Source organism: Arenibacter hampyeongensis (assembly GCF_002909255.1).
Lineage (GTDB): Bacteria > Bacteroidota > Bacteroidia > Flavobacteriales > Flavobacteriaceae > Arenibacter > Arenibacter hampyeongensis.
Map to the genome: position 1 here is coordinate 1 of NZ_PIOB01000014.1, position 57671 is coordinate 57671.

Sequence of the window (57671 nt, forward strand, 5' to 3'; positions counted from 1 at the left end):
CATTCGATTTTGCCCAATAAATAAAGCTAAAATCAAAAAACACGAAATATTATGTTCATCCTAATTTTTGAAGAAACACAACAAATAAGCATGATCCTTAAAAATGCTGCTTTGCAGCGTTTTTAAAATAGCGTTTCACCAACAAAAAAAGCCATGCAAATGCATGGCTTTTTTTTCCTATTTTATAATTACCCAATTAGAAGCCCAATTGCTTCTTAACTTCTGGTAAGATATCCTTTCCTTTAGCTACGATCAATCCACCACCTTGGGTAGCATCCATAACGTAGTCTATACCTTGAGCTGCAGCTACAGACTCTATAGCTTTTTTAGCCTTTTCGGTGATCGGACCTAAAAGCTCAGCTTGCTTCTTTTGCAATTCTTGTTGAGCAGTTTGTTGTGCCTCACCAATATTTTTTTCAAAACCTTGAAGTTCCAAAGCTCTTTTTTGGTTTTCCTCCTCAGACTTGGAAGAAGACTCATTTGAATACTGGGTGTACTTATTTTTTAGTTCGGTCATGGAACTTTCAATATCCGCCCTATAGGTTTCCTGTAATTTCTTAAGTTCCGCATCAGCGGCTTTCATCTCCGGCATTTCAGACAACAATTTCTGTACATCTATATGCGCAATTTTTGCCTGAGCATTTACAAAACTAGTAGCTGCTACGAACAAAACTATGGCTACTGCTATTTTTTTAATTTGTTTCATGATTTTAATTAATGTTTGAGTGTTAATTTAAAGATTTAGTTATATAAATGTAATTTGGTTTAAACTTAATTCATTGCTACTGATTTTCTTTTGATTCCTGTCCATCATCATCCTTTGAGTCGCTTTTACCACTTCTCTCTTCAATTTCCTTTTTTCTTTTGGCCTCTCTCTCCTCCAATAATTTTTTCCTTCTTTCCTCGTAAGCCTTTTTGCGTTCTTCCCTAATCCTAAGCTGTTCTGCCCTATTTTCCTCCGCGGTCTTGGTCCTTGCCTCTTCCGCTTGCTTTGCTTTTTCCTGTCTTTCTATAATCGCATCGCTTATGTTATCCTCGGATTCCTCCTCTTCAAGATCCTCAAAATTATTTCTTGCCCCCTGCTTTTTATTAGGCGCACTAATTTTTCTGGTCCTTGATATTCCTCTTAAAACAAGATCGCTAATATCGTGTCTTTTCTCGGAATACAACATTACAACATCTGCCGATTTATCAAAAATAAAATCATATTTTTTATTTGCCCCTATTTTCTGTACCTCATTAAAAACTTGGTCTTGAATGGGCTGTATCAATCGTCTTTTTTGCAGGACCAAATCACCTTCAGGACCAAATCTATCCTGTTGATAATCGAACATCTCCTTTTCCAAAATCTGGATTTCTTCCTGGCGTTCTGAAATCAACTCCTCGGTTAACAGCACTTTCTCTGCCATTAAATCCTTTTTCATTTGATCAATTTCACCCTTCTCCTTATCCAGTTCCAATTTCCATTTCTGCACTCTGGTGGCCAATTGCTCATTAGCCTCCCTGTACTCCTCTACATTCTCCAGGATATATTCCATATCCACATAACCGATCCTAACCCCTCTTTGTGCTGAAATAGTAGCAACAAACGTAGTCGCAACTAGGAACAAAAGTACTTTTGATTTAATTCTCATGCTATCTTCTTTTTATACTATAGAAAATATCGTGCCAAAATAACTAATTATTTTAGAATGAACCATTTAACATATGAAACAATTACAAATTTCCTATATATTAAAACTGTTGTCCAATGATGAAGTGGGTTTGCCAACCGCTAGGTCCATTTGAATTGGGGTTGTAATCTTGATCAAATCCATATCCAAAATCAATTCCCAATAATCCAAATGCTGGCATAAAAATACGTAGTCCCACTCCGGCAGATCTTTTCAATTCAAACGGATTAAAGTCTTGAAAATTGTTGAAGGCATTTCCTGCCTCTAAAAACACCTGACCATAAATGGATGCCGATGGCTTTAGTGTCAACGGATATCTAAGCTCCAAAGAATATTTATTATACACAACACCGCCATCCTGTACTTGTCCACCGCTTAATGGATCTACACTATATGGCGTTAAGGATTGATTCTCATAACCCCTTAATGAAATTACATCCCTTCCATCCAAAGTATAGGAACCCATTCCATCTCCACCTACGAAAAATCGCTCGAAAGGAACCTTGCCCACATCTTCATTATAACTTCCTAAAAATCCAAATTCGGCATTGGTTCTCAATACTAATTTATCTACTAAAGTAGTATACCAATCTCCCTTAAAATTAACCTTATAGAATTCCAGCCACCTAAAGCGTTCTTGATCTATGCGCTCTATTTCGTCACTATCCAACTCCTCAATGGCTACCTCCTGATCTTCATTGAGTTGCTTATAGTCTATATTATTGAATAAAGAAAATGGAGGGGTGAACTTGGCAGTCAGCTCAAAATTAGACCCAGTTCTTGGATAAATACGGCCACCGCCAGTAGCATTTCTAGAGATTCCAAGAGTATAAGCTATTGAATTGGATTTTCCATTTCCGAAATTAAAAAGTCCTAAATTATAATCTTGAAAATTATATAATTGATATCCTAAAGAGTGCGAAATGGTAAAGTAATCATCAGGCCATTGCACCCTTTTTGCCAAACCTGCAGTAATTCCTGTGATGGAGAATTGCTTGCTTTTATCAGGCTTGCTGCTTACATAAGGGTTATAATAGAACTGTTGGGTTCTGGAAAGGGACATATTAAACCTTACCGGCTTTTTACCTCCTAACCATGGCTCGGAGAAATTTAAACTATACACCCTATAGGTCCTACTCGCTTGCAAACGCAGTGCAAAGGTTTGCCCATCACCCATAGGAACCGGCTTATAAGCCTCTCCTTTAAATAAATTCTTCATGGAGAAATTACTAAAAGACAGACCCAACGTACCTATAAAACCACCTCCACCATAACCACCTTGGAGCTCTATCTGGCTGGAGCCTGCCTCCACCAAGTTATAGGCAATATCCACTGTTCCGGCATTTGGATCGGGATTTTGGATATCAGGCTTTATCTGTTCAGCATCAAAGAATCCCAATTGTCCCAATTCCCTGATACTTCTAATGATGTCCGATTTATTATAACGCTGGCCAGGTCTGGTACGCAACTCCCTAAATATAACGTGGTCATTGGTCTTGTCATTACCAATTACGGTAACGTGATCCAGAAACGTCTCTTTACCTTCAATAATTCTAATTTCAAAATTGATGGTGTCATTTTCTGCAGAAATCTCCACAGGATTGATACTGGAAAACAGATAACCAAAATTTTGGTACATATTGGTCAAGTCCTCGGCATCCGGTTTTGTATCATCTGCGATTCGTTTCCTCAACAATACTCCATTATAGGTATCCCCCTTTTTAATCCCAAGCATTTGAGCCAATTGACGATCCGAATAAACAGTGTTTCCGACAAAATCTATATCGCCAAAAAAGTACTTATTCCCCTCTTCTACCTTAATTTTTAAGTCGATCAGATCATCTGAAACCTTCACAAAGGTATCCGATATAATACGGGCATCCCTATAACCTTTTTCAGCATATTTATCCACTAGGGAAACTAGATCCGTTTTGTAATCCTCCTGAATGTATTTGGATTTTTTCCAGAATCGGTAGAACTTTCTTTTCTTGGTCTTTTTCAAGGCCTTAGCAAGTTGTTTGTCCGATAACTTTTCGTTTCCTTCAAAAACAATATCGTGGATTTTCACTTTATCACCCTGCTTAACATTAATGACCATAGTCTGGGTATTGGCATCGGTGGTGTCCTTTGCCGTAGCTATAGTGACCTTCGCATTAAGGTAACCTTTCTTTTTGTATTTGTTCTGGATGTAATTCTTGGAATTGGCAATTAAACTCTCCGTTATCTTCTTGCCCTTTTTAAGATCTGTATCCTTTAATATTTCATCTATCTTTCTTTTCTTAACCCCGTAAACGGTTACATTGGAAAGTGTAGGCCTTTCAATTATATTAAGTTCAAGAAATACATTCTCTCCTTCAATATTGGTAATATAGAAGCTTATGTCCGTGAAAAGTTCAAGTCCCCATAATTTATTGATCACGGCGCTAATTTCATCGCCAGGTACGGTTATGGGCTGCCCAATCCTTAAACCCGTGTAGGTCTTTACGGTCTGTTCGTTGTAACTTTGCAATCCGGTTACCTCCAATCCTCCAAGTATATACCTTTTACCATCTTCGTAGGACGTATCCTGTGCCGAGACAATTGTAGTAAAAATTAAGAATAAAAGTGTAATAAAAAGTTCAAGGGACATGAACCTTTTCATGTCGCTAGGTGAGTTGTTCGCTAGTTTTTCCAAATCTTCGTTCTCTGTTCTGGTAATTTTTAATGGCTTCCAATAAATGCTGCTCCGAAAAATCCGGCCAAAATACATCAATAAAATACAATTCCGCATATGCAATTTGCCATAGTAGAAAATTACTGATTCGATGCTCTCCGCTGGTTCGAATCAACAAGTCTACGTCTGGTAAATTTTGCGTGTAAAGATGGTTATTAATAATGGTTTCGTCAATATTTTCGGGAGAAATTATATTATTTTTAACTTTGACACATATCTGTTGTACAGCATTTTTTATCTCTTCCCGAGATCCATAACTAAGCGCAAGGGTCAAAGTCATTCCGGTATTCCCCTTAGTTTTCTCCATCACATCCAACAATTCCCTATGAGCACTTTTGGGCAATGAGGCTATATTGCCAATGGTATTCAACTTTATATTATTGTTGTTCAAGGTTATCAATTCCTTTTTAAGGGAGGACACCAATAACCGCATTAAGGTATCTACTTCCAGTTTGGGCCTATTCCAATTTTCGGTAGAAAAGGTGTACAAGGTAAGAAATTCCAGTCCCAATCCAGCACAGTCCTCAACAGTTCTTTTAACTGTTTTAACCCCCTGTTCATGACCAAAAACCCTTAATTTTCCTTTTTCTTTTGCCCATCTCCCATTACCATCCATAATTATGGCTAAGTGTCTTGGCAATGATTTCATTTTCACCTCTTCCAAACTATTCATTTTAAAATTACTGAAAGCAATCCTGACAAGGCTTCCTTCCAAACGTATACGTTAAAGTAACCCCTGAGAAAACATACCAGTCATCACTAAAAATGTTTCCAAATCTAAACTCTTCATAATTGGACCCTTCCGGATTACTGGCATCCAAATTATCCGTAAACGTATATCTAGCCCCTATTTCAGCGCCGACTATAAAAAACTGACTTATCCTTAATTTAGCTCCAACGGTCATGGGTACTGCAAAAGACCCATCCTTTTGTCCTATATCCTGCAATTGCGCCGCATCAAAATAATGATACCCATATCTAAAATAGGTGACACCTGTATATAGATAAGGTGTAAATGCCGGACCCAACCGGTGTAGATTATACTCTACAAAATTAAACTCCAAACCTGCCGACGCCTCCAAAACACTATTGTCCATTATAAAATTCCGCTGCCGTCTTGACGGGATATCCGATTTGGAATCATCCGCCGTAAACTCCCCATAAATTACACTGGCTCTCCAAGCATAGCGCTTACTCTTATTCCATTTAAACAAGCCCCCAAACGCCGGACCCGAAGGTAGAATAAAATTAGACCTTCCAACATCACCTATATTATTGGCGCCTCCAGCAAATAGGCCAACTTCGTATGTCTGTCCCTTAGTTTCATTAAAAATGAAAAGAAGAATTGCCGCAAAAAATAACCTCATTATTTATAAAAGTTTGCAAATATAACAATTTCAGTAGTTTAGACTAGTAAATTATTACATTCATGTTCTCATTTGATAAACAGATTTTGTCTTATTTTATTGTCGCTCTAAAACAATCAATTACGTTTATCCTCGCCCCACAATAATTTATTACGAAGCGTTTTCAGAAAACTTTCGGAAGTATATTCGATCATTTTAATGGTAAAAGGAGCCTTTCTTATAAAAATCTCCTTACCACTTGCCACTGTAGCTATTCTGGAATCAAGGGACACCAAGTGACTTTCTTCCCTACCAGAAACTTTGAGCCTTATAACCGTATCATCGGAAATAACCAAAGGTCTAGCATTGAGATTATGGGGTGCAATTGGAGTAAGTATCAATGATTTTGCTGTGGGCGCAATAACCGGCCCACCGCAACTAAGGGAATAACCTGTAGACCCAGTTGGGGTAGCTACAATTAGGCCGTCGGCCCAGTACGAGGTCAAATATTCGTCGTTCAGATGAGTTTCTACCGTAATCATGGAAGTAGTATCTTTCCTGCTCACCGTAATTTCATTCAGCGCAAAATTCAAGGTCTTAAATTCAGGAATATTGGACTGTGCACTAACCTCCACCAAACTCCGCTCCACAATGGTATAGGCTCCCGATACAAATTCCTTGACTACCTTTCTCACCTCTTCTTTCCTAAATGTGGATAAAAAACCAAGTCTACCGGTGTTAACGCCAACTATGGGTATTCCAAGATCACGAACATAGGTCGTTGCCCTTAAAATTGTGCCATCCCCACCAAAACTGACAAACATGTCAAAGGTGGCATCCAGGCCATTGGAATCAGTGAATATAGGAAACTCCCCTATATCCCGCTTGGCCATTATTAGCTTGTAAAAATCCTTTTCCAAGAAAATTTCGGCATTTTCATGGTGAAGTTCGTCCAGCAACTCTACAATATAATCCAATGCACTATTCTGACAGGTAAGTCCGTAAATGGCAACTTTCATACGAGTTAAACATTTAGGTATTTATCCAGATAATCGGACCTCTGTTTTAAATCCTCTATAAATAGATCATCGTTATTACCGTAAAGTATGGTATAGTTGTACCTCCTAAAGGATTGTATGATTTCATTTAAATGGGTTGTACCTATTTTAATGGTAATCTGAATAACATCATTGCGAATATCGGTAATAAAACCACCAATAAGTTTTACGTTATTACTTTCCACTATTTGGGCAATTTCGCTAAAGGAGTAGTCCTTTACGCCTTTAGCCAAGACTAGGATTCCCCCTGGCTCGGTAAAAAATGGCGTATCTATAAACTCATCTACAATATCTATTAAATCATAATAACCAACCACTTGACCCTCCTCATCCAGGACGGGCAAAAGATTAGCCTCATTTTTGGAAAATATTTCCAACACATCCAGCCAAGAAGTTTCTTTTCGGACAAAAAAGGTTTCCAAATTATATCGGTAATCCTCTATCTTTTTATCCCCTTCATAGTTATCAAGATCCTTTTCATCCAAAACACCTATAAATAAATTATCTTCTACCACGGCAATATGGGAATAGGTCGAGTCCTTAAAGAATTTGATCACCTTTTTCAAGGAATCACTTACTTTAAAAATCGGTAATGTGGCAATTATGTTGTTTTGAATATTCATAACTTCATATTATAACGCAAAATACTAATAAAAATTTCTAAGAACCCCAATCTTCCAAAGTATTATTATCAAAAGGCAGTGACTTTTGTAAGCCACTAAAAATCAATCCCGATTAATTATTAATACTCTAAACCCTTTCTTATCCTTATGCTTAATATGCCAACCATTAACCAATTTCCAATAGTGCGACTCATAAACAATGTCAAGGTCCGGAAAACGAATTCTTTCATAATAAAAGGAGCAAAAGGTATGCCTAATTTGTATTTTTGCCCTTTAATTATACTAAAGTCCTATGACAAAGCTTAGCGTTAATGTAAATAAAATTGCAACCTTAAGGAATTCACGTGGGGGAAACGTACCCAATCTGTTAAAAGTAGCTCAAGATATTGAAGATTTCGGGGCCCAGGGCATTACCATACACCCAAGGCCAGATGAAAGGCATATTAAATACCAGGATGCCAGGGATTTAAAGAAAGTGGTCCGAACGGAACTCAATATTGAAGGCAATCCTATAAGCTCTTTTATAGATTTGGTTCTGGAAGTAAAGCCCACACAAGTCACCTTAGTGCCAGATGCTGTTGACGCCATTACCTCCAACGCCGGATGGGACACTTTGAAGCATAAGGACTTTCTTAAAGAAGTAATTGCAATATTTAGAAATAACGGTATTAGGACTTCCATATTCGTGGATGCCAATATTAAAATGATAGAAGGAGCAGCCTTAACTGGCGCCGACCGCGTTGAACTATATACTGAAAGTTATGCCCATGAATATGCCAAAGGAAACAAAAATGGAGTAATTGTATTTACAGAAGCTGCCAAAATGGCCCATCAATTGGGATTGGGACTAAATGCTGGACACGACCTTAGCTTGGACAATATAAAATATTTTAAAGATAAGGTTCCACACTTATTGGAAGTCTCCATTGGACATGCACTAATATGTGAATCACTTTATCTAGGTCTGGAAAACGTTGTTAATATGTATCTAAACAAGTTAAAATGACGCCAATTTTACAGTCCAATATATTAGGGGAAGGTCAACCTATAATTATCTTACATGGATTTTTGGGAATGTCGGATAATTGGAAATCGATGGGAGCAAAATATGCCGAGGAGGGTTTTCAGGCCCACCTTGTAGATTTGCGCAACCATGGAAAAAGCTTCCATTCAGATGAGTTCAATTACGATGTACTGGCAGAGGACGTAAAACAGTATATGGAATACCATCATTTGGGTAGTGCCGTCATACTCGGTCATTCCATGGGAGGAAAAACTGCCATGCTTTTTGCATGTCACTACCCCAATTTAACAACAAAACTTCTTGTAGCCGATATTGCGCCAAAATACTATCCACCCCATCATCAAGAAATAATCAATGGCCTAATCGCCATTGATATCCGCAGTATTAGCTCTAGAAATGACGCTGACGAGCAACTGTCCAAATACATTGGAAATGTTGGGATTCGTCAATTTTTGCTAAAGAATCTGTACTGGGAAGAAAAAGGAGTTTTGGGTTTTCGTTTCAATCTGGAGGTTTTAAGTGGCAAAATGGAGGAAATTGGTGAAAACATAGGATCTACGGATACCTATACAGGCCCGACACTTTTTTTAAGGGGAGACAAATCAGAGTACATAACACCTGAAGACCTAGCCACGGTAAAAAGACATTTCCCATTGGCCACAATAGAAACAATAGATAATGCAGGACATTGGCTCCATGCAGAGAATCCAACCCAATTTTTTGAAAAATCACTTAAGTTCATCCAGTAGCCAGGTGAGTTTTTTTTTAAGATAGCAACTTGAGGTGCACTTTAAATGCATGGCCATATAGACAAGTAAAATCTTATTTTAATAGATGAAATAAATGTTTACTTTTAATGGTCTAAATCCATTGCAAACAACAATTATTTAACCCAAAAAAAATAAAAATATGAATCTAATTTTAAGAATTCTCCTTAGCGCCATAGCGGTTGTTATTTTGGCCAAAATATTACCTGGGGTCGGCGTGGACTCCTACACCACAGCCATCATTGTCGCCATTGTATTAAGCCTATTGAATTTTATAGTGAAGCCCATTTTGGTCATTTTAACCCTACCGGTAACCATACTTACCCTGGGACTATTCTTGCTCATCATAAACGCCATAATCATCCTTTTGGCCGACTATTTTATTGATGGTTTTCAGGTAAATAATTTATGGTGGGCATTACTTTTCAGCCTTTTACTGTCATTTCTACAATCTATATTTTATTCATTTCTAAATGATGACAAAAAAATATAGGGTACCTTTTTGACATTCAGTAATTTAAAAACTTGTTGGAGATTAGAAAAAGTAGTACTTTTGCATCCCATTTTATTTAAGCAAAATTAGATATAGAAATGAACATCACTAAAGAGCAGATTGACGAATTAAATGCAGTAGTAAAAGTTGCGGTAACCAAAGAGGATTACTTCGATAAGGTAGAGACAATCTTAAAAGACTACAGAAAGCAGGCAAATATACCAGGTTTCAGAAAAGGTCAAGTACCTATGGGGTTGATCAAGAAACAATATGGAAAAGCCGTTTTGGTTGATGAAGTAAATAAACTGTTGCAAGACAATCTCAACAAATATCTTACGGAAGAGAAGTTGGACGTTCTGGGGAATCCACTTCCAAAACAACAGGACAACTTTAATTGGGATTCGGAAGAATTCGCATTTGAGTTTGAATTGGGACTTGCCCCTAATTTCAACGTAGACCTTAAATCTAAAAAGGCCATAACCCATTACAAGATTACTGCCGACAAAAAAATGATCGAAGAGCAAGTGGAACGTATCCAGAAGCAATACGGCAAATTGATCAGCAAGACAGAAGTTGGGAAAAAAGATGAAGTAAATGGTGTATTCAAAAACGAAGCGGAGGAAATAGACAATAAGACCGTTATCGAGATTGAAAAAATAAAAAGTAAAAAAGCACTTGAAAGCCTATTGGGCAAAAAAGTAGGCGATATTGTTACCTTAAAAACAAAAGGGTTGTTCAAGGAAGACCATTTATTGGGCAGTTCTTTAGGTATAGATGGTGAAAAATCTGAAAAACTGAATATCGATGTTACTTTCACTATTGAGGAAATAAACGAAAAAGAACCTGCAAAATTAGATCAGGAACTATTTGACAAGTTATTTGGCAAAGATGTCATTACCTCGGAAAAGGAGCTAAAGGCACGGATCAAAGAAGATTCCGAAAAGCAATTTGAACAACAGTCCGATCAAAAATTGCTAAATGATGTTACTGAACATTTTATAGACAACATCAAATTTGACCTTCCAACGGAATTCCTGACCAAATGGATTCAGACGACCGGTGAAAAACCATTATCGGAGGAAGAAGCGAACGAAGAATTTGAAAAATCCGAAAAAGGGTTGCGCTATCAACTGATCGAAGGCAAAATCATCCAGGAAAACGGTATTCAAATCCAATTTGATGAGCTGAAAGAATTTGCAAAGGGCTTTATAAAGCAGCAAATGGCACAATTTGGCCAGTTAGATCCGAAAGAGGAAGAATTGGACAGTATTGCGGCAAGGGTCCTTTCCAACCAAGAAGAGGTAAAACGACTATCTGAGCAATTAATGAGCCAAAAACTCTTGAACCTTTACAAGGAAAAGGCAAATTTAAAACCAAAAGAAGTTACATACGAAGACTTTGTCAAGGAAGTATATGGGTAATTGAAATTAGTTGAGCAACTCATTTTAATTAAGCCGAGATAAGCGCTATTAAAATCAAGTTTCACTAAAAATAAGTATATTTACAGTGTCGAAGATTTTATTTTCGACACTTTTTTTATCTTAAAAAACTATTGATTAAAAATATGGATTACGGGAAAGAATTCAAAAACTACGCTATTAAACATCAGGGAATAAATAGCATGTATTACGATACTATTCTAAGTAGTATGTACCCCACCAACCTTACTCCCAACATTATTGAAGAAAGACAGCTAAATGCAGTAGCAATGGATGTTTTCTCCCGATTAATGATGGACCGTATCATTTTCCTGGGCACGGGAATCAATGATCAAGTGGCCAACATTGTACAAGCACAGTTATTATTCTTGGAAAGCACCGATGCATCCAAGGACATACAAATATATATCAATTCACCTGGCGGAAGTGTTTATGCAGGCTTGGGTATCTATGACACCATGCAATTCATAAAACCTGATGTTGCTACTATATGCACGGGAATGGCCGCCTCTATGGGAGCCGTACTTCTTTGTGCGGGAGAAAAAGGAAAGCGCAGCGGGCTAACCCATTCCAGGGTAATGATCCATCAACCTCTTGGCGGTGCCCAAGGACAAGCCAGTGATATAGAAATTACGGCTAGAGAGATATTAAAACTCAAAGATGAATTGTACCAGATAATCGCAAAACATTCAGGACAACCCCTAGAAAAAGTCAGTGATGATAGTGATAGGGATTATTGGATGAAGGCTAACGAGGCCAAAGAATATGGCATGATCGATGAGATTCTAGTAAGGGATAAGGACTAGAGACGACTAAAAGTAACGAAAAATCACTGTTCCATCCTTTATGGATGAACCAAAATGTAGTTTTTTTCGTTACTATTATTGAAAGTGATAAAATGATATGGCAAAAGAAAATTTAGAATGCTCTTTTTGTGGTAGGAAAAAGCCAGAGACTAATTTATTAATAGCAGGTCTGGACGCGCATATATGTGATCGTTGTATAGAGCAGGCACACGGAATTGTAGCAGAGGAATCCAAGCAGACGAAGAACAATGATCTTTCATCTGAACTAACATTAAAAAAACCTTTGGAAATAAAGGAGTTTTTGGACACCTACATTATTGGCCAGGACCGTACCAAAAAAGTAATGTCGGTTGCAGTTTACAACCATTACAAAAGACTGCTTCAACCTAAAAGCAAGGAAGACGATATAGAAATCCAAAAGAGCAACATTGTAATGGTAGGCCAAACCGGGACGGGTAAGACCCTAATGGCAAAAACCATAGCCAGAATGCTAAATGTTCCCTTGGCCATCGTTGACGCTACCGTTCTTACTGAAGCAGGTTACGTAGGTGAAGATGTTGAAAGCATACTTACCCGTTTACTTCAGGCTGCCGATTACAATTTGGAAAAGGCGGAACGTGGTATCGTGTTTATTGATGAAATAGATAAAATTGCTCGTAAAAGCGATAACCCGTCCATTACCCGCGATGTATCCGGAGAAGGAGTTCAGCAAGGGCTTCTAAAACTACTTGAAGGAACTGTTGTGAATGTACCGCCCAAAGGAGGAAGAAAGCATCCGGATCAGAAATTTATTGAAGTAAATACAGAAAATATTTTGTTCATTGCCGGAGGTGCCTTTGACGGAATTGAAAGGCACATCACCAAAAGGTTGAACATGCAGGCCGTTGGTTATAGCGCGTCCAAAGCTGAAGAAAAGGTAGACAACGAAAATATTTTACAATACATTGTACCCAAGGATTTAAAGGATTTTGGATTAATACCTGAGATTATTGGTAGACTACCTGTACTCACCCATATGAATCCACTGGATAAGGAAACCTTAAGGGCTATTTTAACGGAACCTAAAAACGCCATTATAAAACAATACGAAAAATTGTTTAACATGGATGGGGTTACCTTTAAAATAACGGATCAGGCATTGGACTATATTGTTGAAAAGGCCATAGAATATAAGTTGGGTGCAAGAGGTTTGCGCTCCTTATGTGAAGCCATTTTCACAGACGCTATGTTCGAGTTTCCAAGTACCAACGAAACCGAATTTAAGGTAACAAAACCTTATGCCGAGGAAAAATTATCCTTTGAAACCATTAAAAAGCTAAAAGCAGTCTCTTAAGACTGCTTTTAGCTTTTTAATTATATTCCTTCTTATTTTTAGAAAAACTACTGGGCTCAGGCCACGGATTGTTTTTGCATTACCTTAGCCAACAAATCCTGACATACCTTACTGATTATTTTCTCATCGGTATAGAGTTCATGTCCAAAATTCTTAACTAATTCAAGCTCTACCCCTATTTGATTTGACCATTCCTCAGATGGCCTAAACTCATCATTCTGACCATAAAGCAATTGGACATAAGCTTGTGGTTTCTTGTTTTCAAGACGCAATCTAGTACTGGAAATGGAATAAAGCGATTTCATCGGCAACCCTTTAAGTGCTGCTTTCCAAGCTATGGCCCCACCTATGCCAAAGGCCAAATAATGACTGGGTTCATTTTCCTTTTTTAACAAATGGGCCACCGCTGTTTCCACTCCCCCTTCAATAAATTCCTTATGGATATTTTCTGGAGAGTCCACCGCCAAACTCATATCGGCCAAATGCTGACAATCGTAAAAAGTTATATTATAATATTGCTGTAAATAACCTAAATACGAAGTAATCCATAGCCCTTTTTTAGATCCCCACATATCCGACAATATTACTAATCTATTCGCCATAATAAAAAGTTTAAAAAGTTAAAGGGAAACATTTAATACCTCTAAGTTGAACAAAATGAAAGTTTTAACCTCATTTATTTGTTCATCTGAAGCAATTCCTCGATGTAGTCCCTTTTATTGGATAATCTTGGAATTTTATGTTGCCCTCCCAACTTGTCTTTGGATTTTAGCCAATCATAGAATAGATTTTGTCTGGCAATATGGACCTTGGGAAGCTTTAAGGTAATATTGTTATAACGCTTGGCCTCGTAGTCAGAGTTCAATGATTTTAGTGCATTGTCAAGAAATTCGGTAAAATAAGCCAATTCTTCCGGGGGCTTCCTGAATTCTATAATCCACTCGTGTGCCCCTTTTTCCTTACCTTCCATAAAAATAGGTGCCACTGTATAATCCTTTATTTCGGACCCTGTTTTTTTACATATAGTTTTCAATGCCTCCTCCGCATTTTCGATAATCAATTCTTCCCCGAATACATTAATATGATGTTTGGTTCTGCCAGTAACCTTGATCCTGTAGGGGTCTATAGAGGTAAATCTTACGGTATCACCAATTTTATAACGCCATAACCCTGCATTGGTCGTAATTATTACTGCATAGTTCTGATCTATCTTCACCTTCCACAACGGTAGAGTAATCTGCTCACTTGTACCATATGTGTCCATTGGAATAAACTCATAGAAAATTCCATAATCCAACATCAGTAAAAGATCGTCCGCATGATTTCTATCCTGAATGGCAAAAAAACCTTCGGAGGCATTGTAGATCTCATAGTAGTTGAAATTCTTTCTGGGCAATAATTTGGAATATTGATCTTTATAAGGATTAAAACTAACGCCACCATGAAAGTAAACTTCCAAATTCTCCCATACCTTAAAAAGGTGATCCTTTCCAGTTTCCTCCAATACATTATTCAAAAGCACCAGCATCCAAGAGGGCACCCCAGCCAGACTTGTTACATTTTCTTGAACACTTTCCTTAATGATTGCCTGAAGTTTAGTCTCCCATTCACTCATTAGCGACACCTTGTTACTAGGTGTACTACTCAATTCTGCCCAAAATGGCATATTATCAATTAGTATGGCCGAAAGATCTCCAAATATGGTACCGTTATCCTGATACAACTCCTTACTCCCACCCAATCTTAAACTTTTACCAGTAAACAATTGCGAGTTTTCATTGTTATTTAAATACAGACAAAGCAAGTCCTTACTGGATTTATAATGGCAATCCTCCAAAGCTTCGGAACTGACCGGAATAAATTTACTTTTGGCATTGGTAGTACCACTACTCTTGGCGAACCATTTTATGGTTGTTGGCCAATAAATATTTTGCTCACCCCTTCTTGACCGCTCTATCATAGGCTCTACCTCCTCATAGGATACAACAGGCACCCGCTCTATAAAGGTTTCATAGTTGGTTATAGATTCAAAATCGTACTTTTTTCCAATTTCGGTATCCTCCGCAAAAGATAACAACTGGTGCAATACCTCATCCTGCACCTCCTCGGGGTACTTTAAAAAAAGCTCAATCTGATGATAACGCTTTTTTAACAGCCAAGAAGCGATGGAATTGAATAATGTTATTGGCATTTTTGGGTATCTTTATCCCTATTTAAAGCAGGGTTTTAGGTTAAGAGTATGTCTAAGAATTAATCATTATAATTTTTAAACAAACTCCAAGTTAAACTAGCTAAAAATAGCTTTAATTGAATTCATATTCAAATAGATTTTAGGTAAAACAGAAAAATATGCAGTATAAGGGTGTTTTAAGAAAAATGCAAACAGAATTGGCAGATCCCATACAATATTACTTAATTTTTGAAGGGGACTTTTTAAACCTTAATCAGGTATTGAACAAGGCAATGGAAATTACTTTTATTAAATACCAATGTTTAAATTGTGGAGAGGATCGTCCCATTTTTAGGCAGGGCTTCTGCAGAACCTGCTTTTATGAAACGCCTACTGCCGGGGATTGGATCATGAGACCAGAATTGAGTACCGCACATTTGGACAAGGAAGATCGGGATTTGGAATACGAAAAAAAAGTACAGTTACAACCGCACATCGTTTATCTTGCCAATTCCAGCAATATTAAGGTAGGTGTAACACGGAAATCCCAGGTCCCTACCCGATGGATAGACCAAGGCGCCCACGAAGCTATAGAAATTGTCGAGGTACCCAATCGCTATTTGGCCGGAGTTACCGAGGTGGCCTTAAAAGAACACATTGGCGACAAGACAAATTGGAGAAAAATGTTGACCAATGAGGTTGACGATGAGGATTTGGTAGAATATAGAAATAAATTAAAAAAATATATTCCGGATGAGGCCGCCCCCTATTTTATAGAAAGCAATACAGAAACCCATTTGGAATTTCCAGTGCTTCAATATCCTAAAAAGGTAAAAAGTCTTAACTTGGATAAAACGCCAACATATTCCGGAGTATTAAAAGGCATTAAAGGTCAGTACCTGATCTTTGAGGACGATACAGTCTTTAACATTAGGGGAAGTGAAGGATATGTTGTAGGGCTGGAAGTTAAGTAGACAATTTCATAAAAGGACGGAAAGCACAAAGCTATTAATCTTTAAATTGCAGTTGGCAATGAGTTAACTCCTTTTTGATCTTAAAAAATAAGAAGCCCTGTGATTTAAATCGAAAAAAAACGACTCTAATTACACTCGACTGACTTAAGCTTAAATAAATTGTTACCAATAAAAATATTGTGCCAGATAAAAGCCCCCCAGACATTTCAACTCCCAACAAAGACCAAAGACCAATTGCTATTTTTTGGTTTAGACGTGATTTAAGAATTGAGGATAATACTGCACTTGCAAAAGCGCTGGAAAACAACATTCCCGTTCTACCTATTTTTATCTTTGATAGCCATATTTTAAACGAATTGTCAAAAAATGATGCCCGGGTTGGTTTTATTCACCAATCCATTCTAAAAATAAAGGATTCCATAAAGGCTCATGGTTCGGACATATTATGTCTATCTGGAGACCCAAAAGCAGTATGGCAGGAGTTAATTTCCAAGTTTAATGTTACCAAGGTTTATACGAATAAGGATTACGAACCTTATGCAATAGCCAGGGACAAGGAAATAGCGGAATTATTAAGTAAAAAAGGCATCCCTTTTTATGGTTTTAAGGATCAGGTTTTATTCGAAGAAAATGAAATTTTGAAAAGCAATCAAGAACCATATACCGTTTTTACGCCCTACAAAAACAAATGGCTTACTAAATTCCAGGAGGACGATCACACACAACTCATGAATCCAAAGTTGAATAATCTTCACAAGGCTAATTACCCTACAATGTCTTTGGAAGATATTGGGTTTAAAAAGTCGGAAATAAAAGTGCAGGACTTTAATTTGTCCCAGTTGCATCTCTATGGGGACAAAAGGGATTTTCCCAATAAAGATATCACCAGTTATCTTAGCCCTCATTTGAGATTTGGGACCATAAGCATTAGACAGGTAATTTCTAGAATTGATAGTAGCAATGCCGTATTTTTAAGTGAATTGATTTGGCGCGAATTCTTTATGCAAATTCTATTTCATTTCCCCAAGGTAGTCACAGAAAATTTTAGGTCCAAGTACGATAATATAAAGTGGAGAAACAATAAGGAAGAATTCATGCTATGGTGCCAAGGAAAAACTGGTTACCCTATGGTTGATGCCGGAATGAGACAACTTAATACAACTGGTTTTATGCATAACCGGGTAAGGATGATTACGGCGGGCTTTCTTTGCAAACATCTTTTGGTCGACTGGCGGAGGGGAGAGAGTTATTTTGCCGAAAAATTGTTGGACTATGAATTATCCTCCAACAATGGAAACTGGCAATGGGCAGCGGGGACTGGCTGTGATGCAGCTCCTTATTTTAGAATTTTCAACCCCTTATCCCAACAAGAAAAGTTTGACAAGGATTACAAATATGTAAGGAAGTGGATTCCTGAATTTGACTCCTTTGAATACCCCGACCCCATAGTAGAGCATAAATTTGCGAGGGAAAGAGCTTTGACCGCCTATAAAAGAGGCATTGAGGATTAAAAGTGAATACTTTATTGGTTTGTAAATCCTATAAAAAAATAGCAATAAAGCCTCTAAGAATTATTGACCCCAATATGGAGTTGAAGGGTCTTAATTAGGCTTATTCGGATAGAAATCATAAAATAATTATTTTATCAACCTAATATGGATAATCCTTCTTCCGTTTCACCTGAAGTATTTATTGGGGACCAATAACATGCCAAAACATTCCCCATCTTCCTTTCCCATGTTTTTATGATGAATTTTATGCGCTTTCCTCAAAGCCAGTAAGTATTTGTTTGTGACGTTCTTAAACCATTTAAACCTTTGGTGAATCAGCACGTCATGGACTAAAAAATAGGCTATGCCGTAAAGGAGGATTCCTAATCCTATAAAGAACAAATAGTTAAGCAATGGGGCAACTCCGAAATAAAAAAGTGTAATACTTGGAATGGCAAAAATCACAAAAAATGTATCGTTCTTTTCAATTATATGTGGGTATTTAGGCTCGTGGTGATCTGAGTGTAAAACCCATAAAAAACCATGCATTACAAATTTGTGGGTACACCAGCTAACTGCTTCCATAAAAAGAAAAGTCACCAATGTAATAAACAAGTATATTATCGCTGCCATTTACTTCTATTAATCTATTTTAAGTTTATAATAAGGGTCTTATCGTTCTGGGTTTTGAAGTAGTCCCATTAATTGGATATTTCAAAATAATGACTAAATAGCATTGAGTTTATATCTTAGGTAGCCCTTTGCCAATATTACCATTTTCATAGGATTGGAAATATGGATTCTATCCGTCAGTATTTTTTCGGATTTGGTGTGTTTAAGCTTTTTCAAAAGATTAGTATAGTATTTATAGGCAATATAAACCCCAAGTCTACTTTCTATCGGCAATTGAACCAATCCTTGATACGCCTTTTCAAAGTCTTCCTCAATATCCGCAATGATTTCCTTTTTCACTTCATCGGTCAATTCCTTTTGATGTACATTGGGAAAATAGGACCTGCCCAGACTTTCAAGATCTTCCTTAATATCCCTCAAGAAATTAACCTTTTGAAATGCAGACCCCAGATATTTGGCTGAGGATTGAAGGGAATTGAACTTCTCGTTGTCGTTATCCACAAATACCCTTAAGCACATTAGACCAACCACATCGGCCGAACCATATATATAATTTTCATATGCTTCTCTTGTAGTGTATTCACACACGTCCAAGTCATATTTCATCCTTTCCAAAAAAACATCGGCATACTCATGAAGTTCAAATTTATGAACAACTGCCTGAAAAGAATTGATAATTGGATTTAGGCTAATTTTTCGTTTCAAGGACAATTGATATTCCTGGATAAATTCCGTCAGCAGTTCCTCTTGATCGTAGTCGTGAAATGAATCCACAATCTCATCGGCATATCTAACAAAACCATAAATGGCGTAGATTGCCGGTCTTATTTTGGGCGCGAATAATCTTATGCCCAAAGAAAATGAAGTACTATAGGTGTGGGTAACCAATTTACTACATTTTATACTAGATGAATCGAAGAGCGCTTTCAAAATATAAGATTTTTAGTTTTTAAATTATACCAACGGTGTAAATAATAAAGTGAAACCGACGACCATTGAATGGCCGTCAGTTTCGGAAACCAAACTAAAGCGTACTAACCCTAATCTTAATGCAATAGGGCATCCAATGCTTCCTGTGGCAATAACACTTTATCAATTACATGTACCACTCCATTGGCAGCAACGATATCTGCAGGTGCCACGGCTGCGTCCACATCGGTTTTATCCTGAATGAAAACTCCACCAGTTAGATTTACCGTTACGGATTCTCCCTGTGCGGTCTCTATCATTTGATCATTGGACAGATCTGTGGAATAGGCGGCCGTTCCTGCAACTACGTGATATTTTAAGATCTGTGCCAACAAGGCTTTTTCCTCGGGAGTATCAAAATCGGCCAAACTGTTGTAATCATCACCCAATGCATCCAATAGGGCCGCAAAGGCGGTATCGGTAGGTGCGAACACTGTAAATGGACCATCGGTCTGCAATAGGTCTACCAAACCGGCATCGGCCTGTACCAAAGCTCCTACCAAAAGTGATAGAAATTCGGTATCCATTGCCAATTCTACAATATTTGGAGTTGGAGGCATTAGCGCATCCAATGCTTCCTGTGGCAACAACACTTTATCAATCACATGTACCACCCCGTTGCTGGCAGCGATATCGGCAGGTGCCACGGCTGCGTCCACATCGGTTTTATCCTGAATGAAAACTCCACCAGTTAGATTTACCGTTACGGATTCTCCCTGTGCGGTCTCTATCATTTGATCATTGGACAGATCTGTGGAATAGGCGGCCGTTCCTGCAACTACGTGATATTTTAAGATCTGTGCCAACAAGGCTTTTTCCTCGGGAGTATCAAAATCGGCCAAACTGTTGTAATCATCACCCAATGCATCCAATAGGGCCGCAAAGGCGGTATCGGTAGGTGCGAACACTGTAAATGGACCATCGGTCTGCAATAGGTCTACCAAACCGGCATCGGCCTGTACCAAAGCTCCTACCAAAAGTGATAAAAATTCGGTATCCATTGCCAATTCTACAATATTAGGTAATGGCTCTGGCGTTAAGGCGTCCAGTACTTCTTGAGGAACCAATACTTTATCTATAACATGTACAATACCATTGGAAGCCAATATATCCGCAGGTCCCACTTTTGCATCAGTATCCGTCGGATCCTGAACATAAACATCCCCATCTATTCTAATCGTGATTTTTTCTCCTTGCAAGGTGGTGAACTCAGTACCATTGGAAAGCATGCTGGAATTGGCAGCTGCCCCAACAATTACGTGGTATTTCAGAATCGAAGCAAGAATCCCACGTTTTTCTGGAGTATCAAAGTCTTCCAAACTATCAAATCCATCCAAACTGGCCAATAAAGCCGTAAAGGCACCGTTGGTGGGTGCAAATACCGTAAATGTTCCTTCACCGTTCAATGCTCCTATTAAATTTGAATCGGCGTTTTCATCCGCTTTGGCCAAAGCAGCGACCAAGCTACTTAAAATGTCAGTGTCCTGAGCTGTTTCCACAATAGTAGATAATGCGGGTTCTTCAATTATGTTATTGTCATCATCATTACTACATGATACAACAAGTAACAGAGAGCTGAATAATGCTAAAAAATAAATACTAATCTTTTTCATGTCTAATATTTTTACAGTTAAACTTAGACAAATATAGTTATTTTATTTTATTGTCCAACTTTTTTATTAAAAACTTAGACAAAAATGCAAATCACCCCTTCATCAATAAAATTTTTGTTTAACTTTACACTATAATTTATTAGACAACATTATGAGTAGGTATTCCATGGCGCAAATCGTTTCTTTAACTGGAATTAATTCACATACCTTGAGAAAATGGGAAAGTAGATATGATTTTTTAGTTCCGGAAAGAACGGAAACCAATATTCGATTTTATACGGACAGTCAATTAAAGAAACTGTTAAACATAAGTATCTTAAGAAGTCAAGGAATTCGATTATCGGCTATAGGCAAAATGTCCGACGAAGAAATTCACAAGATGGTTTCAGAATCATTGATCGACTCAGACCAAGAAGGTGAAGTAAAGGCCTTGGTTTTAAGCATGATTAATTTGGATGAAAAGGAATTTGACAATATAATTAAATCCCAAATTATCAAAAATGGCATATTGTCAACATTCACCGAGGTGATTTATCCATTTCTGCATAAAGTTGGAGTCCTATGGGGTATAAATAAGATTATGCCGGCACAGGAACATTTTGTTTCCAACTTAATCCGTCAAAAAATATGTTCAGCAATAGATTTATTACCGATGGCTCCGGACAATGCACCAAGGATAATATTGTTTTTGGCTGAAGGTGAAAATCATGAAATAGGATTATTACTAGCTTCCTTTATTGCCAAAAAACTAGGGTGGAGGGTTTTTTACCTCGGACAAAATGTGCCCTATGACAACCTAAAGACCATGGCAGAGTTGGTTAAGCCAAATTATCTACTGACTTTTTTTATCAGTATTACTCCTTCCATGGTCGAGGAAAATGTCCTTAGAATTTCATCCGAGACCAAAATACCCCTTTTATACTCTGGAAGTCCAATTAATTTTAAACCCGAAATCAATGATAATATGGTATCCTACCTAAAAACTCCCCAAGATTTAATAAAAGTTTTGGAGGCTGCCTTGTTATCAACATAGGTTTAGAAGGGCTCCACCGATGAACCTTAATAGTGTAACAACTATTAAAATATTATAGCATTACAATAGAGTTTTAAACCATCCTGAAATAATTTACTGTACGCTATCTTTTGGCTTTTCCGCTTCTTTCTTTTTATTCAAAAGCCCGCCCAATATTTTTTTAGCCACTTCCTTCTGGGCCTCCTTTTTGGCTACGACCGTAGTATCAGTTTTCCCAGTGGAATCTACCTTTTTGGCTGTGCCCCCCAATAGGCCTCCGATAACATCTTTGGCACTCTCCTGATTTTTCTTTTTAGTGGAATCAGTTGCCTGTTGATTTTTGGAGATAAGATCCCCAATAAAATCCTTGGCCTTGTCCTTTCCCTTATTGATCAATTTCTGTTTTTCGACCTCAACAAGTTGGGCCGTCAAATTTTTTATACCCGAAGTAAGGTCGGTTGTCACCGTAGGACTGGTATACCCTCCTCCTATATTGGCCGTTATTGGAATGGTTAAATTCTCCAGCGACTTTTCGTCAATTCTCGCAATTAAACTGTTAATGTCCTTTCCTAAATATTTGGCAGGAACTTCAATGGTAGCCGCGTAGTTTAATTTTTGATCGAATGTATGGCTACCGGCCACATTTATGGCAAAATCTTGATATTTTATCGTAAATGGCTTAACCTTTACCACACCATCTTCGAAAGTCAAGGCGGTTTTTAAATCTTTTAAATTTAATTTTTCAAGATTCAAAAAACTTAGCTTACTATCCAACTCACTAAGTAAAGGTGCACTTTTTGCATCAATTTGGTTGGTAAGCAACTCGGCTAAAATATTTCCAGAAATGGTACTTAAATTGGGAGTAAAATCATCCTTTAAACTTCCCGTTATCTGCACATCCGAATTTAAGGTTCCTTGGAGAATCTTTGCTATGGGTGCCAATGTTCTAAACATTTCCAAAGCCTTGAAAGTTTCTGCAATCTTAAAACTTTCCATCCCCAATTTCATGGCAAAGGTGGGCGTATCATTCTTGGTGGACACTTCCCCGTTCAAGGCTAATTTACCATCAAACAAGGACGAAGTCATATTGGTCAAAATTGCCTTCTCATCCTTTATTCGAAGAGTTCCCTTAACCTCTTTCAAGGTGAGATTATCATAAATTACGGTGTTGGCACTGGCATTTATGGTACAATCCAAAAAGGAAGGTATCTTTATTTTTTCCTCTGTGGAGGTAGTTGGAGATTCTTTCTCCCCACCATTGTTCCCCGTAGTTGTTTCAGCCACCATAAAATCATTAATGGCAAAAGTGTTGGACTTTAAATTGAAATTGCCTTCTACATTTTCATTGTTGAACATAAATCCCAAAAGGTTGTTGATGGTACCCGTAGCATCAAAATCGGTCTTCCCAGTTGCCCCTTCCAATTGGTTTAGGATTACCGTTGTTGGGTTAAACGTAACCGAAGTGCTTTTCAAAATAATAGGATTTGGAAATTCATCAGACTTATATTCAAAGTCCATTAAATTTAGGGTACCGTTGGTCTTCGTATTCTCATACTTCTTTTTTTCTATGGATGCCATATCGAATGCAGTTGAAATATCGGCATTCAAAATTCCCTTTAAATTTAAATCGGCCGGTACCGGATAGGCTTTGGAGATATTTGCCAAATTCATTTTGCCGTCTATCTTGGCATTAACCTTGGTATTACCCATAAGGTCACTAATTTTGGCAACCATATTAAATTTGTCCTCGTCTATCATAAATGACAACTTACGGATATCCACATAGGTATCTTCCACAATTCCAGTCTTATTGGAAATTTCGGTATCTATAAATACGTTTCGGACCGCTTTTGGCAAATCGGGATATTTAAAGGAGGCATTGTCAGAATTTATATCGATTTTGAACTGAGGAATATGGTCATCGTCTACAATGCCAGTAAACTCACCTGCAACCGTAAAGTTACCAGTAGTGGACACCTGTTCTATATTTTTGGAATATTCCGCCGGGATAACCGCTAGAAAGTTTTTAAAGTCCGAGGATGGCGTTTTAAAACTAATGTTCACCTCTTGATTATCTTCATTCAATTTCACAAAACCTTCAAATACCAACGCCAATTGATTTACCATGGCCTCATTCTTTAAAAAGGAATATTTACTCTCCTTTAGATCCACCCCAATAAGAGCCTTCAATTGAACCGGATTCTTATTTAAGTATTGTGTACTGTCCATTTCAAAGGAAACCAAACCGCTGGTTTCTGTATCCAATTCAGAATTTTCCAAAGAAAGATCACCATTTCCCCTGTGGTTCATTTCTGAAATTGAAAAGGATATTCCACTGGAAAGGTCATTATATTTAATAGCGGCATTGTTAATTTCATAGGACTCCATGGACAAGGTAAAACCGCCTTCCGTGGAGGATGCATTCACTGTGGATGAACCGTCATTAATGGCAATATCATAGTTGGCCCTTTCTTCCTTGTCCACTTTAACATTCAATAGCGGACCATCTAAGATTAAACTTTTAATTGCAATTGGCTCATTTGCATCCTTAAAAAGTTCCTTTATGGACATGTCCAAGGTTACCTTATTGGAAGCAAAAAGGGTGTCCCCCTCAAAAGGGGCCTTATTAATTAAGGTTATATCACTTAAGGTAACGGTAGCATTTGGAAAACTACTGAATAGACTTAAGTCCGCATCGGAAAAATTGAACGTGGCATTAATACTATTATTCACCTTATTCTTAATTATATCCGCAATTTTACCCTTTAAGAAAAATGGGGTTGCAATTAGCAATAAGACTATTACCAAAAATACGCCCCCAATAACCTTTAAAATTTTCTTTTTCATATGTTGTTATTTATTATTTTCCCATATACCCGACCTATGTCGGAAATACAGCTGAACTTAGACCTTAGACTTATTAATTATCTCAACCCTCATAATTGGGGACATTGGATATTTATATTTTGTTGCTGCAATTATTTAAAAAGGAAGCAAGAACTTAAAAAATCCCGTACTCATCCCAAATCAATATTTCGTTTTAGTTAACTTAATAGCCAATAATACTTAAAACACGCATATTATATTAAACAGATACATTAAAATATTGACGCAATTCTACGATAAATCGCGAAGCAAAATTTAAATATGCATCCAGTTTAAATAATATTTAACACAGAAACGAATAACCCTTTAACTAGCCCCCCTTCCTTTATAACCCTATAATTTAATTAGAATGTTGGGCTATTCGTAAAGAACAGCGAAAAGCAAGTTTTATTATGCCTCAAGATCAATTTCCTGGTTTACTTTCAAATTAAACCGCTTTCTAAAGAGATATACGAAAAAATACAGAAAAGGGGTGTCGAAGAAGGCTACAATTACTTTAAAAATAAAACCACTGACAACCAGTCCGTAAAACATAGTCCAGGGCAGCACTTCAAATATACACAGAAGACCCACAACCGTAAACGTATCTATGAATTGGGAAAGAAAAGTGGAAAAATTATTACGAAGCCAAAGATGTTTCCCGTTGGTCAGTCTTTTCCAAAAATGATAAATGCCAATATCTATATACTGGGCAAAAAGATAAGCCAACATTGATGCAAAAACAGCAATGGGAGATAGTGCAAACACATGGCTAAACACCTCATCGTTAACTGGTGAATTTGGCAATGCAGGGACCCAATTGGCCAACAACACAATCCCCATAGAAAAAAAGGAAGCAAAAATTCCTGCAGTTACAATCCGGTTCGCCTTTTTCCTGCCATAAATCTCGGAAATAAGGTCCGTAATCAAAAAAGTCAGGGGATAGGGCAAAATACCAACAGAAATTTCAAATAACGAAGCTCCTAAAACGGTAACATCCCCAAAAGGCCTCCAATAAAAAAACTTTTGAAAAATTAGATTGGAAACTACCAAGGAGGTAATGAACAAAGCTCCCAAATAGAGATAAATCTTAAATGCCAGCTTCTTATCCTCCTCCTTTAAGACCGAATTCCCCATAGAAAAATTAAAAATTTTAACATATTATAATTTAATCCCAATTAAAGCGTTCCTACAATTTGATCCTTGAAAAAACTCAAATTTACGAGAACAGTGGTCGATTAACAATAAAAAAGAAATAAACTAAATTTTTAAGCATGAACAAAAGTATTTTAGTAGCATTCCTAATTCTATGTACCGCAATGGTGAAGGGCCAATCCTATATTGGACTGGGCACTGACAATTACAATGGAGTACATGGCATAATCTCCAATCCGGCCAATATAGTGGATTCAAGATTTAAAACGGACATAAACCTTATAGGGGTTAGTGGATTAATAGGAAACGACTATTACAGTGCAAAATTTGGAGATATTTTTAAGGACAGTTTTGATTTTGATGATGATGGAACAAAATCGCCCAAAAATGCAAATAACGCTTATGGTAATGCCGATATTTTGGGACCATCTTTCATGTTCAATATCAATTCCAGGAATTCATTGGCTGTCTTTACCAGAGGCAGGGTATTTTTCAATGTCAACGAAATTAATGGAGATACCTATGACAATATTTCCAATGAGTTTGACGAAAATGAAGATTTCAATGTGAATGAAGGCGATTATCAGATGAGCGCCAATGCCTGGGCAGAAACAGGAATCACGTATGCCACAGTGCTAATGAACGAGGAACAACATTTTCTTAAGGGAGGTATTTCTTTAAAATACTTAATGGGATATGGCAACGCTTATTCCAGTGGAAAGAATATCGTTATAGATTATGATGCGGACGGTTCCGGAATTACAGGAAGTATTGATTCCCAAGGTGAAATATCCTATGGTAACAGTGACAACATAACCAACGATTTTGAAGACTACGAATTTGTTAAGAGTGCCGACGGCTTTGGGGTAGACCTAGGTTTTGTTTACGAATGGCGCCCTAATTTTGCGGATTATACGGTTACGGACAAAGATGGCAATCCTTACGCTCCAAAAGACATCAATAAATACAAATTGAAATTTGGACTATCCCTAACGGACCTAGGTAGCCTTAAATATAAAGGCACAGAAAATGCCTATGACATTACCAATTCTATAAGTGAAGACGATTTTGACAACGAAGAAGGATTTGAGGATAAATTAAACAACCTTTACACACAGATCAGGTCTGGAAACGCATCAAAAGCAGTTTTACCTACAGCCTTGCATTTAAATGCTGATTGGAATATTAACAATCACTTTTATATGAATCTAAATACCGATTTATCAATAACTTCAAAAAACAATACCAATACCAATAGTATTGCCAACATTGTTTCCCTTACCCCTAGGTTCGAAAGCAAATGGTTTAGTTTTTATTCTCCGGTTAGCTATGTGCAAAACTTAGGTGTGCAATGGGGAGCTGGCTTAAGGGCAGGGCCATTGTATGTTGGTTCTGGTTCCATTTTAACAGTTTTGACCAGTGACAAATCCAAAGGTGCGGATGTTTATGCCGGGTTAAAGATCCCTATTTACCAATCCAGACCAAAAGACAAAGACGAGGATGGCGTATTGGATAAGGTAGATGGTTGTCCAGAGGTTCCAGGACCAGTGGAAAACAATGGTTGCCCTTGGACGGATACAGATGGTGACCAAGTCTTGGACAAGGATGACAAATGTCCAGAGGAAGCAGGCATTTTAGAAAACAACGGATGTCCTTGGGAGGATACTGATAGTGACGGTGTATTGGATAAGGACGATAACTGCCCAGAAGAAGCCGGAGTAGCTGAAAATAATGGATGCCCTTGGCCCGATACGGATGATGACGGTGTACTGGACAAAGATGACAATTGTCCAGAGGTTGCTGGAACAGTAGCCAACAACGGATGTCCCGAAGTTACTGAGGAGGTTCAAAAAACCTTAAACGAGTATGCCAAGACCATTTTGTTCAATTCCGGAAAGGCCACAATCAAAATAGAGTCTACAAATGTCTTGGTAGATATCATTAAGATTCTTAATGAATATCCCAATGCCAAATTTACGGTTGAAGGCCATACAGATAGTATAGGAAGTGTGCCGTCCAATCAGAAACTTTCAGAGGAAAGGGCACTTTCCGTTAAAAACTTCTTAGTTGAAAAAGGAATTGACAGCTCTAGGTTAACATCGATTGGATACGGTGAAAGCAAACCAATTGCAACCAATATGTACAAAGCAGGACGCGCAGAAAACAGGCGTGTGGAAATAAACTTGGTAAAAAACTAGTTTACAAATATTTACTGAATAACAAAGCCCCTTTAATCTAAGGGGCTTTTTGTATAATCATTTTTGGCTTAAGTAAATCCTATTTAATATTTAAGGTAAAAGGCATTCTGGCCTGAACCCCCTTATTTTCCATCGCTGATTTAATCTCCTGTAGAATTGTAAAGGCTTCCATACCAATTTCCTGCTGAATAAAAGTCTCTTGGCTTTTGGCACTGGCACCTCCGATATCTTCCATAAATTTTTCAAAATCCGATTTATACTTTGGAAGTTTTTTAATTCCGTAATGGTCTAGGCTTACCATTTTAGCTGCCTCTGCAATAGCCTCATCCAGGCCACCCAATTCATCTACCAGACCCAGACGCAAAGCATCTACCCCACTCCAAACACGACCTTGGGCCAAACTATCTGCCTGAGCCATGGAAATACCCCTGCCCTGAGCCACCCTATCCAAAAACGTTTCGTAAGTGGCTTCTATCCCTTCAAGAACATTATTTCTAAAATTATCGCTCATGGGTTCAAATAGGGAATATTCCACTGAGTTTTGGTTGGTTCCCACTTGTTCTGCATTTACACCCATATTCTTCGCCAATTCATTGATATTGGGTATGGTACCAAATACACCTATAGACCCTGTAATGGTAGTAGGTTCTGCAAAAATCTTGTCGGCTCCCGCAGCAATATAGTAACCTCCAGAAGCGGCGACATCCCCCATAGAAACCACTACTGGTTTGGACTGCTTGGTAATTTCAATTTCGCGCCAGATAATATCTGAAGCCAATGCACTTCCACCCGGAGAATTCACCCTTAGCACTATGGCTTTAACATCATCATCTTCCCTGGCCTTCTTTAGTGCATCATTAATAATACCTTGACCAATTACATCCGAACCCCCTTCACCGTACCATATTTCGCCTTGGGCATAAATCACTGCAATCTTACCCTTGCCACTGTTGATTTTAATTTTGCTAGCCGTATTGACATAATCTGATATGCCAACATAGTTAATATCCACATCATCCTCTATTGCCAATGTCTCTTTGATCTTTGATTCATATTCATCAAAAAATATAACATCATCAATCAATCCCGTTGACGCCGCATATTTTGGGGTCCTGGCCCCTAAGGTATCCGCTATATGATTTAAATTTTCAATAGAAATATTCCTACTATCGGAAATATTGGTAAGCATTGAATCCCACAAGGCATCCAATAACTCCCTGATCTGTGTCCTATTGGCTACGCTCATTTCGTTGGCCAAAAAAGGCTCAACGGCACTTTTGTATTTCCCATGGCGAATTACCTCCATTTTTATACCGGTCTTTTCCTGCAAATCCTTGAAAAATAATACTTCCGTGGACAGTCCTTTAAAATCCATGGCCCCCACTGGATTAAGGTATACCTTATTGGCTACACTCGCCAAATAATAATCCTTTTGGGTATAGAAATCCCCATATGCATATATGAATTTTCCACTACCTTCAAACTCAACTAAAGCATCTCGTATAGCCTTGGTTTGTGATAAGCCGGCCATAAGCACATTATTATTTAGACTTATCCCTTTAATCTTGTTATCATCCTTGGCCACACGTATGGCGTGCAATATATCGTCCAACCCTTGTTTTACACTAAAAAGACCGGCAAAAGGGTTGGATTCGTCCATCCCCACATAATCGTTGATAGGGGTTTGCAATTGTATTTCCAGAACAGAATTATTCCTGACCACCACAGCGTCTTCTCCACTGCCGACAAGAGCTGCCAAAATGAGAAACATTACAAACATGATTCCGAAGGCTATGAGACAACCTATAATTGCCGCTAATAAATTTCTTAAAAAGTTCATCCGATATAAGTATTGCTAATAACTTGCAAAGATAGCCAATGTGGAATTTATGCAATTATAAATATTGAATTATATATACCTCAAATATTAGAATATGCATCTTGATTAAGGTCGATGAAATTTGACCTTGTTTTTGGCATTTCCCTTTATGAAGTAAATTACTTTTGTTTACTTTGCCCGCACATTATGAATAAGACTGTAACAACATACCTTTCACTTGGAAGTAATTTAGGGGATAAACTAAACCACCTGCAGGAGGTGGTGTTTTTGATCCATTCCTCTATCGGAAATGTTGTTAAGATATCACCGATTTATGAAACACCTGCCTGGGGTTTTGATGGGGAAGATTTTTACAATTGTTGCATTGCGGTAGAAACCTCCCTAACCCCATTGGATTTGTTGGAAAACCTATTGACAATTGAAACAAGGTTGGGCAGGGAGCGAAATAAAGGAACTGGTTACTCTTCCAGAACTGTGGATATAGACATCCTATATTATGAAAGGGAAATAATAAATTCCGAGGCGCTGACCATCCCCCACCCAAGCCTACAATTGAGAAGGTTTGTTCTTAGACCTTTGGCAGACATAGCCCCGCAGTTCTATCATCCAGTTCTAAACAAAGATTCGAGAAATTTGTTACAGGAATGCAAGGATAAAAGTAATATAACCAGAACCGAACATAAGCTATACGCCACCAGATTACAGCTTTTCTCCCAATTGCATTATATGGCCATTGAAGGAAATATTGGTGCGGGGAAAACCTCATTGGCCCATAAGATAGGACAGGATTTCAACGCCAAATTGGTTTTGGAACGATTTGCGGACAACCCTTTCCTACCCAAGTTTTACGAAGATCAGAGTAGATTTGCCTTTCCCTTGGAAATGTCGTTTCTAGCCGACCGCTACCAACAATTTATGGACGATACCTCCCAATATGATCTGTTCAAAAATTTTATGGTAAGCGATTACGACATTAACAAATCCCTGATTTTTGCAAAAGTCACCCTACAGGAGGAGGAATTTAAACTCTACCGTAAGCTTTTTAATCTCATGCATAAAGAGATAAAGAAGCCAACGATGTATATCTATCTGTACCAAAACACGGAACGCCTACTACAAAATATAAAGCAAAGGGGAAGAAATTACGAACAGAATATTGCTCCCGAATACTTAGAGAAGTTAAACCGGGGCTATTTCGACTTTCTAAAAAGTTTTCCCGAGCAAAATAATCTAATTTTAGATGTTAGTGAACTGGATTTTGTGGAAAACCAAGACGATTACGAGGTAATTTTAGACCAAATTCAAAAATTCGCGGTGAAACTCTCATTTTAAGATAATTTTCACATAATACTTGCACAGAACAAATCAATTTATTTACTTGCGCCTCCAATAAAGCCGTTTTGAGTTGTAATGAACATCAAAAATTACAGCGGAAAGACTTTAAGGTTTTGAACTAACTAACTCAAACTATATATTGCCGACCCAACCATTAGGTTGGGTTTTTGGTTTTAAAAACTATCTCTATTATTAAAATTGAGCCTTCAATTTTGACCAGAGGTCCCATACCACTATGCCGACGCTTACTGAAATATTCAACGAGTGTTTGGTTCCGTATTGCGGGATTTCCAAAACCCCATCACTGTTCGAAACTACCTCTTGGGAAACCCCTTTTACTTCGTTACCAAAAATTAAGGCATATTTTTCATTTTTATCCACTTTAAAGTCGTTAAGCATGTCCGCATTTTCCGCTTGTTCAACGGAAAGTGAAATGTAGCCCACTTGCTTTAATTCCTTCAACAATTCCATAGCGTTTTCACGATATTCCCAAGCAACACTATCAGTTGCCCCCAAAGCAGTCTTATGAATGTCCTTATGAGGTGGAGTTGCTGTAATTCCGCACAAGTAGATTTTCTCTATCAGAAAGGCATCAGCTGTCCTAAAAACCGATCCAATATTGTTCAAGCTCCTTACATTATCCAACACAATACAAATAGGAGTCTTTACCACCTGTTTAAACTCATCCACATTAAGTCGGTCCAATTCACTATTTTCCAATTTACGCATACAATCCAATATTAATTTTTAATTTTCACACCACTTGTATTGTGGAATAAACCGCCCATCCACCAACATAAAGTTATCCCCAAAATATCAACAATAGTGTACATTCCAGTAGATAAACCTTACATTCGTTGTTTCAGAAAGGAATGCAAAAATAAGTTAATAAAATCGCTTTGGCCGACTCGGGAAAAACAAAAAAGGTAACCCCTTTAATGAAACAGTACAATACCATTAAGGTGAAATATCCTGATGCTCTGTTATTGTTCCGAGTTGGGGACTTTTACGAAACCTTTGGGGAAGATGCCGTTAAGGCCTCTAAGATACTGGGCATTATTCTCACCCACCGTAACAATGGAGGGGACAGAACCGAATTGGCCGGATTCCCACACCACTCCTTAAATACTTATTTACCCAAATTGGTAAAGGCGGGGCAGCGTGTGGCCATTTGCGATCAATTGGAGGACCCCAAACTCACAAAGACCATAGTTAAAAGGGGGGTTACCGAACTGGTGACCCCGGGTGTGGCCATGAACGACGATATCCTTTCGGCCAAGACCAACAATTTTTTATGTGCTGTCCATTTTGGACGAAAGCGATTAGGCGTATCCTTTGTAGATATATCTACGGGAGAATTTTTAACATCGGAAGGCAATGAAGAACAGATAGACAAATTACTTCAGAATTTCTCACCCAACGAGGTATTGGTATCAAAAGCCAATAAAAAGGAATTCCTTGAGGTATTTGGCAAAAACTTCCACACCTTTTTTACGGAAGACTGGATTTTCCAGGATGATTACGCCCTAGAAACACTAACCAATCATTTTAAAACGAAAAGCTTAAAAGGTTTTGGCGTAGACCATTTATCCCATGGCATAGTGGCGGCGGGAGTTGTACTGCATTACCTTTCCGACACCCAACACAGACAATTACAGCATATCAATACCCTTCAGCGCATTGCGGAAGAAGAATATATCTGGATGGATAGGTTTACCATACGAAATCTGGAACTTTACCATTCCAACAACCTTAATGCCGTTACACTTTTAGATGTTATAGACAAAACCATTTCGCCTATGGGCGGAAGAATGCTGAAAAGGTGGTTGGCACTTCCCCTAAAGAATATAGAAAAAATCCGAAGAAGGCACCAGGTAATTACCCATCTTACCGAAAATGAAGCTGCCCACCATAAATTGCAGAATGGCATTAAGTTGATCGGGGATTTGGAACGGTTAATTTCCAAAGTGGCCACGGGAAAAATAAATCCAAAGGAAGTGGTTCAGCTTAAAAATTCTTTGGAGGCCATTGTACCCATTAAACAAATCACTACCAAAAGCAAAAACGAGGCCCTAAACCTCATAGGGGATCAATTGCATACCTGTGATATGCTGAGATCTAAAATCAAAGAAATGATCAGTGAGGAGGCTCCTGTCAACATGTTAAAAGGCAGCACAATTGCTGAGGGATATTCTGCCGAATTGGACGAGTTACGAGGTCTGGCTTTTTCCGGAAAGGACTATCTGGATAAAATGCTGCAAAGGGAAACTCAACGCACAGGCATTAGCTCCCTAAAAATAGCCTCCAACAATGTCTTTGGTTATTATATTGAAGTACGCAACACCCATAAGGACAAGGTCCCCGAAGACTGGATCCGAAAGCAGACCCTGGTAAATGCCGAGCGCTATATCACCGAAGAGCTTAAAGAATATGAAGCCAAAATATTGGGTGCGGAAGAGCGTATTCTAAGTTTGGAACAACAATTATTCTCCCAGTTGGTAGTTTGGATGCAAGAATATATTGCCCCTGTTCAAAATAATGCCCACCAAATAGCTCAACTGGACTGTCTTTGTGGCTTTACGCAATTAGCCAAGGAGAACAATTATGTTTCTCCGGACATGGATGATTCCACTGAACTGTCCATCATTGGAGGTAGGCATCCTGTAATTGAAAAGCAATTGCCCTTGGGAGAGGCCTATATTGCCAATGATGTAAACTTAAATAGGGACGAGCAACAGATCATTATGATTACCGGTCCCAACATGAGTGGTAAATCGGCCATTTTAAGGCAAACGGCGCTAATTGTTTTGTTGGCTCAAATGGGCAGTTTTGTACCGGCCGATTCCGCAAAAATTGGTTATGTGGATAAAATATTTACACGTGTAGGTGCCAGTGATAATATTTCCATGGGAGAATCTACCTTTATGGTGGAGATGAACGAAACTGCCTCCATTCTAAATAACCTCTCCGAACGCAGTTTGGTACTATTGGACGAAATAGGGCGTGGCACTAGTACCTATGACGGTATCTCTATTGCCTGGGCCATTTCGGAATATCTTCATGAACATCCTGCCAGGGCCAAAACCTTATTTGCCACCCATTACCACGAGCTCAATGAAATGACCTCTACATTCAGTCGCATTAAAAATTTCAATGTCTCTGTAAAAGAACTGAAGGACAATGTCCTCTTTTTACGAAAATTGACCCCTGGAGGCAGTGAGCATAGTTTTGGTATACATGTGGCGAAAATGGCTGGAATGCCACAACAAGTCATCCATAAAGCCAATAAAATTCTTAAGAAGCTGGAAAAATCACATTCCAGCGATGAGCTCACCGATAAATTGCAACTGGTGCAAAACGAAATGCAGCTTAGTTTTTTTAATTTGGACGATCCACTATTGGAACAGATAAAAGAGGAAATTACCCACCTGGACATCAACACCTTAACCCCTGTTGAAGCCTTGATGAAACTTAACGAAATTAAGCGTTTGCTCACCAAAAAGAAAAATGCCTAGGAGTTGTACCAAAAGGCCATATCGCCCATAATTTCTTTCTAATATATTCACCTTGGGCATATTATAAATATTTTGATTCTTTTTAGCGAAAAGTTCTTTGCTTTTTATAGAATTATATTAAATTTGCTCCCGCATCTGAAAAGGATGCTACGTTCATTTTAAACTGCGAAAATAGCTCAGTTGGTAGAGCGCCACCTTGCCAAGGTGGAGGTCGCGGGTTCGAATCCCGTTTTTCGCTCCATTGTAAAATCTATTCTGCCTTGAGCAGCTAGGCTCGAGTGGTGGAATTGGTAGACACGTTGGACTTAAAATCCAATGGACATTAGTCCGTGCGGGTTCAAGTCCCGCCTCGAGTACAAGGGAGATAGCCGAGGTTTTGCCTCGGCTTTTTCATTTAAAAAAATGTCGTTGGTACAACATAGGTACAACAAATCAGCGTTTTTCTTTGCTCATTCAAAACAATAATCCTTTTAATATTAGTTACTTTGGGCTAAAATCAATCAATTTGGCTTCTAATCCCAATTAATGAACTCTAGATTTTATAGTGCCTAGAAGGTTTTTTTTGCTTTCCTTTTCCACTATTCACAAAAAAGCATTAGATAGGGTACTAAATCCAATATCAAAATCACTTTGATGTATACTACAACAAAGGTCCCTTACCCCTGTACTTGGACCAATCCGTAAGCTCGTCCTTGAACCCGTTGAAGACCTCCTCTTGCCCTTTTTTGCCCCGATTGCCCAATAACGAGCTGATGGCATAAACACCTTTTCGCAACAAACGGTTTTGTTCGATGGAAGATTTCCTTTCCAGTGCCTTATTTAAACTTTTCCGAAGTCCGTTGCCCATATGGTGATGCACCATTTCCGAATGGAGGTTTGGATAAACTTTTTCAGCTGTCAGCATAAAGGCGACCCTATCGTACATTCCCCTTTCCATTAGATGGCCCGCCCAAAGGTTCTTGAGATCGTTCCTGCCATCTTTGATCAGGCCGTTGATAACGGTCTGCTGTTCCAATAATGTTGCGGTGACATCGGGAATGGAATTCAAATAAAGGTCTGTTCTTTTGGGCAAGGGGCAACTTGTCCTATGGTCCGTATAAATAGACCTGACCTCGAATCCGTCCTTCCCTTTTTCAAAATAAAATCCCTTGGCGTTGAAAAGGGCCATATAGTCCTTCGGGGATTTTTCATAAGGCGCGTGCATCCGTTCGGCATGTTTTACATAACGGCCCAGTGCGGCCTTCTCGAATTCTTGCCTATAACCTATTTCCATGGTCCCGTAAAGTTTTGGAAAGACCATTGGCAGAAAAAAGGAGGATGCCGTAAGTTCAGGGCCAATATCGGAATTCCGTGCCGTCAACATTTCCAGTACCATATGGTTTTGACGGACGAAACCGGTGGATAAATATGCGTCCATGGCCTTGGGCAAGGGAAGGTCGCCCAATCGAACGGGGACCGTATGTTTGTTGGAACCGGAAAAGGACAATCGGTTATCCTGGTACTTTACTCCCAAGGACCGGAACAGACGATGGACACTCCCTTTTTCCGTCCCGACATCGAAAATGCCGTTTTCCAATATTCTGCCGATAAGCCGGAACTTGCTTTCCAAGGTTTCTTTTTCCTTTTTTTCCTCCAATTGGAATAGCCTGTCCCTCACTATGGGGAACTCTTTTTTAAGTGCTTCCATCAACAAATTTTTTTGATTTCTTGGAAGGTAGCGTTCAAGAAAAATGTAATCTTTGGATGTTGTTATATGCGGAAGGATATCCATTGGGTTCTTGGCCACCATGTTCTCCGAGAACAGTCCGTTGCGGTCCGGGGACTTCAGATAGGATGTCAGGAATGCTTCTTTTATCAGTTTTCGGATTTCAAGTTTGAACTGTTTGCTGTCGGTATCGATCTCTGTAGGCTGGTCGCTATTCCCGAAAATATTGGGACGTTTCTCCATCCCTATTTTTGGACTCAGCTCGCTTTCCTTGAACGCATATCCCGATTTGTCATGGATGGTATATCCCTTGACGGCATCCCCTTTTATGTCCAGTTTTATATCGATGTCCTGATATTCCTTAAGTACTTCTGGGAGGTCGTGCGGCCTTATGGCCCTGAAAAGTCCATAGGTGGTCCCTATCTGTTTCATCAGGCGTTTGCGGTGCATCGGCAAGAGCTTGGATTTTGAATTCGTACCAAATACCTTTTGCAGTTTCGGACCGCTTAAGCTTGGGTGTACAATGGAGCCGTTGATGAACCTTGTCCGGTATCCTTTTTGATTGTCTAGGCCAAAGGCGACCCCTATCCTTCCCGATTGGTTTTTAGTTTGCTTTATTTCGATGTGATAGGGCCTGACCAGTTTTGCCAGTTCTTGAAAGCTCCGCACCTTATGTTTTTGCAGGATGCTGTTCAGTACGTCCTGCAAATAGAACTTCGTCCCTTGTGTAGGGTCCATCCCGAACTGTTGCCCGGGCAATCTGTACAGCGGGAGTTCCCTCCGCTGTTTTGTCCGTGGCGAGGGAGTTAGGCCGAACTTTTTTTCGAGGTATTGCTGGGTCGCCATGTTCCTGCGGTAGCTGTTGAAGATTCCGAGTACCTTTCCCGAACCGGTTACATTGGTCGTTATGATATGGACATGCTCGTGCTCGGTGTCGTTGTGCCTTACCATAACATAGGGCTGTTCCCCGTAGCCCATATGCTGCATGTATTCCTTTGAGACCTCATGGAAGGTCCTGTCATCAAGGTGTTCCCCATGGGGAAGGTTCAGGGTAATGTGGGCATAGCGGTTCTTGGTGGCATTGCGCTGTCCCTGAAAGTGGAGTACGTTCCCGAAGAATTTCTGTGATATGTCCTGTGAGTACATGCCCCCGTAACCAAGTATGCGCATGCCCTCCTTGCCGAACACATAGTTCAACATTCCCTGACAGCTTTCCCTATATAATATTCTTCCTATCATCCCGTTTGTCCTTCCGTGGTGATTTCGATAAGTTTATAAAGTAGTCCGTTTGCCTTTTGTACCTCGCTTACCAAACTACTGTTCGGACTTCTCAGGTTCTTGTAGTGGGCCAGTTTGACCAATTGGTTGATGTTGCTGCCGATCCTGTTGAAATGGTAGGCAAGATTTGAAGTGTCAGGGAGCATATCCTTTTCCTCCGACCCCATGTTCAGGACCAATCTTCTTAAAAAGGGGCTAATTGTACCACGCTGTGAAATGTCCAGGTCGTAGGATCCGACAATTATCTTCAGTCTCTCATATTCGGTATCGTTGAACCGGAGCATTACGTTATGGTACCGTTTCTTGTTTCCCAGTCGTTTTCGGCCTCTTTTCCTTGGTTCCATTTTGGTTGTTTTTTAAGACAAACACTTCGTAAGAAGTAGACAATTCTAAGTTACTTAGAATACAACTTGCTATCTTCTTTGAAGATAAATATAACCAAACAAAATAGAATACAACAACCTAATAATCAATTATTTAACCCCTAAATACATATAGAACCATACTAGGCCATATGGGTACGGATAAGCGATTAATCCGGTCTTATTTGTTATGTAAAAAATGTTGGGGAAGCATAGGGATTTTCATTTTTTTGTGGGTAGGGAGAGGAAAGGGCAAGCGGCTTTTTTTGCCGTTTGTTCTTTTGAGCGGTTCCGAGGGGGTTAAAAAACCGGAAACGGAAAGACCCTGGATGCGGATTGGCGGATCTTGTCCGCTAGGGTGGTTTTGGAGTTGCGTGTTTTTTAACTTCCGCAGGGGCAAGGGAAAAACTATCCGTTATTTAGACTTTAAATAATCCAATCTCATTGCTGTTTCAATCTCGTTTGTTCTAGATTGACCGAATAAATTAACCAAGTAAGTATCTGGACTAGATATCTCAGAAGTAATTATTTCATCATATTCTTCTTTGCTAATAAATCCTTTTTCAAACAACGGTTGAAACGTTTCCTTTAATATAGGATTGATTTTTTCAATTTCTTCTTTTTTCATCCTTTTATTAGATTACCGTTCATTTTTCGATTTCGAATGCTTTTAGCTTCGGTATACGTATTCTATCCGGTTCTTGCTTTTGAAAATCCTTCATTTCTTGTACGACTAGATTCATGTCCTTTAAGAACTCGGTATCCGCCCCGTTCTTCTTTGCTATCTGGTAATAGGCCTCCAAGGCCGGCACGGCAAATAAATCGTGACCGGCAATCACGAACGCCGGGACATCATTTTTGATACACTTTATCAATATGGCCTTTTGGTCTTTCATGGTTTAATTAGACTTTGATCGTTGATAATTATCAATTAATGCTTCCGACACAATTTGGGCTTTTTCATCGCTTATGCAATCAAAAGTAATTTTTTGGGTGGTTGTAAATTCTTTTAGCAGCTTACCAACATCCTCAGCGGTCAGAAAACCATTCTCGCCTAAGTTTCCCAAAATATCGCTATATCTATGTGACCTAAATCCATCTTCTAACATATCGTTTTATTAAACTTTATAAATGTTCAATGAAGTTCATGCGTTTGCCCAAAATCCTGATAATAAAAATTTCGTTTGCATTGTCAAATTGATAAAAAATAACATGGGCTTTATAACTGTAATATTTTAAGGAATCGGCAATTGTCGAGGCATCTTTGGCCAATTCTGGTCGTTCAGCAAGTTCTTCCAAAAAACCTTCCAGATCGAGTAAGTACTTGGTCGCTCGGTCAGGGCCAAAAAACTTGATTCCGTACTTATACATACCCACTAGGTCATATTGTGCCCTTGCAGATAAACTATAATTCCCCATTATCCACTTTTGCGATAATGTCGCTTATTTTCAGATTGCTTCTGCCGCTTTGCAACCCTTCATCTATTGCTGTTTTAAGTTCTAGGAGCTTCATATTCTGTTCTTGATCCTTTCTTACCAAATCTCTTATGTATTCACTATCATTGGTAAAGTCCCCCGCCTGAACCCTAAGCTTTATCCAACCGTCCTGTTGATCGGTAAAAGTGATTGATTTTCTTACTGTTTCCATAATTTTAAATTATGGTGCAATATAGTACTTTTTTGCACCATTTACAAAAATACTCGTTTTCTTACCATCGTTTATTTGAACTTTAACCGACTTTTTTATCTACTCTCTCCGAAAGTTAGCAAATTATTGTCTGGGTCAAGAATTGAAAATTCCTTTTGTCCCCAAGGTTTTATTTAAAGACTTCCATTTGGATGAATACTCGTTCCGTTGTCCAACAATAATTGGTGAAATTTTTCAATGCCATCAACTCTTATATAAACTTGCCCGCAATTTTCTTTCGGTTTCAGTGCTTTGAACTCAAAAAAGTGGATCTGAATATTGTCTTTTTTAAGCATCAAGTAACCATCATAGTCTACACTTCCAAATTCTTGAAAATCTAATCTGTTTAAATAGAAATTCTTGGTAATCGTTCTATTACGCATTGGTAATTTTGGATTGATATCTGTAAGCATATTATCCTTAAATAGTTACTATATATTCATGTAAGTTTCTAAAAAGTTTTCTTTGTTGTACTGGAGGTGAGACTACTGTGTGGACAAAACTCTATTAACTACTTAATACAGGTATACCTTGTTTATTCCTTCCAGTCTTGGAGTCGATCCAGGTATAGATAACTTTCTACAAATTTTCTATGTTCTGGACTAGTCATTTTTTCCAATAGATTTAGAGCTGAAATATAACTTGCCAAATTACCGTTTGAGGAACTGAATTTCCCGTCCTCGACAAATGTTACCAAACTGTCGTTCTGTACTTTTAAATTTGGATAGTCTATTTGCAATTGTTTGCCCCCACCAATCCATGTTACGATTTTCTTGCCGTCCGCAATTCCTGATTCTCCAATTAATTGAGCTCCGGCACAATTGCTTACCATGTATTTAGTTTCTTTATTTCTCTCTTTTATGAAGGCCACAATTTTTTCGTTATTGACTTGGGCGTACATATCGTAAGCACTGGGCACGAACAAGGCAGTTAGTTGTGGACAGTTTACGAATGTATGGTCTGGAACGAATCGCATACCTTCCTCTGTTAAAATGGGACTTTCGGATTCAGCAATAGAAACCACATTAAAAAGCTGTTTACCGTCCTCGCTGGGTTTGGCAAAAACATCTGAAGATGCAATTACCTCACCTTGAAGCACTCCATTGTACATAAGAAGTCCGATTGTGGGTAATTCCGCTTGGAATGGTTTTAGGTGTTTGGTCAAGGTGTCTCCAGTAATTTCTTGATCCTGGACATTCTGGGATTGATCGATGAATTTTGATTCTTCATTTTTACAGCCTCCGATGAATGTCAATTGGATAATTAAAAATACAACATGCTTTTTCATACGGTTTTATTTAATCTATTTTTTTTCATTAGGTTTAATAATCATTCTAAAATTTTGATCTTTATAAATGTAGTATCCTATCCAATTGATCAATGTGCTTAATCTATTTTTAAAATTTACCAAACCCATAATATGTACCAAAATCCATATTAGCCAAGCTATAAATCCTTTTATAAAATAGTTTTCATTAGGTAAATCAAAAACCGCCTTATTCCTTCCTATTATTGCCAAAGAACCTTTGTTCTTGTATTGAAAAGGCCGCCATTGACTTTGGTCCTTCTCCAAGTTAATGGCAAGGTTATTGGCTTGTTGTATAGCGGGTTGCGCCAATTGAGGATGGCCTTCCGGGTATTGATTATCCCCTGAAACCAATGCACAATCCCCCAAAGCGTATATTTTATCGTAACCTTGGACCAAATTATAAGGGTTAGTTTTTAATCTTTTCCCTTTTCCAAAGCTATCCGATGAAAAACCATCAAAGGCCCTAGCTGTTACACCTGCTGCCCATATTAAATTTTTAGTTTCAATTTTACTGCCATCGGATAGGAGAACTACATCGTCCTTAAAATCTTTTACCAAACAGTTAAGTTTTATTTCCACTCCTAATTTATTTAGTTTGTCGTAGGTATAATCTTGAGATTTTTTGGACATAGTGTTCAAGACCGCTTTCTGCCCGTCAATTAGATATATTTTTCCTAAATCATTTTCATCCAATTCGGGATAATCTTTTTTCAAAATGGAATTTTTCATTTCCGAAAGAATACCTGAAAGTTCTACCCCAGTTGGTCCTGCACCAGCGATTACAAAGGTCAGTAACCGTTTTCGCTGTTCTTGGTCATGGTACCTCGTTGCTCTGTCCAGCCGCGTAAGAATTGTGTTTCGCAGGGTTAGGGCATCACTAATGGTCTTCATTGGTAAACTATTCTTTTCGATATTTTCGTTGCCGAAAAAACTGCTTTCAGTACCTGTGGCCATCACCAATATATCGTAGGACAATTCACCATTGCTCAGAATAATTTTGTTTTTACTGGGAACAACTTTGATTAAACTTCCTAGCCGAAACTGCGTGTTTTTTAAGTTTCTCAGTATTTTTCTAAATGGGTAACTAATGGCAGAAGGTTCCATAAATCCCGTTGAGACCTGATATATTAAAGGAGGAAAGAAATTGTAATTGTTTGCATCCACTAGTATGACATTGTACTTTGAGGAATTACCAATTCTTTTAATCAACTCTAGGCCTGCAAAGCCTCCTCCCACAATTACAACTGTCTTTCTCATTGTTCTCAATTAACAAGGCAAAGATCCCGCTTTTCCCTTAGATTAATCTTGAACTGGTTCAAGAATTATTTTTTCTTTTCAATTTACTGATATATTCTGCCGAAAGCCCCAAAAAGCTGGCCACCAAATATTGGGGAACACTCTTGACAAAATCGGGAAAGGCTTCTTTAAATCTAAAATAGATTTCCTCTTTTGAATAGCTAAACATGTAATTTATGCGGTTCAAGGAGGCACCGTAAGCTGTTTGATAAATATTTCTGAAATATGTTTCCATTTTAGGGAATCGCCGCAATAGTTCTTCTTCCCTTGTATGACTTATGTGAAGTAAGGTTGAGGCCCTAACTGCTTGAATATAACACTCGGAGGTACCGTTGTTGTGATATGCCAAATAATCGGTAATCCACCAATTTTCTATGGCAAATTGTAAAGTTTGTTCCGTACCATCTTCATTTATAACGTACAATTGAACACAACCATTTAAAACAAAATAGTGATCAAGCTGGTTGTTTCCCGCTTTGTAAAGATGTTCTTTTTTTTTGACTGTTTTCGTTTCAAAATACTTGGCAATTTCTTGAAACTCATTTTTGTCAATTGCAGTGTATTTGTTTATGTGCTCGAAAAGTTTTTGCATTTTATTTGGTACAGCTATTGTCAAAGTTAGCATAATTAAAACTTTAAGTAGGACCACTTCAATTTTTAGGTTTTCATTTTTCATGGAATGTATTACCTTAAAGAATAAATGAACATATACTACTTCACCAAATTCTTAAACCACGAATATTTTATTTTACACAACATTTAATGCACCGTTTACATCATTTATTGTGGCTGGGAATGCCCATTAATTACCTTGAACCTTAATTAAATCAATGTATCCCCCATGATGAAATTGAGATGTATAATAGTGGACGATTCGTTCTTGCAGCGAACTGCCGTATCCCGATTAGTGAACAATCATCCGAACTTGGCAATGGTAGCCGAATACAGTAATGCCATTGAAGCAAAAAATGGTCTAAAAAACAATGAAATCGATCTTATTTTCCTCGATGTGGAAATGCCCATCATCAGTGGTTTTGATCTTTTGGAATCTTTGGACAACCCACCACAGGTAATTTTGATTACCGGTAATCCGGATTATGCACTTAAGGCTTTCGATTACAACGTAACCGATTATCTTTATAAGCCCATTTCCCTAGTTCGATTCGATGCCTCCGTAAAAAGGGCCTTGGCCAAATATGAGCAGATTAATAAATTGGATGACGATGAGGAGTATATCTTCGTTAAAAGTAACCTTAGACAGCGCAAAGTTGTTCTGAACGACATTAATTGGGTCGAAGCTCTCGGCGATTACATTAAATTGGTAACGACTGAAGGCAATGTCGTTATCCTTTCCACAATGAAATCTTTTGAACAAAAGTTACCGAAGGATAAATTCCTAAGGATACATAAATCCTATATAGTTAATTTGGAAAAAGTTGAAAAGTTCAACAGTAAAAAAGTTGAAGTAGCTGGCACAATGGTCCCACTGAGCAGACACAAAAAAACGGAATTGGCCGAGGCGCTTTATAATGTTTAAATTATAACCATGAATTCACCCCTAGTGCTTTTAAAGTTGGTTTCATATAAGCACTGCCCTTAGAACATAACCCGTATTGGCCGCTCTGTTGGTTCAACAATTTTCTTTCTGATTACGAAATCTCCAAAATGCTCATCCCCTAACCTATCCTGGGCATATGCTTTTATAATCGGCTCTAATTCATCTAAAATATTTTCTTCGGATAACATTTCCTTATATAGGGTATTTAATCGGTCACCGTTGTGGCTTGCACCCAAGTACATGTTATATCTGCCAATGGCCCTACCCACAAAACCTATTTCCCCTAGTGATGATCGCGCACAGTTATTTGGACAACCTGTCATCCGAATATTGATTTCATTGTTCTCCAGGCCATTATTTCTCATAATTACCTCCAGTTTATCTATTAAGGTAGGAAGGTAACGCTCTGCTTCGGCAAAAGCCAATCCACATGTGTTCAATGCTACACAGGCCATGGAACTCTTGCGCAGTCCCGTTAGTTTAGGATGGTTACCAACGCTATACAATTCCAAAATGGCTTCAATGCCCTTCTTTTTGTCTTCCTCTATATTTCCTATAATGAGATTTTGGTTTCCAGTTAGACGAAAATCCCCTGTGTGAATTTTGGCAATTTCCCTTAAGGCCTTTTTCAGTTGATAATCATTTTCATCGCTTACTCTGCCATGTTCCACAAACAAGGTATAAAACCATTTATTATTGATTCCTTTAACCCAACCATATTCGTCTCCGTTTGATTTGAATCGATAGGATTTCGGTTTGGCCAGATTCCACCCCAATCGGTTTTGAAGTTCCGCTACAAACCATTCCAGTCCCCTGTCGTCTATGGTATGCTTTAATCTCGATAACTTACGGTCAGATCGGTTGCCGAAATCCCTTTGGATGGCTATAACGGTTTCAGCTACTTCAAACACTTTTTCTTTTGGAGAGAAACCTATAACATCGGCCAGGCGAGGATAAGTTCCCTGAACTCCGAACGTACTGCCTAATCCACCTCCTACACAAATATTAAATCCCAATACTTTGTTGTTTTGCTCAATGGCAATAAGTCCAAGGTCATTCGCAAAAACATCAATATCATTATTGGGCGGAACGGCTATGGCTATTTTGAACTTTCTTGGAAGGTAGTTGTGCTGGTACAAAGGTTCAAAATCTGGAGTTCCCGCCACTTTTTCATTGTCCAACCATATTTCATGGTACGCCGTGGTCTTTGGAAGAAAAAAATCGCTTAACTCTCCTGCAAGTCCGTACACTTCTTCATGGATTTGGGATTGGTAAGGGTTAGGATTGCACATAACGTTCCTATTTACATCTCCACAAGTAGCTAGGGTACTCAGTAATGTTTCATTGATGGCCTGAATTGTGGGTTTCAAATTACGCTTTAATATCCCATGAAACTGAAATGACTGCCGGGTAGTTAATTTAATGGTGCCATTTCCGTGTAAGTCCGACAGTACATCGAGGGACAACCATTGTTGAGGGGTAGTTACCCCTCCAGCAGCTCTTACCCGAACCATAAACTGGTATAAAGGTTCCAATTTCTTCTGCTTTCGTTCGCTCTCCAGATCTCTGTCGAATTGCTGATATGAACCGTGGTATTTTATAAGTTTGACATCATCGGGAAATAAAGCTCCCGTCAAAGGATCTTTTAGACTGTCCTTTATGCTTCCCCTTAGAAAATCACTCTTGTCCTTGATATGTTCATCTTCTGATAATTCCTTGTAATTCGATTGTTTTTCCATAAATACATTTTCCTTCGCATTATAGCTCACTTGAAGCTATCTTAATAGATATCTGCTTGATAACGATTGGCAATTTGAAGATTTTTAACATACTCCTCTGTCTTTTCAATAGTTATTCCTCCTTGTTGGTGTATAATTTGCTTTAAGGCAATATCCACGTCCTTGGCCATTTTTTGTGCGTCACCGCAAACGTAAAAATGCGCTCCTTTTTCCAACCATTCAAAAAGCTCCTTGCCGTTCTCCAACATTCTGTGCTGTACATAGTGTTTTTCTTCCTGGTCCCTCGAAAAGGCGACATCTGCCTTGGTCAATACTCCCTCCTTCATATATTGTTGCCATTCTGTTTGATACAGGAAATCTGTCGTGAAATTCCGGTCACCAAAGAAAAGCCAGGAAGGTCCCTTTCTTTCCAATACTTCCCGCTGTTGCATAAACGCCCTGAATGGTGCTACCCCAGTTCCCGGACCGACCATTATAATTGGTGCCTCCGGATTTTTGGGTAGTTTGAAACGTGTATTTTTATCCACAAAAATCTTTACCTTATCTCCAATCTCAAGCCTATCTGCCAGGGTGGACGAACAATGGCCATCCTTATTTCTGCCAAATGCGTTATAACGGACAACCGAAACCAATAGATGTACTTCATCCTCCACCACTTCCTGTGCCGAAGCAATGGAATACATCCGTGCTGTATTTTTTCGCAAAACAGAAATCAGTTCTTTAGAAGATAATTTATAGGGTACCTCGTTTATTAAATCCAAGAAGTCACGTCCAGAAAGGTATTCCTGAAGTGCAATTTTGTCTCCAAGGATTTTCTGTAGCACGTTATCGCCAGTTAATTCTGCATATCTGGAAAGCGTGGTTTTTGATAGTGGGGTAAGTTCATAGTTATACGCTAGTGCATCATATAGGGTTTTGTTACCTTCATGGGTTTCCACTTTCTCCTTACCCGATAAATTTATGGATTCCAACACTGACTGAACTAGTTTAGGGGAATTGGCACCATAAACCCCCAATGCATCGCCTGGCTCATATTTTATTCCAGACCCTTCCAGATCTAATTCCAGGTGGATCGTTTCCTTAGAGGATCCTTTTCCATTTAGGTTGATTTTTTCAAGAATGGTGGCTTCAAAAAGATTTTTTCTGGAATATTGGGTTCCATTGACCTGGTTATTGGGAAGATCCTGCACTTGGACCGCGGTATTTTGGCCATTGGTCTGAATTATAGCAGTTAAAAACATCTTTTGCCAAGTCTCGGCTTCATCTGCATAATCCACATCGCAATCTTGGCGAGGAACAATTTTCTGAGCGCCCAATTTCTCGAGTACTGCCTCAAAATCCTTACCTGTCTGGCAAAAGTCTAGATAACTGCTGTCACCTAGGGCCAAAACCGAAAATTGTAAATGGGCCAGGTTCGGTGCCTTTTTGCTGTGAAGGTAATTGTAGAAGTCCTCCGCCTGTACCGGGGGTTCGCCCAATCCATGGGTGCTCACGATTACTGCCAATTTTTTGATGCCCATGAGTTCCCTTGTTTTGAAGGAAGCCATATCGGAAATCACAGCATCAATTCCCATATCCTTTGCACGTGTATGGAGATCCTTGGCCAAGCCTTCGCTGTTGCCGGTATGGCTCCCGAATAGGATATGCACTTTTTCGGCTTTAAGCTTACCATCAACATTTGGGTCCGAACCTAAAGGTAGACTTCCCACAGTGGTTTTATTCAATGATGTTTGGATAAATCCTTCAAAATAACCACTGAGCCATTGAAGTTGTCCAGAATCAAGTCCGGACAAAGCTATCTTGAGTTTGTCTGCTTGCTCATCGTTGAACGGTCCCCTATCCAATCCCTTTTTTAGTTCCATGCTATTAGATAATTTATAATTATTTGTTGGGTTGGGGAGTATATCGCAAGTAAGGTTTAACAATACGATGACCTTGAGGATATTTGGTCTCGACATCCTCTTGCTTCACTCCTGGTGGAATAATTACATCCTGTCCAACTTCCCAATCCACTGGGGTGGCGACATTATGTTCTGCTGTAAGTTTTAGAGAGTCTACTACCCGAAGAATCTCAGCAAAGTTTCTCCCCGTCGAAGCAGGATAGGTTATAATTGCCTGTACCTTCTTGTCCGGACTAATAAAATAAACAGATCTTACAGTGGCAGTGGTAGAGGCATTGGGGTGGATCATATTATATAGGGTAGCTACATTTTTGTCGGTATCAGCTATAATAGGGAAATCCACGTTACAGTTTTGGGTTTCGTTGATGTCCTTTACCCAGCCAAAGTGCGAGTCCAGGTCATCAACACTCACTGCAAGCACCTTGGTTTTTCTTTTTGCAAAATCTTCTTTCAACTGTGCGGTCCTACCAAGTTCCGTGGTGCACACAGGGGTGTAGTCAGCCGGGTGTGAATACAGTATCCCCCAACTATTGTCTAGCCATTGGTGAAAATCTATATCACCCTCTGTGGTCTGCGCCTTAAAATTCGGTGCATAGTCGCCAATTCTCAAACTCATATCATGTATTTTTAAAATTATGCATCAAGGCGGCTTGCCAATATTATTGCTGCCTTTCCAAAACAAATTTACAGGGGTTTATGATCAATCACCAATTGCAAATATTAATTTACGATAACCTAAGGTTATGAAGATTGTGGAGGATAAATCGATAAATTAGTTTAAATAAAGAATATTGTGTTGGAAAATAGTGGGGTTTATTATAAGCCAATTCAATAAAAACAAATAATTAAAAATTATGGTTGCGACTTAAAAATTGCATTAACAATGAGGATAACCCTCCTTCGGGACCTTGGGGAGTTATAAAGTAGAATTGCCTATGGATAGGTAGCTTTTTAATCTCTATGATCTTTAGAACTCCACTTTTAAGCTCTTTAAAGATGGCGTGTAATGAAACGAATGCCATGCAATCCGAGTGTTGTAGGTAGGATTTAATTGCTTCAGTACTGCCCAATTGCATTTCCACTTTAAGGTCGGCAAGTCGGATTCCTTTTTGCTTTAGGGCATCGGCAATGACTTCCAAGGTCCCTGATCCAGGTTCCCTCAAAAGTAGGGGAATGTTTTTCAGGTTTTCCGGTCTTATCTCCTCTTTCGAAGCCAATGGATTTTTACTGCCGCATACCAGGACGATCTCATCCTTTAGAAATGGGGTATAGTGGATTTCACGTCTTTTGGACTTGCCCTCAACAACGCCAAGTTCTATACTCTTGTTCAGTAGGGCCAGCTCTATTTGTTCCGAATTACCACTGAGCAGCTCTACTTTCACATCTTGATGGATGCTGTGGAACCGTGCCAGTAGTGGCGGTAATATGTACTGGGTAATTGAAGTGCTGGAACCCACATGAAGAACACCTTTAAATGCCTCATTGAACTGGTTTAGGTCGAATTCTATTTGCCGGTAGATCTCTTGTATGTTTTCGGTATGTTTCAGAAGTACTTCTCCAGCAGGAGAAAGAACAACCTTGTTTCCCCTTCGATCGAAAAGTGCAAGATTAAATTGGCTTTCCAACTCCTTTATATGTTTGGTGACTGCAGGCTGGGATATCAATAATTCTTCTGCGGCCTTAGTAAAATTGAGCCTTCTAGCAACCGTATAAAATACTTTTAGACGAAAATCGAACATATACAATATTACTCATATTTTTAGTATGGAAAACTGATGCATTAAAAAAATGGATAGAACCATTAAAATATTGACAGGAAGATATGATTGGCTGGGCTTAAAAAGATTATTGTAAAGCTCGAAAGATTAGGGAAGTCCTGTTCCTGTTCAATCTCTTTAATTTTTGCAATCCATTTTGGATAAAGGCATTTTGGAGGTATATTGGATATTATCGATATTTTTATAATCAGTGCCTGTTTCGTTAAGTTCTCCAAACCCCTCTATCAGCTGCCCATCCCTATGTAGGAATGCCATTTTTCTCTCGCTAACCACCCCTTCGGAAATAAAGGTGTAGGTCCCTATGAGTTTATTACCTTTTAATTTACCTGAAAATGTGCCATGATTGGCGTCTTTTTCATTGTAGGAAATATCCAGATTCGCCTTTATACTATCTTCAATTTCTGTAATATCCATTACTACTAGATTCCCATCGTCGTTATTCCCATAGCATCCAATACTTAATTCTGTCGAAGGGGCCTTCTCCAATATAGTAGAATTTACATCTTCACCAGATCGATCGATCTCTGATTTGGATTCCATCTTACAGGAAACTGTGATCATAAATATTAAATATATTAAAGCTGTCTTTATCATATTCAAATTGGTACACATTTCAGAAAGTATTTTTAGCTGTCAAATGCTGGAATATATAATAATTAAAGGTCTATTGTGTTATTTTCTTAAATCTCATCATTGGTATTTCCCCAATCATTAAATTAAGCTTTTCCTCCCTATCCATACCAATGGTATTTATCTTTTTCATCATTTTCAAAAATTGTTGCTCACCATCACCACAGAACATCATTGTGGTAGGCCCTGGTTCACCTATGTCAATGTTATCTCCATTTATTGTAAAATCGGCACTGTAACCGTTACAGCTGTTATTGCCAGTAATCTTTCCTGTGGCCTTGTTAAATGAGATTACTGGTTTCCTGTCAGGATACAGACCATTAAAGGCAATCCGTGTTCCGGAAATATACTCCAATTCCCATAATGAATTGTAAAGGTCATTGTTACTGGCGTTTTTGGTACTTGTACATGAACAAATAACCATAACTAAAAAGGTTGAAATTAAAATGTAATTCTTTTTCATATATTTATTTTTTGATCAAATTTTTTCAAAAATTACCGGTGACAATGAGTAATATCTTCATCAATATGGATACTCCCAAAATTATGCCAATATTAAATATAACACTTTGAATACTTTTTTCAGGGATATCAATAAAGGGATAAGGACAATACCCGGAAATATATCCCCTTGAAATAATAAACGTAACATAAATCATTGGATTGAGTAATCAGTAAAGAACTGATTTTGTTTCTATGTCATTTTTATTGGAATAACGGAACCAATATATTAAAAGGTAAAGAGGGATAACCTTATGCAGTAATTCATCTACTACAAATAGTCAGACAGTAGGATTTAATATATGTCGCAAACTAATCTGATAAACCAAACCCACAATTAATATAAACGTGGTTAAAGCCGTCAAGGCTCCATCGGACAAGAAAATGTTAAGGGGATTTTTTTTCGAATTGATATAGGACATTGTAAAATATGGCGCTAACATTATATTGGTAAAAATTGTAAAATAACTAAACAAGCGAATAATGGTTTCGGGAATCTCCACGTGTCCATTTACTATCTATAAAACAAATTAACCAATTATTGCGAACCATCCTGTAATTAGTCCTATAGCCTCAGATTTTCATTTCATCTACCTTGAATTACTGAAATCTAGAAACGATAAATCATTGGTTATAAACCAACATTTTATCATATAGATGTATAAATTCAGGAAATTTAGACATTATGGAAAATGAAGTAATGATATTTATGGCATCTGGATTTGTAACCTTAGTCCGTTTTTTTATACCTTAGAAATTCCTTCCACCCCATGGTTGCAGAATAACCCTGTAAATGGGCATCATGGGAATGGTAATATATATTCTTTTTCAAATCAAGTATTACTGGCCATTGGATGTCGTCCACTCCTTGACCCATAACATTTACTATTGACGTTTCCACAAATTCAGTACAAATGGCACCCATCAACCTTATTTCATCATTGAATCCAGGCCCTGATAAGCCAATATAAAAATGTGCCGGTTTACCGGAAAACGAGCACTGAGGCACCTCTCCTACAGATCGTAAGGTATTTTTCAGCGGCCCTTCATAGGTTTCGGTAATGGTATTCAAGGTATTTCTGACACTTTTCATAATGTCAAAACTATATCTTTTCTATACTGAATGGCAAAATGCCCACAATACTTATCACCTAAATTATTAACGATTAAATCAACTAAAATTCAGAATCTTAACGAAATAATCAACAAAAGTTGCATTTAATGAAATTTAGATGCACAGGGTACATGTTGATTTAATTTTCCAAACTTTTATTTTAGTAAATGGCATTCGGGATTCGGCTGTCACATCATATTGATTTTTGCGTAACCTAATCCCAGATGAAGCCATTTATAAATCTATCTGCAAATGCATTTAGAACCATTACGAACAACAGGGTATATATCCAAAAGTATATCTTAAATCCATTCTTTATAAGTTGATTCCACAGGCTCTTAAAGCCTTTTGAATAGACTTTTTTAATAAGTAGTGCTTTTGCCATGTTACTGTCCATATTAAATCTTAGCCAAATATATATCACCCTAATCCGCCCAGCTGATGTAATGGATTAAATGACAAGAATATAGTCTAACGGTAAATGAAATTTAATTAGGCCAATATTTCGGACTGTTCGTCGATATTGTTTATAATTCGCTGCTATTTTATGTACGGATTTAAAGTAGTATCTTGATGTTAATGGGCACTTCCTTAAGCCGACCAATATATAGCAGTTGGTCTTTTTAAAATGAAACATATCGAAAAATTATTGATATCTAATGAATTAGGTATTAATTGAATGTTTCTTATTCAATCTATCAATTGTAAATCTTTTAATAGTGGAAAATGAAAATTCTAAATTTAGTGAATATACCAAACACTACACGGCAATATCATTTAATGTACGTTATTCTTATGCGCCAAATGACCTTCGGGAATTGTTTTTTGCCGCGCAACCTTTGGAAGCTTTATCCAGCGTTGAATCCTCTGGAGATTTTATGTATGGAAAGATCGATAGGGATTTTAATTTAAGGATAGGCCTTAAGGAATTTCAAATAACAATGACCAAGGAACTACATGAAAGAATGGGTGCCCTATACGACGAAATTAGAAATGAATATGTACGGTTCATAAATACAACCCTATAAGTTGGAGAATGTATATATAGAGGATGTATAACTAGGGGTATAAAATTTTTCATACACAAGATAACTGTCGTAACTACGAAACATATACCATTTCCCCTTAAACTTTTGATCTATACATATCAGTAGGGGTAATAACCTTAATTTTGATACTCTGATTACCACAGGGAAAAAAGAAGTGTTCAAACGTAGGGCCGATGTTTTTTTTCGTTTATAACAAGGAGAATTTATTGCTTTTGCAGATGGTAAGGATAAAAAGATGAAATTCAATTTACAGTCTATTATAAAGGAATTGCCACCCAGAAGGAATTATTATTCCCAAGAAGATTTGAGAATGAATTTTGAAAAGATCTACAGGGAGGTAAAATTCATTGCCAATGGCGGTCGCTAGGATGGAAATAATTTGGTATAGAGTTCTTTATAGACCAAATATCACTTACTTAAAATGAATAAGTTAAATGTGACCTGGGATTTTAATTTGTGAACCATATGGGAAGCTTATAAATTAGCGACATGTATTGCCAGCCAGATAAATAGGTCATTTTATCAGGTGTTAAATGGGTCTGAATATTAAATGAGTCGGAAGAATTATGGTAGATTCCATATTATTTTAAAAGATATTCCCTTTGCATTATCATCATAAGGGTCTCCCATTTAATCTAGTTTCGGTTTATCTTCCCGACGTAAAATCCGTACTTTTGTATACGGAGAATAACTCCCCATATCTTTTGTTAATGCTGTGAATTTTTCAGACCATTATCGTTTAAGACAGTGTTTTCAATAATTTCTGATTGTTTAATAGAGAAAGCACCAAATTATTGTCGATTAAACAGAATAAATAATAATATTTGGAGTTAAAGTATCATACCTAAATCTAATGATAATTTAACTTTCCCCCCGAAATGTATCCAAAGAATGTATTATTAATCGAAAACAGTATGCTAGATGCCATACTGATTAAGGATTCCCTCCAGCAAAATGGGAATCATTGCAATATAAATTTATTCGAAGATGGATTTGAAGCCATCTTGCAAATTGAAAGCATGCTACCGAATAAAAAAAATGGAATGCCGGATCTAATTGTTGCAAATGAAGATTTGATAATAATTAACGGAGTTAACCTCTTATCCAAAATTAGCGATTTAACTAATTTTTATATCCCCGTGATAATATTGACTTCTTCGGGGTCCGATGTACAACCGCAATTTAATAGACATAGCTGTTGCTATATTTCCAAACCCCTTGAGATCAAAAAGTTTTTAAAGGTAATTCGGGAAATCAACTATTATTGGTTAAGTCTTGTAAATTAATCATAGTTCTTTAAGTTCGATATACAATTATTCAAAGTTGGTTTTATTGTTCAACTTATCTATCGGATTGGCGAAATGAATAAAGGTATATTCAAGTATTGTGATGTAATTGTCTTTACGAAATCTTTATACACCCTTGTCAATGGCATATTATCAAAATGGTTTCTTTAAATTAAACAACAGTTTGTAGTGTTTAGAAAAAGAATTGAATTGTTCCCCACGTTTCCAAAATTGGAGGTTCCACTAAGGAACTATAATGATATATGTCAATTGGCCACTTTTATCCTCGATTCCCCTTCGATCAAGATTGAAATTTTAAAGTTGCCTATCGGATTGGAAAGTGAATTTAATGGTGAACATTTCCTATCCCAAATAGAAAAACAAATTTTAGGCCATTTGGACATGTCACCTAACGAATTACTTAACTTAAAGGGGTTCGAAATTGATCAATTAATTGATAGTTCCGCAAACCTGGACAATGCTCCTCCCTTGAATTTGATCATAGCCACTTTAGTTGATTCTGATAGAACTACCTTGGGCATTGTTTGTTTCTACACTCAGGAAACTTTAACCCTCAGCAAACAACAAACAGAACTAATCAAAGCATTGGCCAATCAAACCGTTCCCTTTATTACACTTCAGAAGGAAAGGATAAAAACCCTTTCTCCCAATGCTTTCTTTGACAACATTAACATTAACCTAAGTAATTACTCCGAAGTTAATGGCACCGCTAGTTGGGAGTTCGATATTGCAACAAATAACCTGTGGTTAAGTCCCTTGTTCTTTGATATTCTTGGCTATAAATCTGATGAGCTCAAGCTGGAGTCGATTGATAATTGGGTCGATTTGGTCTTCTTTTTAGATCAAGATAAATTGAGAAATATTTGGCGAAAATGGAGCAATAATGATTTTACCAAAAATGAATTTGAATGCCGGGTCGTTCACAAATCCGGTGACCTTGTTTTTATTAATATTGAGGTCAATAATTCTAAAATCAATGATGATAACGAACTTGTTTTCTTTGAAGGTGACATACAGGATATAACTACCCAAAAGAAGGTTTGGCAACAAATTGAACTTATAAATCCAAAGTTTACCTCCGTAATCCAGGCCGGATATAATTGGATGGCAGTCGTTGACTTAAATGGAAATTATTCATACGCCAATTCAACCTTAAAATCGGCGATGGACTATACGACCGAGGAATTAATGGACAAAAGCTTTTTTAGTTTTGTCCATGATGGGGAAAGGGAGAAAGTGGCCAATTATTTTTCAAAATTTTTGATAAATGAACCTTTTGTTTCCAAACCTTTTAGATATCGTCACAAAAGTGGTGCGTGGAAATGGATAGAAATTTTACTCATCAATTTAAAGGATGACCCCATGATCCAGGGTGTGGTAGTCAATGCCAGGGACATTACTGAAAGGGTACTGACAAATAAGAAAATAAAAGCTTCCGAGGAAAAGCACCGTTTGCTTTTTAATTCCAGTCCATACCCTAAATATATTTTGGAGATAGGGAGTTTGCGAATCTTGGATGTGAATGAGGCCATGTTGAAATTCTATGGTTACTCACGAGAGGAGTATACTACTATGACCGCACTGGACCTACGGCCAAAGGAGGAAGTGAATAAATTGTTGGAAGGTATAAGGGAGTTTGAATTGCAGGATAAAACCCTTAACTCTGGAATATATGTACACAAAAAGAAGAATGGTGAATTGGTGAAAATGGAGATTGTCGGGCAGCACGTAACTATTGATGGAGTAAAATGCATCCTGGTCAATTGCACCGATGTAACCGATAAGGAACAATATTTAGAAGAACTAAAACAATCGGAACAAAAATTAAAAAGGGCCTCGGTTATTGCCAAACTTGGTTATTGGAATTTTGATGACTTTACCTTATTGTTCTCCGAGGAAGTATATAAAATTTGGGAAAGGAATCAGGATTCCAATGAATTTAATTATGATTCCTTTTTGGACACCATTCATCCTGATGACCGTGAAGCATTTATTGATCAAAACAAAAGATCAATTGCACAGAATGAAAACTATGACTTCGTATACAGAATTGTATTGCCCAATAACTCTGTAAAATGGATACATCAGTTGGGACGGCCTGTCCAAGGTACCGATCTTGGTACTAATAAGTTTGAGGGTACTTTACAAGATATTACCCAACGAAAAAAGGAAGAACAACATTTGAGATTGTTGGAATCTGTGGTAACAAACACCAAGGATGCGGTATTGATTACTGAAGCAGAACCTTTTGATCGGCCAGGACCTAGAATTTTGTACGTTAATGATGCCTTTACTAAAATGACAGGATATACTCCTGAAGATGTAATCGGTAAAACACCTAGAATGTTACAGGGACCGAAATCGGATAAGACGGAATTAAAACGATTGGGCAGGGCAATGCGACGATGGGAACCATATGAAATTACTGTAGTAAATTACAAAAAGAATGGTGAGGAATTTTGGGTAAACATGTCCTTAACTCCTGTTGCAGATGAAAAAGGATGGTTCACACACTGGATATCCATTGAGCGGGACGTAAGTGAACAAAAAAACCAAGAGCTTTTAAAAAATTTAATTATTGACATAAGTGTATTGTTCAGTTACGAAAAGGACCTGAAATCATGTTTATTAAGCGTTTTGAGTTATTTAGCTGACTTTGGTGAATATGCACTTGGTGAAATATGGCTGCCTAATTCGGAAAACACCCAATTAAAACTCTTTGTCAATGATCTTAATAGGAATACTGATAACCTGTCATCCAAGGGCGAGCGAAGTGATACGATTTTCGAATGTACAGAAGGCTTGGCCTACTCCGTATGGCAAAGGGAGGTAATGGAAATATGGGATACCGAGGAATTAAAGGGGATAGAAATAAGTGGAATTCTCAAGGATTCGGGAGTATCAAGCCTTGTAGGTATACCACTCGTTCACAATGAACAATTTTTTGGTGTACTTAATTTGGGATTGGACGCTAAATCTAAGCGCCAAATTTTACAAGGTGAACGCTATCAGGAGATCTCAAACCATCTGGCTGCTGAAATAAAAAGAAAACTGCTTGAAAATGAACTTGATCATATATTTAGTTTTGCCCCTGATATTTTGTGTAAGGCTGGATATGACGGATATTTCAAAAAAATAAATCCGGCTACTTCAAAGCTTTTGGGATATACCGAGGAGGAATTGCTCTCCAAACAAATTATTGAGTTCGTTCATCCTGAGGATCGTGAAAAAACTAGAAACCAACAAATGTTCTTATATGAGGGCAATTCCTATAAATACTTTGAGAACCGTTATATCACTAAAAAGGGGGATATAATTTGGCTTAGTTGGACGGCTAGGCCAATTCCAGAGGAAGATGCCATATACGCGGTGGCCAAGGATATTACTGAAAATAGGGAGCTTAAAAATATTCT

52 protein-coding genes and 2 tRNA genes (1 of these 54 running past the window's edge) are annotated in these 57671 nt (G+C 38.0%); 19 read left to right on the top strand and 35 right to left on the bottom strand.

Features of this window, described 5'->3' with window-relative positions; all coding sequences use genetic code 11:
- Positions 1-196: 196 nt before the first annotated feature.
- The 7 genes from CWD91_RS21015 to CWD91_RS21045 all read right to left on the bottom strand — a co-directional run bounded on the left by CWD91_RS21015 (position 197) and on the right by CWD91_RS21045 (position 7413).
- Positions 197-706, bottom strand: a complete 510-nt coding sequence (locus tag CWD91_RS21015; protein ID WP_103442954.1) for an OmpH family outer membrane protein — start codon at positions 704-706, stop codon at positions 197-199.
- Positions 707-782: 76 nt separating this feature from the next.
- Positions 783-1628: an OmpH family outer membrane protein gene (locus tag CWD91_RS21020; protein WP_394335739.1), complete on the bottom strand. Its 846-nt coding sequence runs from the start codon at positions 1626-1628 to the stop codon at positions 783-785.
- A 106-nt stretch (positions 1629-1734) separates the two neighbouring features.
- Positions 1735-4314 carry a BamA/OMP85 family outer membrane protein gene (locus tag CWD91_RS21025; protein WP_103442956.1) on the bottom strand — a complete coding sequence of 860 codons (2580 nt, stop codon included), beginning with the start codon at positions 4312-4314 and terminating at the stop codon, positions 1735-1737.
- Positions 4315-4318: 4 nt separating this feature from the next.
- Positions 4319-5059: an isoprenyl transferase gene (locus CWD91_RS21030; protein ID WP_103442957.1), complete on the bottom strand. Its 741-nt coding sequence runs from the start codon at positions 5057-5059 to the stop codon at positions 4319-4321.
- A gap of 7 nt (positions 5060-5066) precedes the next feature.
- Positions 5067-5753, bottom strand: a complete 687-nt coding sequence (gene porG / locus CWD91_RS21035; RefSeq protein WP_103442958.1) for a type IX secretion system protein PorG — start codon at positions 5751-5753, stop codon at positions 5067-5069.
- Positions 5754-5869: 116 nt separating this feature from the next.
- A complete protein-coding gene (locus tag CWD91_RS21040; RefSeq protein WP_103442959.1) occupies positions 5870-6751 on the bottom strand; it encodes an NAD kinase in 882 nt (293 codons plus the stop codon).
- Positions 6752-6756: 5 nt separating this feature from the next.
- Positions 6757-7413: a CBS domain-containing protein gene (locus tag CWD91_RS21045; RefSeq protein ID WP_103442960.1), complete on the bottom strand. Its 657-nt coding sequence runs from the start codon at positions 7411-7413 to the stop codon at positions 6757-6759.
- A 292-nt stretch (positions 7414-7705) separates the two neighbouring features.
- Here CWD91_RS21045 and CWD91_RS21050 point away from each other — a divergent pair, with 292 nt between their 5' ends.
- The 6 genes from CWD91_RS21050 to clpX all read left to right on the top strand — a co-directional run bounded on the left by CWD91_RS21050 (position 7706) and on the right by clpX (position 13275).
- Entirely contained in the window at positions 7706-8419 is a 714-nt protein-coding gene (locus CWD91_RS21050; RefSeq protein ID WP_103442961.1) for a pyridoxine 5'-phosphate synthase, read from the top strand.
- Positions 8416-9186, top strand: a complete 771-nt coding sequence (locus tag CWD91_RS21055) for an alpha/beta fold hydrolase (protein WP_103442962.1) — start codon at positions 8416-8418, stop codon at positions 9184-9186. The genes CWD91_RS21050 and CWD91_RS21055 overlap by 4 nt, the downstream gene beginning before the upstream one ends.
- Before the next feature lie 160 nt (positions 9187-9346).
- Positions 9347-9697 carry a phage holin family protein gene (locus CWD91_RS21060; RefSeq protein WP_103442963.1) on the top strand — a complete coding sequence of 117 codons (351 nt, stop codon included), beginning with the start codon at positions 9347-9349 and terminating at the stop codon, positions 9695-9697.
- 98 nt (positions 9698-9795) lie between these two features.
- Entirely contained in the window at positions 9796-11118 is a 1323-nt protein-coding gene (gene tig, locus CWD91_RS21065; RefSeq protein WP_103442964.1) for a trigger factor, read from the top strand.
- A 143-nt stretch (positions 11119-11261) separates the two neighbouring features.
- Complete coding sequence (gene clpP, locus CWD91_RS21070; protein ID WP_103442965.1) at positions 11262-11942, top strand: ATP-dependent Clp endopeptidase proteolytic subunit ClpP; 681 nt, start codon at positions 11262-11264, stop codon at positions 11940-11942.
- A 97-nt stretch (positions 11943-12039) separates the two neighbouring features.
- Positions 12040-13275, top strand: a complete 1236-nt coding sequence (clpX, locus tag CWD91_RS21075; RefSeq protein ID WP_103442966.1) for an ATP-dependent Clp protease ATP-binding subunit ClpX — start codon at positions 12040-12042, stop codon at positions 13273-13275.
- Positions 13276-13331: 56 nt separating this feature from the next.
- On the opposite strand, the gene CWD91_RS21080 is transcribed toward clpX, so the two are convergent.
- The gene (locus CWD91_RS21080) at positions 13332-13877 is read right to left on the bottom strand and encodes a hypothetical protein (RefSeq protein ID WP_103442967.1); all 546 of its coding nucleotides are present in this window, start codon (positions 13875-13877) and stop codon (positions 13332-13334) included.
- 74 nt (positions 13878-13951) lie between these two features.
- Positions 13952-15466 (bottom strand): GH3 auxin-responsive promoter family protein, encoded by a 1515-nt coding sequence (locus CWD91_RS21085; RefSeq protein ID WP_103442968.1) that lies wholly within the window; start codon positions 15464-15466, stop codon positions 13952-13954.
- Positions 15467-15624: 158 nt separating this feature from the next.
- Between CWD91_RS21085 and CWD91_RS21090 the strand changes: the two genes are divergently transcribed.
- Together CWD91_RS21090 and CWD91_RS21095 are read left to right on the top strand one after the other, a co-directional pair.
- On the top strand, positions 15625-16419 hold the full coding sequence (locus CWD91_RS21090) for a DUF2797 domain-containing protein (protein ID WP_103442969.1): 795 nt from the start codon (positions 15625-15627) through the stop codon (positions 16417-16419).
- 179 nt (positions 16420-16598) lie between these two features.
- The gene (locus CWD91_RS21095) at positions 16599-17930 is read left to right on the top strand and encodes a cryptochrome/photolyase family protein (protein ID WP_239985897.1); all 1332 of its coding nucleotides are present in this window, start codon (positions 16599-16601) and stop codon (positions 17928-17930) included.
- A gap of 165 nt (positions 17931-18095) precedes the next feature.
- Here the strand turns inward: CWD91_RS21095 and CWD91_RS21100 are convergent, their stop codons facing one another.
- From CWD91_RS21100 to CWD91_RS21110, 3 genes are all read right to left on the bottom strand, one after another.
- Positions 18096-18542 (bottom strand): sterol desaturase family protein, encoded by a 447-nt coding sequence (locus CWD91_RS21100; protein WP_103442970.1) that lies wholly within the window; start codon positions 18540-18542, stop codon positions 18096-18098.
- 93 nt (positions 18543-18635) lie between these two features.
- On the bottom strand, positions 18636-19472 hold the full coding sequence (locus tag CWD91_RS21105) for a phytoene/squalene synthase family protein (protein ID WP_103442971.1): 837 nt from the start codon (positions 19470-19472) through the stop codon (positions 18636-18638).
- A gap of 116 nt (positions 19473-19588) precedes the next feature.
- Complete coding sequence (locus CWD91_RS21110) at positions 19589-21124, bottom strand: fasciclin domain-containing protein (RefSeq protein ID WP_103442972.1); 1536 nt, start codon at positions 21122-21124, stop codon at positions 19589-19591.
- Positions 21125-21275: 151 nt separating this feature from the next.
- On the opposite strand from CWD91_RS21110, the gene CWD91_RS21115 reads away from it, so the two are divergent.
- Positions 21276-22157 (top strand): MerR family transcriptional regulator, encoded by an 882-nt coding sequence (locus CWD91_RS21115; RefSeq protein WP_103442973.1) that lies wholly within the window; start codon positions 21276-21278, stop codon positions 22155-22157.
- A 93-nt stretch (positions 22158-22250) separates the two neighbouring features.
- Here CWD91_RS21115 and CWD91_RS21120 read toward each other — a convergent pair whose 3' ends face one another.
- Both CWD91_RS21120 and CWD91_RS21125 read right to left on the bottom strand, forming a co-directional pair.
- Positions 22251-24983, bottom strand: coding sequence for an AsmA family protein (locus CWD91_RS21120; RefSeq protein WP_103442974.1), 2733 nt, complete (start codon positions 24981-24983; stop codon positions 22251-22253).
- A 429-nt stretch (positions 24984-25412) separates the two neighbouring features.
- A complete protein-coding gene (locus CWD91_RS21125) occupies positions 25413-26138 on the bottom strand; it encodes a queuosine precursor transporter (protein WP_103442975.1) in 726 nt (241 codons plus the stop codon).
- Between the two features lie 137 nt (positions 26139-26275).
- On the opposite strand from CWD91_RS21125, the gene CWD91_RS21130 reads away from it, so the two are divergent.
- Positions 26276-28354 carry a DUF5723 family protein gene (locus tag CWD91_RS21130; RefSeq protein ID WP_103442976.1) on the top strand — a complete coding sequence of 693 codons (2079 nt, stop codon included), beginning with the start codon at positions 26276-26278 and terminating at the stop codon, positions 28352-28354.
- 79 nt (positions 28355-28433) lie between these two features.
- On the opposite strand, the gene sppA is transcribed toward CWD91_RS21130, so the two are convergent.
- A complete protein-coding gene (gene sppA, locus CWD91_RS21135) occupies positions 28434-30194 on the bottom strand; it encodes a signal peptide peptidase SppA (protein WP_103442977.1) in 1761 nt (586 codons plus the stop codon).
- 186 nt (positions 30195-30380) lie between these two features.
- Between sppA and folK the strand changes: the two genes are divergently transcribed.
- Complete coding sequence (folK, locus tag CWD91_RS21140; RefSeq protein WP_103443013.1) at positions 30381-31526, top strand: 2-amino-4-hydroxy-6-hydroxymethyldihydropteridine diphosphokinase; 1146 nt, start codon at positions 30381-30383, stop codon at positions 31524-31526.
- Positions 31527-31721: 195 nt separating this feature from the next.
- On the opposite strand, the gene CWD91_RS21145 is transcribed toward folK, so the two are convergent.
- A complete protein-coding gene (locus tag CWD91_RS21145; protein WP_103442978.1) occupies positions 31722-32258 on the bottom strand; it encodes an RNA methyltransferase in 537 nt (178 codons plus the stop codon).
- Positions 32259-32467: 209 nt separating this feature from the next.
- Between CWD91_RS21145 and mutS the strand changes: the two genes are divergently transcribed.
- The 3 genes from mutS to CWD91_RS21160 all read left to right on the top strand — a co-directional run bounded on the left by mutS (position 32468) and on the right by CWD91_RS21160 (position 35400).
- Positions 32468-35044: a DNA mismatch repair protein MutS gene (gene mutS / locus CWD91_RS21150; RefSeq protein ID WP_103443014.1), complete on the top strand. Its 2577-nt coding sequence runs from the start codon at positions 32468-32470 to the stop codon at positions 35042-35044.
- A 165-nt stretch (positions 35045-35209) separates the two neighbouring features.
- Positions 35210-35285, top strand: a tRNA-Gly gene (locus CWD91_RS21155).
- A 31-nt stretch (positions 35286-35316) separates the two neighbouring features.
- A tRNA-Leu gene (locus CWD91_RS21160) sits at positions 35317-35400 on the top strand.
- A 284-nt stretch (positions 35401-35684) separates the two neighbouring features.
- Here the strand turns inward: CWD91_RS21160 and CWD91_RS21165 are convergent.
- The 11 genes from CWD91_RS21165 to CWD91_RS21220 all read right to left on the bottom strand — a co-directional run bounded on the left by CWD91_RS21165 (position 35685) and on the right by CWD91_RS21220 (position 43273).
- A complete protein-coding gene (locus CWD91_RS21165) occupies positions 35685-37988 on the bottom strand; it encodes a relaxase/mobilization nuclease domain-containing protein (protein WP_103442979.1) in 2304 nt (767 codons plus the stop codon).
- A complete protein-coding gene (locus tag CWD91_RS21170; RefSeq protein ID WP_103442980.1) occupies positions 37985-38371 on the bottom strand; it encodes a hypothetical protein in 387 nt (128 codons plus the stop codon). The genes CWD91_RS21165 and CWD91_RS21170 overlap by 4 nt, the downstream gene beginning before the upstream one ends.
- 433 nt (positions 38372-38804) lie before the next feature.
- Positions 38805-39017 (bottom strand): hypothetical protein, encoded by a 213-nt coding sequence (locus CWD91_RS21180; protein ID WP_103442982.1) that lies wholly within the window; start codon positions 39015-39017, stop codon positions 38805-38807.
- Positions 39018-39036: 19 nt separating this feature from the next.
- On the bottom strand, positions 39037-39285 hold the full coding sequence (locus CWD91_RS21185) for a hypothetical protein (protein ID WP_103442983.1): 249 nt from the start codon (positions 39283-39285) through the stop codon (positions 39037-39039).
- 3 nt (positions 39286-39288) lie between these two features.
- Positions 39289-39498, bottom strand: coding sequence for a hypothetical protein (locus CWD91_RS21190; protein ID WP_103442984.1), 210 nt, complete (start codon positions 39496-39498; stop codon positions 39289-39291).
- 16 nt (positions 39499-39514) lie between these two features.
- A complete protein-coding gene (locus tag CWD91_RS21195) occupies positions 39515-39808 on the bottom strand; it encodes a type II toxin-antitoxin system RelE/ParE family toxin (RefSeq protein ID WP_103442985.1) in 294 nt (97 codons plus the stop codon).
- Positions 39795-40037: a type II toxin-antitoxin system ParD family antitoxin gene (locus CWD91_RS21200; RefSeq protein ID WP_103442986.1), complete on the bottom strand. Its 243-nt coding sequence runs from the start codon at positions 40035-40037 to the stop codon at positions 39795-39797. Before CWD91_RS21200 ends, CWD91_RS21195 begins: the two co-directional genes overlap by 14 nt.
- A 173-nt stretch (positions 40038-40210) precedes the next feature.
- The gene (locus CWD91_RS21205; RefSeq protein ID WP_317045624.1) at positions 40211-40489 is read right to left on the bottom strand and encodes a VOC family protein; all 279 of its coding nucleotides are present in this window, start codon (positions 40487-40489) and stop codon (positions 40211-40213) included.
- A gap of 122 nt (positions 40490-40611) precedes the next feature.
- Complete coding sequence (locus CWD91_RS21210; protein ID WP_103442987.1) at positions 40612-41364, bottom strand: DJ-1/PfpI family protein; 753 nt, start codon at positions 41362-41364, stop codon at positions 40612-40614.
- Positions 41365-41379: 15 nt separating this feature from the next.
- Positions 41380-42642, bottom strand: a complete 1263-nt coding sequence (locus CWD91_RS21215; protein ID WP_103442988.1) for an NAD(P)/FAD-dependent oxidoreductase — start codon at positions 42640-42642, stop codon at positions 41380-41382.
- A 58-nt stretch (positions 42643-42700) separates the two neighbouring features.
- A complete protein-coding gene (locus CWD91_RS21220) occupies positions 42701-43273 on the bottom strand; it encodes a Crp/Fnr family transcriptional regulator (RefSeq protein WP_103443015.1) in 573 nt (190 codons plus the stop codon).
- A gap of 252 nt (positions 43274-43525) precedes the next feature.
- Here CWD91_RS21220 and CWD91_RS21225 point away from each other — a divergent pair, with 252 nt between their 5' ends.
- A complete protein-coding gene (locus CWD91_RS21225; RefSeq protein WP_103442989.1) occupies positions 43526-44218 on the top strand; it encodes a LytR/AlgR family response regulator transcription factor in 693 nt (230 codons plus the stop codon).
- Positions 44219-44277: 59 nt separating this feature from the next.
- On the opposite strand, the gene cysI is transcribed toward CWD91_RS21225, so the two are convergent.
- The 8 genes from cysI to CWD91_RS23195 all read right to left on the bottom strand — a co-directional run bounded on the left by cysI (position 44278) and on the right by CWD91_RS23195 (position 52299).
- Entirely contained in the window at positions 44278-46008 is a 1731-nt protein-coding gene (cysI, locus tag CWD91_RS21230; protein WP_317045625.1) for an assimilatory sulfite reductase (NADPH) hemoprotein subunit, read from the bottom strand.
- 11 nt (positions 46009-46019) lie between these two features.
- Positions 46020-47840, bottom strand: a complete 1821-nt coding sequence (locus tag CWD91_RS21235; RefSeq protein ID WP_103442990.1) for an assimilatory sulfite reductase (NADPH) flavoprotein subunit — start codon at positions 47838-47840, stop codon at positions 46020-46022.
- A gap of 19 nt (positions 47841-47859) precedes the next feature.
- On the bottom strand, positions 47860-48495 hold the full coding sequence (locus tag CWD91_RS21240) for a peroxiredoxin (RefSeq protein WP_103442991.1): 636 nt from the start codon (positions 48493-48495) through the stop codon (positions 47860-47862).
- A 229-nt stretch (positions 48496-48724) separates the two neighbouring features.
- Entirely contained in the window at positions 48725-49618 is an 894-nt protein-coding gene (locus CWD91_RS21245; RefSeq protein WP_103442992.1) for a LysR family transcriptional regulator, read from the bottom strand.
- 156 nt (positions 49619-49774) lie between these two features.
- Positions 49775-50218: a hypothetical protein gene (locus tag CWD91_RS21250; protein WP_157943862.1), complete on the bottom strand. Its 444-nt coding sequence runs from the start codon at positions 50216-50218 to the stop codon at positions 49775-49777.
- 103 nt (positions 50219-50321) lie between these two features.
- A complete protein-coding gene (locus CWD91_RS21255; RefSeq protein ID WP_103442994.1) occupies positions 50322-50750 on the bottom strand; it encodes an META domain-containing protein in 429 nt (142 codons plus the stop codon).
- 768 nt (positions 50751-51518) lie between these two features.
- Positions 51519-51881: a hypothetical protein gene (locus CWD91_RS21265; protein WP_103442996.1), complete on the bottom strand. Its 363-nt coding sequence runs from the start codon at positions 51879-51881 to the stop codon at positions 51519-51521.
- A 235-nt stretch (positions 51882-52116) separates the two neighbouring features.
- Complete coding sequence (locus CWD91_RS23195; RefSeq protein WP_103442997.1) at positions 52117-52299, bottom strand: DUF6747 family protein; 183 nt, start codon at positions 52297-52299, stop codon at positions 52117-52119.
- A gap of 322 nt (positions 52300-52621) precedes the next feature.
- Here CWD91_RS23195 and CWD91_RS21275 point away from each other — a divergent pair, with 322 nt between their 5' ends.
- The 4 genes from CWD91_RS21275 to CWD91_RS21285 all read left to right on the top strand — a co-directional run.
- Positions 52622-52930, top strand: coding sequence for a hypothetical protein (locus CWD91_RS21275; RefSeq protein ID WP_103442998.1), 309 nt, complete (start codon positions 52622-52624; stop codon positions 52928-52930).
- A gap of 256 nt (positions 52931-53186) precedes the next feature.
- Positions 53187-53318 carry a hypothetical protein gene (locus CWD91_RS23110; protein WP_262509695.1) on the top strand — a complete coding sequence of 44 codons (132 nt, stop codon included), beginning with the start codon at positions 53187-53189 and terminating at the stop codon, positions 53316-53318.
- A gap of 511 nt (positions 53319-53829) precedes the next feature.
- Positions 53830-54237, top strand: coding sequence for a response regulator (locus CWD91_RS23200; protein ID WP_103442999.1), 408 nt, complete (start codon positions 53830-53832; stop codon positions 54235-54237).
- A gap of 189 nt (positions 54238-54426) precedes the next feature.
- Positions 54427-57671, top strand: the 5' portion of a protein-coding gene (locus CWD91_RS21285) for a PAS domain S-box protein (RefSeq protein ID WP_103443000.1). It continues 943 nt past the right edge of the window; only the first 3245 of its 4188 coding nucleotides appear in the window; it begins with the start codon at positions 54427-54429; its stop codon lies beyond the right edge, outside the window.

Excerpts from the sequence above, each read along its gene's own strand:
- CWD91_RS21015 (WP_103442954.1), bottom strand. The coding sequence starts at position 706 with ATGAAACAAATTAAAAAAATAGCAGTAGCCATAGTTTTGTTCGTAGCA.
- CWD91_RS21025 (WP_103442956.1), bottom strand. The coding sequence starts at position 4,314 with ATGAAAAGGTTCATGTCCCTTGAACTTTTTATTACACTTTTATTCTTA.
- CWD91_RS21030 (WP_103442957.1), bottom strand. The coding sequence starts at position 5,059 with ATGAATAGTTTGGAAGAGGTGAAAATGAAATCATTGCCAAGACACTTA.
- porG (WP_103442958.1), bottom strand. The coding sequence starts at position 5,753 with ATGAGGTTATTTTTTGCGGCAATTCTTCTTTTCATTTTTAATGAAACT.
- CWD91_RS21040 (WP_103442959.1), bottom strand. The coding sequence starts at position 6,751 with ATGAAAGTTGCCATTTACGGACTTACCTGTCAGAATAGTGCATTGGAT.
- CWD91_RS21045 (WP_103442960.1), bottom strand. The coding sequence starts at position 7,413 with ATGAATATTCAAAACAACATAATTGCCACATTACCGATTTTTAAAGTA.
- CWD91_RS21050 (WP_103442961.1), top strand. The coding sequence starts at position 7,706 with ATGACAAAGCTTAGCGTTAATGTAAATAAAATTGCAACCTTAAGGAAT.
- CWD91_RS21055 (WP_103442962.1), top strand. The coding sequence starts at position 8,416 with ATGACGCCAATTTTACAGTCCAATATATTAGGGGAAGGTCAACCTATA.
- CWD91_RS21060 (WP_103442963.1), top strand. The coding sequence starts at position 9,347 with ATGAATCTAATTTTAAGAATTCTCCTTAGCGCCATAGCGGTTGTTATT.
- tig (WP_103442964.1), top strand. The coding sequence starts at position 9,796 with ATGAACATCACTAAAGAGCAGATTGACGAATTAAATGCAGTAGTAAAA.
- clpP (WP_103442965.1), top strand. The coding sequence starts at position 11,262 with ATGGATTACGGGAAAGAATTCAAAAACTACGCTATTAAACATCAGGGA.
- clpX (WP_103442966.1), top strand. The coding sequence starts at position 12,040 with ATGGCAAAAGAAAATTTAGAATGCTCTTTTTGTGGTAGGAAAAAGCCA.
- CWD91_RS21080 (WP_103442967.1), bottom strand. The coding sequence starts at position 13,877 with ATGGCGAATAGATTAGTAATATTGTCGGATATGTGGGGATCTAAAAAA.
- CWD91_RS21085 (WP_103442968.1), bottom strand. The coding sequence starts at position 15,466 with ATGCCAATAACATTATTCAATTCCATCGCTTCTTGGCTGTTAAAAAAG.
- CWD91_RS21090 (WP_103442969.1), top strand. The coding sequence starts at position 15,625 with ATGCAGTATAAGGGTGTTTTAAGAAAAATGCAAACAGAATTGGCAGAT.
- CWD91_RS21100 (WP_103442970.1), bottom strand. The coding sequence starts at position 18,542 with ATGGCAGCGATAATATACTTGTTTATTACATTGGTGACTTTTCTTTTT.
- CWD91_RS21110 (WP_103442972.1), bottom strand. The coding sequence starts at position 21,124 with ATGAAAAAGATTAGTATTTATTTTTTAGCATTATTCAGCTCTCTGTTA.
- CWD91_RS21115 (WP_103442973.1), top strand. The coding sequence starts at position 21,276 with ATGAGTAGGTATTCCATGGCGCAAATCGTTTCTTTAACTGGAATTAAT.
- CWD91_RS21120 (WP_103442974.1), bottom strand. The coding sequence starts at position 24,983 with ATGAAAAAGAAAATTTTAAAGGTTATTGGGGGCGTATTTTTGGTAATA.
- CWD91_RS21125 (WP_103442975.1), bottom strand. The coding sequence starts at position 26,138 with ATGGGGAATTCGGTCTTAAAGGAGGAGGATAAGAAGCTGGCATTTAAG.
- CWD91_RS21130 (WP_103442976.1), top strand. The coding sequence starts at position 26,276 with ATGAACAAAAGTATTTTAGTAGCATTCCTAATTCTATGTACCGCAATG.
- sppA (WP_103442977.1), bottom strand. The coding sequence starts at position 30,194 with ATGAACTTTTTAAGAAATTTATTAGCGGCAATTATAGGTTGTCTCATA.
- folK (WP_103443013.1), top strand. The coding sequence starts at position 30,381 with ATGAATAAGACTGTAACAACATACCTTTCACTTGGAAGTAATTTAGGG.
- CWD91_RS21145 (WP_103442978.1), bottom strand. The coding sequence starts at position 32,258 with ATGCGTAAATTGGAAAATAGTGAATTGGACCGACTTAATGTGGATGAG.
- mutS (WP_103443014.1), top strand. The coding sequence starts at position 32,468 with ATGAAACAGTACAATACCATTAAGGTGAAATATCCTGATGCTCTGTTA.
- CWD91_RS21165 (WP_103442979.1), bottom strand. The coding sequence starts at position 37,988 with ATGATAGGAAGAATATTATATAGGGAAAGCTGTCAGGGAATGTTGAAC.
- CWD91_RS21170 (WP_103442980.1), bottom strand. The coding sequence starts at position 38,371 with ATGGAACCAAGGAAAAGAGGCCGAAAACGACTGGGAAACAAGAAACGG.
- CWD91_RS21180 (WP_103442982.1), bottom strand. The coding sequence starts at position 39,017 with ATGAAAAAAGAAGAAATTGAAAAAATCAATCCTATATTAAAGGAAACG.
- CWD91_RS21185 (WP_103442983.1), bottom strand. The coding sequence starts at position 39,285 with ATGAAAGACCAAAAGGCCATATTGATAAAGTGTATCAAAAATGATGTC.
- CWD91_RS21190 (WP_103442984.1), bottom strand. The coding sequence starts at position 39,498 with ATGTTAGAAGATGGATTTAGGTCACATAGATATAGCGATATTTTGGGA.
- CWD91_RS21195 (WP_103442985.1), bottom strand. The coding sequence starts at position 39,808 with ATGGGGAATTATAGTTTATCTGCAAGGGCACAATATGACCTAGTGGGT.
- CWD91_RS21200 (WP_103442986.1), bottom strand. The coding sequence starts at position 40,037 with ATGGAAACAGTAAGAAAATCAATCACTTTTACCGATCAACAGGACGGT.
- CWD91_RS21205 (WP_317045624.1), bottom strand. The coding sequence starts at position 40,489 with ATGCTTACAGATATCAATCCAAAATTACCAATGCGTAATAGAACGATT.
- CWD91_RS21210 (WP_103442987.1), bottom strand. The coding sequence starts at position 41,364 with ATGAAAAAGCATGTTGTATTTTTAATTATCCAATTGACATTCATCGGA.
- CWD91_RS21215 (WP_103442988.1), bottom strand. The coding sequence starts at position 42,642 with ATGAGAAAGACAGTTGTAATTGTGGGAGGAGGCTTTGCAGGCCTAGAG.
- CWD91_RS21220 (WP_103443015.1), bottom strand. The coding sequence starts at position 43,273 with ATGCAAAAACTTTTCGAGCACATAAACAAATACACTGCAATTGACAAA.
- CWD91_RS21225 (WP_103442989.1), top strand. The coding sequence starts at position 43,526 with ATGAAATTGAGATGTATAATAGTGGACGATTCGTTCTTGCAGCGAACT.
- CWD91_RS21235 (WP_103442990.1), bottom strand. The coding sequence starts at position 47,840 with ATGGAACTAAAAAAGGGATTGGATAGGGGACCGTTCAACGATGAGCAA.
- CWD91_RS21240 (WP_103442991.1), bottom strand. The coding sequence starts at position 48,495 with ATGAGTTTGAGAATTGGCGACTATGCACCGAATTTTAAGGCGCAGACC.
- CWD91_RS21245 (WP_103442992.1), bottom strand. The coding sequence starts at position 49,618 with ATGTTCGATTTTCGTCTAAAAGTATTTTATACGGTTGCTAGAAGGCTC.
- CWD91_RS21250 (WP_157943862.1), bottom strand. The coding sequence starts at position 50,218 with ATGATCACAGTTTCCTGTAAGATGGAATCCAAATCAGAGATCGATCGA.
- CWD91_RS21255 (WP_103442994.1), bottom strand. The coding sequence starts at position 50,750 with ATGAAAAAGAATTACATTTTAATTTCAACCTTTTTAGTTATGGTTATT.
- CWD91_RS21265 (WP_103442996.1), bottom strand. The coding sequence starts at position 51,881 with ATGAAAAGTGTCAGAAATACCTTGAATACCATTACCGAAACCTATGAA.
- CWD91_RS23195 (WP_103442997.1), bottom strand. The coding sequence starts at position 52,299 with ATGGACAGTAACATGGCAAAAGCACTACTTATTAAAAAAGTCTATTCA.
- CWD91_RS23110 (WP_262509695.1), top strand. The coding sequence starts at position 53,187 with ATGAAATTCAATTTACAGTCTATTATAAAGGAATTGCCACCCAGAAGG.
- CWD91_RS23200 (WP_103442999.1), top strand. The coding sequence starts at position 53,830 with ATGTATCCAAAGAATGTATTATTAATCGAAAACAGTATGCTAGATGCC.